This window comes from Acidobacteriota bacterium (assembly GCA_020845575.1).
Taxonomy (GTDB): Bacteria; Acidobacteriota; Vicinamibacteria; order Vicinamibacterales; family Vicinamibacteraceae; genus Luteitalea.
Genome location: JADLFL010000038.1, coordinates 1 through 49472 on the forward strand (window position 1 = coordinate 1; position 49472 = coordinate 49472).

Below are 49472 nucleotides of genomic sequence, written 5' to 3' on the forward strand. Positions count from 1 at the left end.
CCCCCCCCCCCCCCCCGGCCCCGGCCCGCGACATTCCTGGCGTGACGAACGGGTTGAAACCCGTTCGCTCCATCCAAAGGGGCCCATTCGCTCATCCGAAGGGGCCCGTGCGCTCCGTCTCGAAAGACGTCGCCATTTCAGATGGAGGCCAGGGGCTTCAGCCCCCTGGCGCAGGCGTGACGTCGCGCGGTTTCTGCAACGTTGACGGGCTCGCGGTTGGCAGTGTCTGCCTCCATCGGCGGCGACTGCGCGTGTGTGACGCGCGATTGTGCGCGGTGGCGATCGGCATCGGCCTTGCTCTGGCGACCGGCATGTCGCCGCTGGTACGTGGCGTCGTTGCGCTGATTGCCGGTTGTGTGGCCGGCAGCTTCGTCGCGCTCACACCGGAGATGGCGGTTCGCGCCGCCGGTCTGGCCCTGGCCTGCCTCATCGTCTGTGCGCGCCTGGGATGGGGTGGCCACGCGCGTGTGGCGATAGTGGGTGCGATGGCTGGCGCACTCGGACTCGGCGCCGCACTCACGGTCCTCGCCGAAGACCGCGCGTGGGCACCCCGCAACATCGACATCGACGCGCTCGCTGACGCGACATCGCGAGGCGACATCGTCGTGCTGTCTGGCGTGGCTCGCCGCGACGCGTGGCTGTCGGACACCGGTGCGCCATCGCTCGACCTGCGCGTCGACGGCATCAAGTGGGACGGACGCTGGCACGCCACGGACGTGGGCGTGCGTCTCACGATCTCCGGCGATGCGGCGGTGGACCTTCGCGACACGTGGACGCGCGGGCGACGGGTCGAGGCGCCTGTGTCGTCGCTGCGCCGTCCGCTGCCGTATCGCAACTTCGGGATGCCTGACGCGGAACGAGTGCTCGCGCGTCGCGGCATCCGCGTGTTCGCGACGGTCAAGAGCGCGTCGCTCGTGGATACGCAGCCAGCGCCGTGGTGGGAGGAGCGCGCCGCAGACGCCCGCCACGCGATTCGGTCCGCCGTGGCCCGTCACGTCGACGATCCGATCGCCGCCGCGACGGTGACGGCGATTCTCATCGGCGACAGGAGCCGACTGCCGGACACACTGGTGCGCGATCTGCAACACGCGGGCGTGTATCACGTGGTGGCGATCTCGGGCGGCAATGTCGCCATCTGGCTCGCGTTGCTCCTGTGGCTGCCGCACGCGGCAGGTGCGGGCACGCGTGTCGGCATGGCGTGGCTCGCGGCCGGCCTGCTCGTCTTCGCCGTCATCGTCGATGGCGGTGCGTCTGTCGCGCGGGCCGTGAGCGTTGCCGCGCTCGTCGTGGCCGCGCGCTGGTGGGACATCCGAATCGCCGGCGCACAGGCGCTCGCCGTTGCGGGGGCGATGCAGATCGCCATCGACCCGCTCGCCATCCACGACCCGGGCTGCGTGCTGTCGTTCGGTGCCGCGGGTACGCTCATCTTCATCGCGTCGTGGCCGGCGTCGGAGTCGCACGCCGCGTTCGGAACGCGGCCGTCATGGGCACGCCGCCTCGGCACCGCGACAGCCATGATGGTGCTCGCGACGTGCCTCATCGAACTCGTGTTGCTGCCCATCAGTGCGCGCTGGTTCAGCATCGCCACGGCGGCGGGCCTGCTCGCGAACCTCCTGGCCGTCCCGGCGATGGCCGTGGTGCAGGTGACCGGACTCGGCCTGCTGGCGGCGGCGGTCGCGTGGCCGTGGGCCGCTGTGGTGCTCGGCGCGATCTCCGCAACGGGCGTCCACGCACTCCTGCGCAGCGCCGACATCCTGGTGGTGGCGCCATGGCTGGTGCGCGAAGTGCCCGCACCGTCGATCGCCGTACTCGGTGCGTACTACGCGGCGCTGGGCGTGGCGCTCACGACGGCCCGCGCGATTGTCGGCGCACGACGGCACGCCGGACTGCGCACCAGACTGCGGAGTGGCGTGCCGACTCTCGCATGGGCGTGTGCCGCGGGAACCGTGACGTCGCTCGCGTGCCTCACGTGGATCGTGACGGCTGGCGTCGAACGCAGCGCGCCGTCTCCATGGACGTGGCCTGTTGCATCGCACTGGCAGCACGCGAGCTGGCCCCACGAGCACTGGCTGCTCATCACGATGCTCGACGTGGGGCAGGGCGACGCGACGGTCGTCAGGTTTCCGTCCGGAAGGACGTGGCTCGTTGACGCCGGCGGCAGCATGGGCGAGTCGTTCGACATCGGCGCGCGAGTCACGACGCCGGCGTTGTGGGCGCTCGGCCACCGCCGGATCGACAGGGTTGTCGTGACGCATCCGCATCCCGACCACGCAGGCGGGATGTCGACGGTGATACGGCGTCTCGCCCCACGCGAACTGCTCATGGGCGTCCCCGTCGAGGGCGATCCCCACCAGACCGCTCTCGTGCGGGCCGCCGCTTCCCGGGGCACGCGCATCAGATGGGTCGCGACGGGGGAGTCGCTCGCCGAAGGTCCCGTGTCGGTGCAGGTGCGGCATCCCGAGCGGCCCGACTGGGACCGCCCGCGCGTGCGCAACGACGACTCGGTGGTCCTCTGGATCCGTCTCGGAGACGTGGGGATCCTGCTACCGGGCGACATCGGCGCGCAGGTGGAATCGCACGTCGCGGCACGCGTCACGCCGGCACCGATCTCGGTCCTGCGGCTCGCCCACCATGGCAGCGCCTCGTCGACGACGCGCGAGTCGCTCGAGACGCTCGACCCGGCGCTCGCGATCGTGTCGGCCGGGCGCGGCAATCGCTTCGGCCATCCTGCGCCATCGGTCCTCCGCCGCCTCCACGAGGCGGGCACCGGCGTGCTCCGGACCGATCGCGACGGGGCCATCCAACTGGCCACCAACGGCCGAGTCGTGCTCGTCAGGACGGCGACCGGTGGCGCGATGAGCCTCCCGTCGCGGCGGTGATGCCTTCCGCGGTATAGTCCGCCGCGTGATCCACGGTACAGGTCACCAATGGGCGCGGCGCGACGTGCTGCGAACGCTCGGCGTCGGCACCGCGAGCCTGCCGTGGCTGCGCGTGTCGGCCGCGCCGACGCAGCCGCGTGAGGCCATGGCGTTCACGACCACGCCGGTGCTGCCGATGGCCGTGTGGTACGGAGGCGGGAAGGCGCGCGCGCCGATGGTCGAGCGAGGGGCGCGGCCGAAGAAGGACGCCTGGCGCGACGACGTCCGCCAGATCCGCGACCTCGGCTTCAACACGCTGCGCGCCTGGATCGACTGGGCCAGTGGCGAACCGGAAGAAGGCCGCTACGAACTCGAGACGCTCGAGGTGCTGCTCGAACTCGCCGAGGAGCACGGCCTGCGCCTGCTGCTGCAGGTGTACATGGACTCGGCGCCGGCCTGGGTCGGCGTCAAGCATCCCGACGCCCTGTTCGTGTCGTCGAACGGACAGGCGATCGTGCCGGAGAGTTCGCCCGGCTACTGTCGCGATCATCGCGGCGTGCGCGACGCCGACGTGGCGTTCTACGCGGCGCTCGCCGCCAGGGCCCGTCAGAGTCCAGCCTTCCTCGGTTGGGATCTGTGGAGCGAGCCGCACGTCATCAACTGGGCCAATCCGACGTGGATTCCCAATCCGGAGTTCTGCTACTGCCCGCACACGCTGGCGCGATTCCGACAATGGCTGCAGCGCCGGTACACGACGCTCGACGCGCTCAACGAGGCCTGGTATCGCCGGTTCCGCAGCTGGGATCAGGTGGAGCCGAGCCGATTGAGCACGATCCTCTCGTACACCGACTACATCGACTGGAAGACCTTCATCGTCGCCAAGCTCGGCGAAGACCTCCGCGATCGGTACGAAGCGGTCAAGCGCGTGGCGCCCGATACCGTCGTCACGAGCCACGCCGCCGGCGTCGGACTGTTCGCGTCGCCTCACCACTGGGAAGGCCAGGCCGACGACTGGACGATGGCGCGGCAGGTGGACTACTACGGCGCGTCGTTCTATCCGAAGCACTCGGCCCTGGTCGATCGCGACGTGCCGTGGCGGGCGGCGCTGCTCGACTTCACCCGCTCGTTCGGCTACGACCAGGGCCGACGCGGCTTCTGGATCGGCGAACTGCAGGGAGGCTTCGGCACCATCGCCGTCAACGTCAGTCCGCCCGTCACGGCGCGCGACCTGACGATATGGACGTGGTCCGCGCTGGCGCGCGGCGCCAAGGGCATCAACTACTACGCCTGGTACCCGATGAACTCGGGCTACGAGGCGGGCGGCTTCGGCCTCAATCACCTCGACGGCACCATCACCGAGCGGGCCCGCGCGGCTGGGGCCATCGCCCGCGTCGTCGATCGGCACCAGTCGTTGCTGCTCGAGGCGCGACCACCACGAGCCGAGGTCGCGATCCTCTACAACCCGCTGGCGCACTTTGTCGGCGGCAGGCAGCGCGCGGCCTCCTACGGCGGGCCGCAGGGCGAGGTGATCGGCATCGAGCGCGACTCGCTGCTCGGCGTCCATCGCGCGTTGTTCCCGCACAACGTGCCGCTCGACTACGTCCACGTCGATCATCTCGACCCGACACGCCTCGAGCAGTATCGCGTCGTCTTCTTTCCGTATCCGCTGATGTTCCGCGAGGCCGTCGGCCCTGTGCTGCGCGCGTACGTGGAGGGCGGCGGCACGCTGGTGACCGAGGCTCGACTCGGCTGGAGCAACGAGCGCGGGTACGCATCCGACCGCATCCCGGGTATGGGGCTGTGGGAGGTCGTCGGCGCGCGTGAAGCGGCGGTCGAGACGGTCCAGGGCAAGGCCGCGCAGATGCGCTGGGTCGGCGACGACATCCCTGGCTTCGCGCCGGAGACGATGCTGGCGGGACGCTGGTATCGGGAGACGCTCGAGCCCATGGACGCGTCGGCGCGCGTCGTCGCGCGCTGGGAGGACGGCACGGCCGCCGCGATCGTGGCGTCGCGCGGACGTGGCCGGACGCTGATGCTCGGGTCGTACGTCAGCGCGGCGTACCAGACCGGGCCGACGCCGGAAGCTGCGCGATTCTTCCGCGCGCTGGTCGATTGGGCAGGCGTACGCTCGCCGATCGAGGTGACGGGCGGCCCGCTGGAGGTGCGTCACCTCGAACGCGGCGCCGACGTCGTCCTGTTCGTGTTCAATCACGCATCGACGAGCGCGCCATCGCTGATTCGCCTGCGCCGCACGAGCCAGGCCACGGTCACCGACCTGGTCAGCGGTGGGGCCGTGAGTGCCACGCACGACGGCGACGTCCTGGCGATTCCGCTGACGCTTCCGGCGGGCGAGGTGCGCGTCCTGAAGGCGTCGCCGGCATGACCCACGTCCTCGCGATCGACGCCGGGGGCACCAAGACCGCCGTCGCCGTCGTCGACCAGACGGGACGCGTGCGCGAGCGCCGGCAGGTCGCCGCCGCGCGTACGTTCGACGCCACCGTCGAGCAGATCGCCGCGGCGGCCGCGACCGCGACCGGGGTCGCCGCAATCGGCGTCATCGTGCCGGGGATCTACGACGCGCGCGACGGCACGGCGTGGTGCCCGAACCTCTGGGGCGACGCCCACGTCCCACTGCGCGACGCCGTGCGGGCTCGGGTCGCGCTGCCGCTGGCCATCGACTGCGATCGGTCCGGCTACGTGTCGGGCGAAGCGTGGTGCGGCATCGCGCGTGGCGCGTCGGACGTCGTGTTCGTGGCGATCGGCACCGGGATCGGCGTCGGCATCCTCGCCGGCGGCCATGTCGTCGCCGGTGCGCACGGCATCGCGGGGGCGGCCGGCTGGTCGTCCCTGCTCGACACGTGGAAGGACGACTACCGCACGTGTGGCTGCTGGGAGGGAGAGGCGGCCGGCCCGGCCCTCGCGCGTGCGTTCGGGGTGCCGTCGGCCGCGGACGTCGTCTCGGCCGCGCACGCCGGCGATGCCAGGGCTCGCGACGTCCTGCTCACCGCGGCGCGCCATACCGGCCGCGGCATCGCCAACATCGTCAGCCTGCTCAATCCCGAAGTGGTGGTGCTCGGCGGCGGTGTGATGCAGGGCGCCGCGCCCCTCGTCCTCGACGCCATCCGCGACGAGGCCGCGCGCTGGGCTCAGCCGATCGCCTTTCGGCGCTGCCGCATCGAACTCACGACTCTGGGCGAGAACGCCGGCCTGCTCGGCGCCGCTCGCCTTGCCCTGGACGAGGCCATCCACTCATGACTGCCATCGCGTACTTCGACCGAATCGACGACATTCTCCGCTCCATCCGGACCACGCAAGCCGACGCGCTCGTCCAGGCCGGCACGCTGCTCGCAGGAACGATTGCCGGCGGTGGCCGCGCGTACCTGTTCGGCAGCGGCCACTCGGTGATCCCCGTGATGGATGTGTTTCCGCGCTACGGCAGCTTCGTCGGCTTCTTCCCGCTCTACGACCCCCGGCTGATGTGGTCCAACGTCGTCGGACCTCATGGGGCCCGCGAACTGCTCTGGATCGAGCGGCGCGAAGGCTACGTGCAGCAGTTCCTCCAGAGCTACCCCATGGACGGCCGCGACGCGTTGGTCGTTTTCTCGCATGGCGGCCTCAACGCCGCGCCCATCGAAGCGGCCCGATACGCGCGCGAGCGCGGTACCCGTGTCGTCACGGTGTCGTCCCATGCCAACGCCGCGGTGGCGGCGCGCACGCATTCGACCGGCACGGCGCTGTCCGACCTTGCCGATATCGCCATCGACAACGGCGTCGCGCCCGAGGATGCCCAGGTCGACGTCGGGCGCCTCGAGAAGGTCGCGGCGGGCTCGACGATCGCCGTTGTCGCCATCGCGATGGCGCTCGTTGCCGAGACGGGCGCGCAACTGGCCGCCCGGGGGCACGCCCTGACGACCTTCGTGTCGCCGAACGTGCCGGGTGTGCAGGCCGACCACAATCTCCGCGTCTTCGATGCCTACGCGCGCGCGTGGTTCGAACGCGGTCCCGATCCCGTCGTCCGATGACGACGGCCGGGCATGTTGGCCGACTGACCGCCGTGGCGCACGGTGCCATGATGGTCTTCGGCATCGTCATGGCGCTCATCGGCGCAGTCACGCCGGCCCTGGCCGGTCGTGTCGATCTGGAGATCGCCGACATCGGCCGCCTGTTCCTCGCGATGAACGCCGCGATGCTCGCTGCCAGTCTCGTGCTGGGCGTCGTCGTCGATCGCGGCGGACTTCGCATGCCGATGGTCGCCGGGGCCCTGCTCGTGGCCGGTGGCCTGTTCACCGTCGCGCACGCGGCGGGCACGCAGGCGCTGGTCGTCGGCGTCGTCGCGCTCGGTGCCGGTGGCGGTGCGCTCAACGGCGCGTCGAACATCCTCATCGCCGACCTGCACGAGGACGAGCACCGCAAGAGCGTGGCGCTCAACAGGCTCGGCGTGTTCTTCGGCATCGGCGCCGTCGTGATGCCGTTCGCGGTGAGCTTTCTCGTGGCACACGTCGGTCTGGGCGGTGTGCTTTCGGCCGCGGCGGTGCTGTGCGTCGCGCTCGGTCTCAGTGCGATCCTGTTCGCGTTTCCGCTGCCCAAGCTGCCCCAGGGACGACCGCTCGCCGCGCTGCCCCGGTATCTCCGCCAGCCGGTCGTGCTCGCCCTCGGCGTGCTGCTGTTCTTCCAGTCGGGCAACGAGTTCCTGCTGGGTGGCTACATCGCGAACGTGCTCACGCGCGATCTCGGCGCCTCTGTCACGACGGCCTCGTTGTGGCTGGCCGCGTTCTGGAGCGCCATCATGGTCACGCGGCTGGCGATGGGGCAGATCCTGGCACGCGTCAGTGGCCCGCGCGTCGTGGTCGTCGCGGCGCTTGGCGCGGCCGTGGCCTCTGTCGGCGTGGTCGTGGCGCCAACGCCGCTGATCGCCGGGCTGGCCGCGACGTCGGCAGGTCTCCTGCTGTCGCCGATCTTCCCGACGGTGCTGGGTGTGGCGGGAGCGCGCTATCGCGAGCAGTCCGGCGCGGTGTTCGGCGTGCTGTTCGCGGTGGCCCTCACCGGGGGCATGACGATGCCGTGGCTCGCGGGGCACCTGGCGGCCCGGACGGGATTGCGATGGGTGTTCCTGCTCGCGGCGGCCAATTTCGTGATGGTGGCGATGGCGATGCGTCTGGTGGACCGCACGCTGCACCGTTGGCGCTGATCGCGGGACCGCTCACGCCTCGTCGCGCTTGGTGGCTTGCCACGCGTCTTCCATCTGATCGAGCGTCGCCTCCCCGAGCGGCAGACCCGCGCCGGCGAGTCGCGCTTCGACGGAGCCGAACCGGCGGATGAACTTCAGGTTGGCGCGGCGCAGGGCCGTCTCCGCGTCGACGTCGAGCTTGCGCGCGAGATTGGCGATCACGAAGAGGATGTCGCCGATCTCGTCTTCGATCGCGTCACGATTGCCTGACGCGATCGCCTCCTCGACTTCGCGCGTCTCCTCGGCGAGCTTGTCGAGCACCGCCTCGGGTGTGGGCCAGTCGAAGCCGACCTTCGCCACACGGCCGCAGATCGTCCGCGCACGCACGAGTGCCGGTTCCGCCAGCGGAATGCCGTCGAGCAGGCTCTCCGGACGATCGCCGCGCGCCGCCTTCTCGCTCGCCTTGATCGCGTCCCATTGCCCCTTCACCTCGTCAGGCGTGAGCGCGACCTCGCGAGCGAACACGTGAGGGTGTCGTCGCACCAGCTTCTCGCACACGGTCTCGAGTGCCGCGGTTACGTCGAAGCCGCCCTCGTCCTGGCTGACCTGCGCGAGGAACACGCCCTCGAACAACAGGTCACCGACTTCCTCCTGCAGACCATCGGCGTCCTCGCGCTCGATCGCGTCGACCACCTCGGCCGCCTCTTCGAGCACGTATCGCGCGAGGCTCTTCAGCGTCTGCTCGCGGTCCCAGGCGCACCCGTCGGGGCCCCGCAGGCGCGCCATGATGTCGACAAGTTTCGAGAAGGCGGCGCCGGCGTCGGAGGAGGGCATGGCGACTGAGGGCCGTATGCTAGCATCCGATGATGACCCAGCCGGCCGACGCTTCCCTGACGTTCGTGAGCTACATCTCGGGCCTCGTGCTGGCGGCGTCTGTCTACATCGGCGACGAGCCCGACCCCATGACCGGGCTGAAAGCGGTGAACCTCACCTCCGCGGGTCATGCGATCGACGTGCTGTCGATGCTCCACGAGAAGACGCGCGGCAACCTGACCGATGACGAGCGACGGCTCCTCGAGGGCGCGCTGTACGAACTGCGGATGAAGTACGTCGAGGCCGCCGGCAAGGGTCCATCGCGCATCGTCACTCCGTAGCGTGCGCATCACGTTTCTCGGCACGGGCACGTCGCAGGGCATCCCGGTCATCGGTTGCGACTGCGCGGTGTGCCGCTCATCGGCTCCGGAAGACACGCGATTCCGCGCGTCGGTCGTCGTCTCACAGGACGATGGGACGTACGTGCTGGTGGATACGACACCGGACCTGCGGAGCCAGGCGCTCGTGCAGGGGCTCACGCAGGTCGATGCGGTCGTCTACACGCACAGCCACGCGGACCATATCTTCGGGCTCGACGAACTGCGTCGCTTCATCGCGCTTCGAGGGGGCGGTACGCTCACCGTCCATGGCGATACGGAGACGATGAACGATCTGCGGCGCACGTTCACGTACGCGTTCGAGTCGCCGGCGGAACTCGGCGGCGGCGTGCCGCGACTCGTGGCATCGGTGGAAGACGGCCCGTTCGTCATCGGCGACACGGAGTGGATACCGGTACCGATCTTCCACGGGCGCCGCCTGATCAACGGCTATCGCATCGGCGGATTCGCGTACCTCACCGACTGCAGCGGTATCCCCGAGACGTCGTGGCCGCTGCTCGACGGGCTCGACGTCCTCGTCGTCGGCGCGCTGCGCGAGACGCCGCACCCGACGCACTTCTCGCTCGACGAGGCGATTGCCGCCGCGCGCCGCACCGGTGCGAGGCGCACGCTCTTCACGCACATGTGCCACGACCTCGGGCATGCGGAGACCAACGCGCACCTGCCCGAGGGAATGTCGCTGGCGTATGATGGCCTGTCGGTCACCCTGCCCGGCACGTCACCATGACAGACGTACGACCCGGCACACGCCTGCGAGTGGAGGTGGCTCGCTATCCAGAGGATCCGCCGCGCCCCGCGCGCTGGCCGTATCCCGTCGTGGCGCTGGGCAACTTCGACGGACTCCATCGGGGACACCAGAAGATCCTCGAACGGGTCTGCCGGCAGGCGCGCGAGAAGCACGGCACGCCGCTCGTCATGACGTTCGACCCGCATCCACCGCGCGTGCTGCGGCCGGACAAGGCGCCGCCGCTCCTGATGACCAGCGCACAGCGGATCGAGGCCCTGGCGCGCGCCGGGATGGAGGGCGTGGCGCTGGTGCGCTTCGACATGGACCTCGCGCGCCTCGATCCCGACACGTTCGTGCGCCGCGTGCTGGTGGAGTGGCTGGGCGTGGCCGAGGTGTGGGTCGGTGGCAACTTCCTGTTCGGTCGCGATCGCACGGGGAACTTCTCGCTGCTGCGTGAGCTCGGCCAGTTGTATGGGTTCCGCGTGGAGAAGATCGATCCGGTCCGCTACAAGGATTTCGTGGTCAGCAGCACGCGCGTGCGACGGCTCATCGCGGAAGGCCGTGTGGACGAGGCGGGCGCTCTGCTCGGCCACCACTATTGCATCGACGGGACAGTGGTCCCCGGCGCCGCGCGCGGCCGGCAGATCGGATTCCCCACGGCCAACATCACGACGGAGAACGAACTGCTCCCGCCGCACGGCGTGTACGCGACGACGCTGACCGTCGACGAGCGGATCCATGCGGCGGTGACCAACATCGGCGTGCGGCCCACCTTCGAGTCTGGCGGTGAGGTGAGCGTCGAAACGCACCTGCTCGACGTCAATCCCGACCTCTACGGTGCGCGTGTCAGGCTCGCGTTCGTGCAGCGTCTGCGTGGCGAGCAGGCGTTTGCGGGCGTCGACGCGCTCGTGGGCCAGATCACGCAGGATGTGGCGGCGGCACGGTCGGTTTTCGAGCGCTTTTCGCTATAGAATCCCCTCGGTATGACACGGTCTTCCGAGGCAGCGTCCGCGCTGCCCTTGTCGCTGACGTACGCGCCTGACGGGCGCATGGCCGATGCCGTGCGCGCGCTGGCGACGCGCGTGGGCGCGCTGGCGGGAGCCTCGGACCGGGCGCAGGCGTTCGCGGCCACCGTGCAGGCGGCGGTGGACTGGGTCACCACCGAGCGGGCGTCTATCGCCGGCGACGTCGCCATGGTGTTCGACAGCGACGGCGAGACGCTTCATGGCGATCTTCGCTGGAGCACGACGCGTGGCGCGCCGGCGCCACCTTTCCACACCTGGGCCGCCGCGACGGGCGTCGACGTGGCCTGTGACGTTTCAGACGCCGAGGTCCGCTGCCGCGTGACCTGCCGCTGCGCCTGAGCGCCCGAGTCCATGCGCCTCTACAACACCCTCACGCGCCAGGAAGAAGATTTCGCCCCGCAACGTGACGGCATCGTCCGCATGTATGCGTGCGGGCTGACCGTCTACGCGCGCGGCCACATCGGCAACTTCCGCACGTTCATGGCGGTGGACCTGCTGCGTCGCACGCTGCGTCACGTGGCGGGTTACCACGTCCATCACGTCACGAACTTCACCGACGTCGACGACAAGACGATTGCCGAATCGCAGAAGGCGGGCGTCCCGCTGCGCGAGTACACCACGCGCTTCATCGAGTACTTCCGCGAGGACGCCGCCACGCTGGGGCTCGAGTCTCCCGAAGACACGCCGCGCGCCACCGACGAGCCGAACCTCGTGGCCATGGCCGGCATGATCGCCGCGCTCGAGGAGCGCGGCCATACGTATCGCAGCGACGGCTCGATCTATTTCAAGATCGCGACACTGCCGCAGTACGGCCAGCTCGCGCGGCTCGACCACGCCGGCATGAAGAGCGGCGCGCGCGTCGACAGCGACAAGTACGAGAAGGAAGACGCGCGCGACTTCGTGCTGTGGAAGGCCACCACGCCCGACGAGCCGACGTGGGATTGCGGCGTGGGTCCCGGACGTCCGGGCTGGCACATCGAGTGCTCCGCGATGGCACTACGCCTGCTCGGGCCCGGTCCGATCGACATCCACTGCGGCGGCGTCGACCTGATCTTCCCGCACCACGAGAACGAGATCGCGCAGGCCGAAGGCGCCACCGGTCGGCAGTTCTCGCGCGTCTGGTACCACGTCGAGCACCTGCTCATGGACGACGGCGAGAAGATGTCGAAGTCGCTGGGCAACGTGTTCACGATCGGCGACATCCTCGCGCAGGGCTTCAGGGCGTCGGCGCTGCGGTACCTGCTGATCTCGGTGCACTACCGCAAGCAGTTGCGCTTCTCCTGGGCCACGTTGCAGCAGGCCGAGGAAGCGGTGCGGCGCCTGTTCGATTGCGTCGGACGCCTCGAACGCGTGACGAGCGGCACGGGCATCGACGGCTGGTCCGCGCGCCTCGACGCCGCGCGCGCCGACTTCCGCGAGAAACTGCTGGCCGACGTCAACGTGCCCGGCGGGCTCGGTGCGGTGTTCGAACTGCTGCGCGAAGCCAACGCCGCAATCGACGCCGGGACGATGTCGCGTGCCGACGCCGATGCGACGCTCGTGTTCTTCGACGAGTGCGACACGGTGCTCGGCGTGCTCGCGCTGCGACGGGCCGAGGAGGCCACGCCTCCTGTGCCGCTCGACGAGATCGAGACCTTGATCGCGGCGCGCGTAGAGGCTCGCCGCATGCGTGACTTCGCGCAAGCCGATCGGATCAGGGCGGAACTCGACGCTCGTGGCGTCGTGCTCGAAGACGGCCCGACAGGCACGACATGGAAGCGAAAATGAGCCCGCTGCCCCAATCACCGCTGCTGCGAACGCCGCTGCCTGGCCCGAACGCCATGGCCATCGTGGAACGCGATCGCGCGGTGGTGTCGCCGTCGTATACGCGGGGCTACCCGTTCGTGATGGCGCGCGGCGAAGGGGCCATGGTCGAAGACGTGGACGGCAACGTGTTCCTCGACTGCGCCGCGGGTATCGCCGTGAACTCCACCGGGCACGCCCATCCCGACGTCCTGGCGTCGATCGTGGAGCAGGCCGGCCGCTACCTCCACATGTCGGGGACGGACTTCTACTACGAGCCGCAGGTGCGCCTCGCGGAGGTGCTGTCCGCGATCGTGCCGATGCCGGGGCCGTGTCAGTCGTTCTTCGGCAACTCGGGTACCGAGGCCAACGAGGCGGCCATCAAGCTCGCGCGCTACCACACGCGCCGCCCGTTCCTCGTGGCGTTCATGGGGTCGTTCCACGGCCGCACCCTCGGGTCGCTCTCGCTCACGGCGAGCCGTGCGGTACAGCGCAAGGGGTTCGGTGCCGTCACGTCGCCCGGCGTGTTCCATGTGCCGTACCCGGACGTGTATCGGGACGGCCCCGGCGCGGTGGCCGCGTCGCTCGCGTTCCTCGAAGAGCGTATCTTCCTGCAGCTTGCCGCACCCGACGAGGTTGCGGCGATCGTCGTCGAGCCGATCCAGGGCGAAGGTGGGTACCTGGTGCCGCCGCCGGAGTTCCTGCAGGGACTGCGTGCGATTGCGGACCAGCACGGCATCCTCCTGATGGTGGACGAGGTGCAGTCGGGCATGGGTCGCACGGGCCGGATGTACGCCGTCGAGCACGCGGGCGTGCAGCCCGACGTGATCACGATGGCCAAGGGCATCGCGTCGGGCCTGCCGCTCGGCGTGGCGACGGCGCGTGCGGGCGTGATGGACTGGACGCCAGGCGCGCACGCCAGCACGTTCGGCGGCAACCCCGTGTCGTGCGCGGCAGCGCTCACCACGATCCGCCTGCTGCAGGACGGCCTCGTGGCCAACGCCGCCGACGTCGGTGGATTCCTGCTCGACGGCCTGCGCGACCTGCAGCAGAAGCACGCGATCATCGGCGACGTACGCGGGAAGGGACTGATGGTTGGCGTCGAACTCGTGAAGGACCGCACGACGAAGGTGCGCGCGTCCGCAGAGCGCGACAAGGTCGTGGACGAGGCGTTCTCTCGCGGCCTGCTCATCCTCGGCGCGGGCCGCAACACCATCCGCTTCTGTCCGCCGCTCGTCCTCTCGCGCGCGCAGGCGCGTACCGCCATCGACATCCTCGATGCGTCGCTCACGGCCGTGTGCGGCTGAGATGTTCGCAAGGAGACCGCCCATGAACCGTCGTTCGATGCTGAAGCGTGCTGCCGCCGCCACGGCGGCTGTCGCCGCACACGGAACGCTGTCGTCGCTGGCAGCACAGGAGGGGACCGTGCTTGGACAGGGGGCGTTCCGCTATCGACAGGTGACCGATTGGGGACGTCTGGACCCCGGTCAGGTGCCCGTGAAGGACTGTCACGCCATCACGGAGAACCGCGCTGGCGAGATCGTGCTGCTCACCAACGAGACCCGTAACAACATCGTGACGTATACGAAGGACGGGCGGCTCGTGGGCACGCGCGAGAACCGCTTTCCCGCGGCGCACGCGCTGGAGTTCGACGAGCGCGGCAGCGAGCGCTTGTGGATCACGGACCATCAGCTATCGGTGATCTCGCTGCTCACGCCGGACGGCAGGGAAGAGCGGCGGCTGGAACCGTCGGCCTTGAGCGCCAGGTATCCGGACCCGAGCAAGTACCACGCGACAAACGTCGCCGTGATGCCCGACGGCGACTTCTACATCAGCGACGGCTACGGTTCGCACTTCATCCACCACTTCGATCCGGAGTGGCGATACGTCGCCACGTTCGGCGGCGCGGGCACCGAGCCCGCGAACCTGAAGCAGCCGCACGCGATCTGGCTCGACACGCGTCGCGGCAGGCAGGAACTGCTGGTGTGCGACCGCGGCAACGCGCTGTTGAAGTGGTTCTCGCCAAACGGCGCACTCCTGCGCGTGGTGCCGGTGCCCGGATCGCAGCCGAGCAACATCGCACCCATGGCCGACGGCCACATCGCGATCGCCAGCCTCAACGCGATGATCCTGATCCTCGACCGCGACGACCGCGTCGTCTCCGTCGTCGGCGGCCAGCCGCCCGTCTACGAGAACGGCACGCTCGCCCCGCTCGCCCCGGATCCACAGACCCCGTTCATCCACCCGCACGACGTGTACGCCGACAGCACCGGCGCCCTCTACGTCGCGCAGTGGAACTCGAAGCAGACCTACCCCCTCAAATTCGCACGCGTCTGAGACCGTCGGAGTACTAGAGTCTGATGAAGATCCTGCGCTGGTAGAGCCAGGCGCAGATGGCGATCCACAGCAGCGCGTAGGCGATGGAGTGGGCGAGGGAGGCGAGCGGGGGCGACGGGACGAGGGGCGCGAAGATGTGCGCCTGGGCCCAGTCCCATGACGAGATGCGCGTGCCGTCGGGGCCGGCGATGGTCCAGAGGCGCGACAGGACGCGCGAGAAGAGGCCCGACGCGAGATACGCGAAGATCGAGTTGGTGCCGAGCACGATGAACGGCATCGTCCATCGCGGCGGCGTTGCGTCCGTCCTGTTGCGGTCCACGAGCCAGAGGCACGCGGCGAGCGACAGGAAGCCGAGTCCCGCCGTGTAGAGCACGAAGCTGCTCGACCACAGCATCTTGTTGATGGGGACGACCCAGGCGCCCGTCACCGCGGGTTCGCCGATGATGCCGAAGCCGATCAGCGGCTGGAACCCGCCCCAGACCCAACCCACTGCGACGCCAATCGCGCCAACGGCAGCGAGGCGCCCGATCGTCTTTGTCGTGAGACCCGCGCCGAGCATCCACGACGCCAGCATGCCCGCCTGCAGCGTCACGATGGCGGGGATGGACGACAGGAGGCCGTTGGCGTCCCACGTGTGGCCGCCGTATCCGAGGTGCCGGCCCATCGTGAGCCGGTCGAGCCACGCCGTCCAGTTCTGCGACGCGAACGCCTCGGTCATCGGCACCACGCCCACACCCGGCACCGGCACGAATGCAAGCAGCACCCAGTAGCCCACGAGGATGACGCCCGCGACGATGGCCTGGACGCGCCGGGAGGCGTAGAGGAGGAGAGCCGTGCCGGCGAGGTAACAGAACGCGATGCGCTGCAGCACGCCGGGGATGCGGAACGTCTCGAGTGTCGAGTTGAGGAACGGGAAGTTCTTCTCGAAAACACCCAGCGCGAAGAGGATGAGCGCGCGCGTGAGGGCGTGCCGCATGATGTCGGCATTGGTGGCGCCCTGCCGCCGCCGACTCGCGATCGAGAACGGCATCGCGATCCCGACCATGAACAGGAAGAACGGGAAGATCCAGTCGGTGGGCGTGGCGCCATCCCACGGCACGTGCTGGAGCGCCGCGTACCCGTCGTGGTTGCCCTGCTTGTTGACGAGCATCATCGCCGCGATGGTCGCGCCGCGGAGCACGTCGAGAGACTGAAGCCGTGTTGCCTGCGCCACGCGAAGCCTTTCTCGTCGCACCGGTTGCCGGTTGCCCACTGCCGGTTGCCGGCGAAGCCGCAGTGTACTGTACGATTCGCCGCATGACTCATGCTCGCGATTCCCGTGACACGTCACGACGTGCGTTCCTGGCGTCGGGGCTCGCTCTTCCCGCCGCCGCGGCCCTGACCGGTGTCTCCGCGACGCCCGCCGCCGCCCAGGCCCAGGCCTGGCGTCACGTGCTGAAGATCGGCGCGGTGACCTACAACATCGCGAAGGACTGGGACGTTCCGACGATCATCAAGAACTTCACGACGGTCGGGCTCGACGCCGTGGAACTGCGCACGACGCACGCGCACGGCGTGGAGCTGTCGCTCTCGCCCGCGCAACGCGCCGACGTGCGCGCCCGCTTCGCGGCGTCGGCGGTGAAGATCGGCGGCCTCGGCAGCACGTGCGAGTACCACGCGCCGGATCAGGCGGTGCTGCGTCGGAACATCGAGGAGACCAAACAGTGGTGCCAGCTCGCGCGCGACGTCGGCTCGCCGAGCGTGAAGGTCAGGCCGAACGGCCTGCCGAAAGAGGTGCCGGAGGAGAAGACGCTGGAACAGATCGGTCGCGCGTTGCGCGAGTGCGGCCAGGCGGCCGTTGAGGCAGGCGTACGCATCCAGGTCGAGGTTCACGGTCGCGAGAGCGAGCGGATCCCGCGCATGGTGAAGATGCTCGACTACGCCGATCGCCATCCGGGGGTCTGGATCTGCTGGAACTCGAACTTCACCGATCTGATGGACGGCGGCTTCGACAAGAACTTCGCGCTGCTGAAGTCGCGCATCGGGCAGGTCCACATGCGCGATCTGTACGTGGAGGAGTACCCGTTCCAGCGCCTCATCGCGAGCCTGCAGGAGATGCGGTTCGACGGCTACTGCTTCGCCGAACTCGGCGAGGAGTCGTGCGACGGCGTCCGCGTGCTCAGGTATTTCCGCGGCATGTTTCGCCAGATGGAGGGCCTCGTCACGCCGCCGCTGGAGGCGTAGCGCGGCCGCAGATCCTGTTACGCTATCGCGCCATGCTTCTTCGCCTCATCGCTCTCTCGACCGGTTTCGCGGTGCTCGTTGCGGCGCCGTTGCTCGTAGCGCAGTCACCCACGCCTCGGCGCGATGTCGCCAAGGTGTGGACGGACGTCTGTGCCAGTTGTCACGGCGCCGGCATGCAGGGAGCGCAGGCACCCAGCATGCTGGACGATGTGTGGACGACGGGGAGCGGGGATGACGCGTCGCTGGCGGAGGTGATCAAGAACGGGAGAATCGCCAACGGCATGCCGGCGTTCGGCACGCTGCTCACCGACGAGGAGATCCGCGCGATGGTGGTCTACATCCGCGAGACCGCCGGCAGGGCGAAGACAGCGGCTACCACGTTCGCCGCGCCTGCCGCCAACGTCACGGTGCAGAGCGAGAAGCACGCCTTCAAGCTCGAAACCGTCGTCGAGGGGGTGGACACGCCGTGGGGCCTGGATTTCCTGCCCGACGGACGCATGCTCATCACCGAGAAGGGTGGCGCGCTGCGTGTCGCGAGTGCGACGGGTGTGCTTGCGCCGACGCCGGTGCAGGGCGTGCCGGCCGTGTGGTCGAAGGGACAGGGCGGCCTGCTCGACGTGGCCGTGCATCCCGAGTACGCGAAGAACGGCTGGATCTACCTGTCGTACAGCGACCCGGGTGAGAACGATTCCGCGATGACGGCCGTCATCCGCGCGAAGCTGAAGGGCAACGCGCTCGTGGACGTCCAGCAGTTGTTCAAGGCGCCGGCGTCCACGTATCGCAATGGCACCGTCCACTTCGGTTCGCGCTTCGTGTTCGACGGCAAGGGCCACGTCTTCTTCTCGATCGGCGAACGGGGGCAGGGCGCCGACGCGCAGGATCTGACGCGTCCGAACGGCAAGGTGCATCGCATCAACGAGGACGGCTCGATCCCCGCCGACAATCCCTTCGTCGACCGCGCCGATGCCATCAAGAGCATCTGGTCGTACGGCCATCGCAACCCGCAGGGGCTTGCGCAGCAGCCGGGCACCGGCGCGCTCTACGACGTCGAGCACGGACCGCGCGGCGGCGACGAACTGAACCTCGTCGAAAAGGCGAAGAACTACGGCTGGCCGGTGATCACCTACGGCATGAATTACAACGGCACGCCGATGACCGACAAGACGGCCGCGCCGGGCATGGAGCAGCCTGTCACGTACTGGGTGCCGTCGATCGCCGTCTCCTCGACGATGTTCTACACGGGGACGAAGTTCCCCGCGTGGCAGGGCAACCTGCTGGTGGGCTCACTGGCCGCACAGGAACTGCGTCGACTCGAGCTCACGCCGGCTGGCGTCACGCAGGAAGTCCTCTTCAAGAACATCGGCCGCCTTCGCGACGTCGTCGTCGGCCCTGACGGCGCGATCTACATCGCGTTCAACCAGCCGGACAGGATTGCGCGGATCGTTCCCTGATTCGGGCACCGGGCACCGGGCATCGGGCACCGGATCGATGGACTCCGGTTGGATGGAGCGAATGGGTTTCAACCCGTTCGTCAGGCACCGGACGTCGATTCACTCCGACCGGCCGTAGGCGACCAACAGCTCTCCGCTGACGATCATCGCGACGGCGACGAGCGTGGAGGTGGCGGGGCGGCCTTCCGTGAGGCGGGAGGCGGCAAGGGCGACGAGCGCCTGCACGGGGGCCTGCGCGGAGAGCACCCACAACGGCAGGCGCGTGAGGGCGGCGAAGCGGAAGAGGAACAGGCAGATCAGCACCACGGCGCCGAGCGTGGCCAGCGCAAGGAACGACGGATCGCGCGGCAGGGCGAGCGGGCGTGCGAGGAGCACGGCGAGTGTGACGAAGCCCGCGGTGTTCACCCAGTGGCGGCCGATGGTGAGTGTGACGGCCCCGTCGACGCCCATGTCGCGCGCCACGAGCTTGGCAACGATGTAGCCGTCCAGCGAGGCGATCACGTAACAGGATGCTGACGCGAGTCCGCTGCTGCCGATCGCGCCCGTCCACACGATCAGCAGCCCACCCGCCAGCGCGAGTGCCGCCCCGGCCAGCCCGCTGCGCGTCCACGTCTCGCGCAGGACGAGGATGGCGACGGGCACCTGCACCACCCAGTCGAGCCGCGTGAGGAACACGTACTCGGCTACGCGCGGACTGCGCGACAGACCCACGTAGTACGCGACGCCCGCCACGAGAAACCCCGCGAGACTGACGACCGCGTGCGTGCGCAGCGGCACGCTGCGCAATTCCCGCCACGCGGCCGCCACGCGACCGCGTGCTCGCGGGACTGCAAGCAATCCCACCAGCAGCAGGCTGCCGACCCCGTAGACGACCGCCGTCCCCACCAGCAACGACGACCGCGCCATCACTGCCGCCACGATGAACGGCGACAGCCCCGCCAGGACGTGGGACAGCAGGCCGAGGGCAGACACGGGAAAAAGGGAAAAAGGGGAAATGGGTAAAGGATAAGGACAGCGACAAAGGGGCAAGGCGAAGGGACAAAGGAAGCCGAAGCGCAAAGAAGGGGAAGCAAGGCGCCGATGGTGGCGGCTCGGGGCGCCTTCTCTTTCAGCTTTCGCGTTTGGGCTTTCTCCTTATTCGCCTTTCACCTTTGTGACTGTCCTTATCCTTTGGACTTTGGACTTTTCACTTTGACTGAATCGTTCCGCAGACGATTCTGTCGCCGGCGTTTCCGGCCGGGTCCGTCTTGAGGTCGTCGGCCTTGGCGTGGATCACGAGGGCCGTGCCGCCGTTGGTGAAGAGGGAATTGGGGCCGGGGCCGAGCGTGACGGCGGTGTTGGTGATGGTGGCTTCGAGCGTGCCGTCGGCCTTCACAGTGACGTTGGGCATGTCGCCGGCGTGGTGTCCGGCAGGGTTGTCGATGCCGTGCTGCTTGCTGGCCGGGTTGAAGTGCGGACCGGCCGACGTGAAGCCCGGGCCTTCGCACTTGGCGACGGCGTGCAGGTGGATCGCGTGCTCGCCCGGCGGCAGGTTCCTGGCCGACACCGCGATCGACACGCCGTCACCCGCGGGCGAGATCATCGCGTGGCCGACCGATTGGCCCTGGCCGTTCTGCAGGTTCACGTGAATCATCCGAGGGGTCTGCGCGGCACCGACCATCCCGAAGACGAAGAGGGCTGCGGTTCCGGCAATGAGGCCAAGCTGGGATTGCATCTGTCTCTCCTTGCGTCACCCCCGGACCGTCCGGGAGCACTTCCATCCTCCCCATCGTACCGGTTCCGGGCCTGCGTCGCTGGCGCAGGTGGGTGTCAGACCCCGTCTGCCCGCCTCGTTCTCGGCGCATGTCCGCCGCGCATGTTGCTCTCGACCGTTCATGGTGGTAGGCTGCGCGAGAGGCGAAACAAAAACGAATGTCTCTTCCGCGCTTCCGTGCCGATCTCGATGCGTTGCTGCAGCCGTACAGGTTCGACAGGCCACCCGCCGACCCTGTCCCTGCCAACAGCCTGCTGTCTACAGGCGTCGCCGGCCTCGACGTCACGATTGGCGGCGGGTGGCGACGCGGGCAGGTGTCGGAAGTCGTTGGGGCGTCTCCGTTCGCGCGGATGCGCGTGCTCACCGCCACGCTCGCGGCGGCCACGGCACGAGGCGAGCTCACGGCGTGGATCGACACCGTCGATCGCGGCGAACCCGCGAGCATGGCCGCGGCCGGCGTACCCCTCTCGCACGTCGTGTGGGTACACGGCAGGCCGCTCTCGGCGGGCGTGCTGGCGTTGCGTCCCCGGCGTGGCGATCCGGACCTCACCCAGACGGCCGTGCAGCGCGCGCTTCACGCGACGGAACTGATGGCGCAGGCCGGCAGGTTCGGCGTCGTGGTGCTCGACCTCGGCGACATCCCCGCGTTCGCGCTGCGCGCGGTACCGACGTCCGCATGGGTACGCCTGCATCGCGCGGTGGAGGGGCGGCGCACGGCGCTGGTGGTGCTCGGCGCACAGCCCATCACCCACAGCGCGAGTGGCGTGTCCGTACGCGTGCAGAGCCGCACGCGCGGCGAAGCGACGCCGCCGGCAGTGGTGCCGCTCACCCATCAGCCGCCGCGCCGGCGCGGCGTTGATGCAGCTGTCCGGATCGCCATGGCCGGCTGATGCTCATCCGACCCGGTTGCCGGTTGCCCGTTGCCGGTTGCCGGCCAAGACCCTGAGCGAATGAAGTGAGTCGAAGGGCCGGTGTCAGGTGCCCGGTGCCCGGTGCCCGGTGCGTTCGGAGACAATGAACGCCATGACGTCGGCCGCGCCTCCATCGCCGCTCGAGGACATCCTCACGCGGTATTGGGGCTTCACCGGATTCCGCCCGCATCAGCGTGAGGTGATGGAGGCGATCCTGGCTGGACGCGACTCGTTGCTCGTCATGCCGACGGGCGGTGGCAAGTCGCTGTGCTTCCAGGCGCCGGCCCTGCTGCGGCCTGGCCTGGCGCTCGTCGTGTCGCCCCTGATCTCGTTGATGAAGGACCAGGTGGACAGCCTGGAGGCCAACGGCGTGTCGGCCGCCTGCTACAACAGTGCGCTCGACGAGGGACAGAAGCGCGAGGTAGTGCAGGGCGTTCGCGACGGACGCACGCGATTGCTCTACGTGGCGCCGGAACGGCTGGTGGGCGAGGGCGGCGATCGGTTCGTGCGCTGGCTCGCGCAGGTCGGCGTCAGCTTCATCGCGGTGGACGAGGCGCACTGCATCAGCCAGTGGGGCCACGACTTCCGTCCGGAATATCGCAGGCTCGGGCAGCTCCGCACGCTGCTGCCGGGTGCCAGCATCCACGCGTTCACGGCAACGGCCACCGCTCGCGTGCGCCGCGACATCGTGTCGCAACTCGGGCTGCGTGACGCGCTCGAGGAAGTGGGGTCGTTCGATCGGCCGAACCTCGTCTATCGCGTGCTGATGCGCGATCAGCTGAAGAAGCAAGTCCTCGACGTCCTCGATCGCCATCGCGGCGACGCCGGCATCGTCTACTGCCAGTCTCGTAAGGAAGTGGATACGCTTTCGGCGTGGCTCACCAACGAAGGCTGGCGCGCGCGGCCGTATCATGCCGGACTCACGGCCGAGGAGCGCGAGCGGAACCAGGACGCCTTCCTCACCGAGCAGGCAGACATCGTGGTGGCGACCGTCGCGTTCGGGATGGGCATCCACCGGTCGAACGTGCGGTTCGTGATCCACGCCGGATCGCCGCAGTCGCTCGAGCACTACCAGCAGGAGTCGGGCCGCGCGGGCCGCGACGGCCTCGAAGCCGAGTGCGTGCTCCTGACGTCGGGCATCGACTTCCTCAAGTGGCGCACGCTGCTCGAGAAGAACGGTGAGCTGACAGATTCGGCACAGGGGCTCCTGCGCGACATCGAGCGCTACTCGGCGAGCACGCTGTGCCGGCACCGCCATCTCGTGCAGTACTTCGGCGAGCCCTACGATCGCGACGACTGCGGCGCGTGCGACGTCTGTCTCGGCGAACTGGAACTGGTGGATGAGCCTGTGACGACCGCGCGGAAGGTGCTGTCGTGCGTCGCGCGCGTCGAACAGCGCTTCGGCGCGGCCCACGTGGCCAACGTGCTCGTGGGCAAGGCCACCGAGGCGGTCAACGCACGCGGGCACGCGCAGCTGAGCACGTTCGGCTTGTTTGCCGGCGTGCCGGTGCCGGAAGTGCGCGGGTACATCGAGCAGCTCACGGCGCTCGGCTTCCTGCGCCAGACGCCGGGCGACTATCCCGTGCTCGTGCTGTCGCCGGAGGGCCGCACGCTGATGCGCGACGGGACGACGGACGCGCCGTTGACGCTGTACCGGCAGAAGCGCCGCACCAGGGAATCGATGCCGCGCCGGTCGCGCGTGGAGACAGAGTCGTGGGAAGGCGTGGACCGCGCGCTGTTCGACCGTCTCCGCGAGGTGCGCCTGACGCTGGCCCGAGCGCGCGGCGTGCCGCCGTACGTGATTTTCCACGACACCACGCTGCGCGAGATGGCCCGCCATCGCCCCACGACGGACGCCGCGCTGCGCGACATCTACGGCGTCGGCCAACGCAAGGCCGACGATGTGGGCCCCCTCTTCCTCGAGGCGATCCAGGCGGCCCTGCGTGGCGGGTAGGGCCGGCCCTCCGGGCCCGGCCGCACACGTGTCGCCCGCCGCGTCTCTGGCGGCCATCCCGCGACTTCAGGTAGCCTTTGTTGGTTGTGGACTCGCGTTGAGAGCGCGGGTCCTGTCGCCGGACAGCCCACCCGTCCTCCTCGCCAAGAGCGCTGGTACGGGAGGGGCTTGTCGGCACGGGCGGAGCGGCCCCCGTCAGGCGCCACCCGTGCCCGTGGCGGTTGAGCGTGTCCCGCGTTCGTCATTCGGCATTCGTTCCGCATTCGTCATCGAGGTTTCCCTGTGGCATTCGTGAAGGAAGAGGCGTACAAGCGGCTGGACGATCTGCAGCAGCGGGCAGTGGAACTCGGGAGGTATCTTTGACGCCGCTCGACCCGAGCTGGAGCTCGCACGCATAGAGGCGCAGGCCAGTGCGCCGGATTTCTGGAACAACCAGGCCGAGGCGCAGAAGGTGCTGCAGCGCCGGCGCAGGCTTGACGAGGACGTCACGCTCCTGAGGTCGCTCCGTCAGCAGACCGAGGATCTCGCCGTCCTGCGCGAGTGGCTCGACGCGGGCGAGGACGTTGGCGCCGATCTCACGCGCGGGCTCGACCAACTGGAGACGGCGGTCGAGGCCGGCGAGGTCAAGAAGATGCTCGGCGGCGAGCACGACCTCAAGAACGCCATCATCACCGTCCATCCGGGCGCGGGCGGCACCGAGTCGCAAGACTGGGCCGAGATGATCCTGCGCATGTACCTGCGCTGGGCGGAGCGTCGCGGCTTCAAGCGCGAGCTGCTCGAAGCACAGCCGGGCGACGAGGCGGGCATCAAGAGCGCCACGCTGACGATCACCGGCGAGTTCGCCTACGGCCTGCTCGCGGCGGAAGCCGGCGTTCACCGGCTGGTGCGCATCTCGCCGTTCGATCAGGCGGCGCGGCGGCACACCTCGTTCGCGTCGCTCCACGTCTGGCCCGAGTTGCCTGACGATGTGGACATCGTGGTCGACGACAAGGACTTGCGCATCGATACGTATCGATCGAGCGGCGCCGGCGGGCAGCACGTCAACGTCACCGACTCCGCCGTCCGCATCACCCATCTCCCGACCGGCATCGTCGTGTCGTGCCAGAACGAGCGGTCGCAGCACAAGAACAAGGACGTCGCGATGAAGGTGCTGCGCTCGCGGCTCTACGACATGAAGCTGAAGGAGCAGCAGGCCGAGCTCGATCGTATTGGCGGCGAGAAGAAGGACATTGCGTTCGGCAGCCAGATCCGCAGCTACGTGCTGCACCCGTACCAGATGGTCAAGGACCATCGCACGAAGTACCAGGAGGGCGACGTCACCAACGTCCTCGACGGCGACATCGACAGTTTCATCAAGACCTACCTGATGGCCAAGGCGTCAGGCACGCTGGGCGTTCCCACAGCCGACGACGACGCGTAGGGGCGCGATACGGACGGCGTGCGCTAGCGGATTTCGGCGCCGGGCTCGGTGCCGGCGATGAACGCCTCGCGCTGGCCGGCCTCGTTCGTCGTGAAGACAATGTTGCCGGGGGCGGGGAACTCGGGGACGTCCTTGCCGGCCTTGCGCTGGCGCTCGATCCAGTGCGACATCACGTCCATCCAGATCGGCAGGGCGGCCACCGAGCCGCTCTGGCCCTGACCGATGGTGCGGCGCGTGTCGAATCCCACCCAGACACCGATCGTGATGTCGGGATCGAAGCCGATGAACCACGCATCGGTGAAGTCGTCGGTCGTGCCGGTCTTGCCGCCGAGCGGCCAGCCAAGCGCGTTGGCGCGCGCCGCAGTGCCGTGCTGGACTACACCGCGCAGGAGCGACGTCATCACATACGCCGTATCCGCGCGAATGGCCTCGGTGGGCACGGGCCGGTTCTCTTCGAGTGCGTTGCCTTCGCGATCGGTCACGCGCACGATCTCGTACGGCGTCATGCGCACGCCCTGGTTGGGGAACAGCGAGAACGCGTTGGTGATCTCCATCAACGTCGCCTCACCGGCGCCGAGCGCGCTCGACAGGTACGGCGGAATCGGCGACGTGAACCCCAGCTTGCCGGCGTACTGGATCACCTGCTTCGGCCCCAGCGCGTTCATGAGGCGCACCGTCGGCACGTTGCGTGACTGCTCCAGCGCGCGACGGACGGAAATCGGTCCCTGGAACGTCTTGTCGTAGTTCATCGGCGAGTAGGGCGGCGTACCCGGGAACGTCACCGGCGCGTCGAGGAGCGTGCTCGCGGGCGTGTAGCCGCGATCGATCGCCGCGGTGTACACCACCAGCTTGAACGTGGATCCGAGCTGACGCGACGCCTGTACCGCGCGATTGAACTTGCTGCGCTCGAAGTCGAACCCACCCACCATCGCCAGCACGCGGCCGGTGCGGTTGTCGAGCGCGACGATGCCGCCCTGAAGTTCGGGCTCCTGATCGAGCCGTGCAACGGCGGCGTGCTCGGTGGTGTTGACCTCTTCGAGCAGGACCTGCACGAGATCGCCGCGCGAGACGAGCGCCGACGCGGTGGCCTTGCCCGTCCACGAGAAGCCGCTTCGCGGGATGCGGATGTCGAGCCGCCCTGCACGCGCCTGGATCTCCGTGGCGCTCGTCCCCGTCACCACGGCGGGGACGACATCGCCGACGGCCATCGGACCCTGCCAGCGGGGATGACGATAGGCATCGAGGTCGGCGCCCTGCGTGAGCAGGTTGGTGGGCTTGCGGAACCCGCGTCGCTGATCGAGACGTCGGAGGCCTGCCTGCAGCGCGCGCGTGGCGGCCTGCTGCAGCGGCAGGTCGAGGCTGGTCTGCACCGACAGGCCGTTCTCGTACAGCTGCTTGGCGCCGAATCGCGCTTCGATCTGTTGACGCACGTCTTCGACGAAGTACGGCGCGGGCGACCAGGGTTGCGTCGGCAGGCCCGCCGTCTTGATCGGACTGGCCTTGGCGGTCTCGGCCTCGGTAGCGGTGATGAAGCCCTCGTCTGCCATGCGCTGCAGCGCATAGTTGCGTCGCCGGCGCGCGGCGTCGGGATTCACGTAAGGACTCTGCCGCACGTTGCCCTGGATGATCCCGGCGATCATGGCGGCCTCTTCGACCGCGAGCGATTTGGCCGGTTTGCCGAAGTAGAGGCGTGACGCGGCTTCGACACCGTAGGCGCCGTGCCCGAAGTATGTCGTGTTGCAGTAGAGGGTGAGGATCTCGCGCTTGGTGAAGCGCTTCTCCAACTGCACCGAGATAATGGCTTCCTTGATCTTGCGTTCCCAGCCCGCCACGCCGGTGCGTGCGTAGACGCCCGCCTGCATGTACTCGTTCTGCAGGAACAGCATGCGCGCGAGCTGCTGCGTGATGGTGCTGGCGCCGGCGCGCTGGTTGTGGACCACGTCCTTGAACGCGGTCATCACGATGCGCGGGAGGCTGAGGCCGACGTGCTCCTCGAACTCCTGGTCTTCGGCAGCGATGATGGCCTGACGCAGCAACGGCGAGATGCCTTCGTAGGGCACCACGACCCGGCGCTCCTTGGCGAACTCGCCGATCACGCTGCCGTCGCTGGCGTGGATCCGCGTGATCGTGCTCGGCGCGTAGTCGTCGAGCGCCGAGATCTGCGGCAGGTCGCCCGCGAACGCAAACAGCACGCCGCTGATCGCGCCGAGGGCGATCGTCAGCAGGAACAGCAGGAACACCGTCGCCTGGCGCGCGACGCGGACGACGTAGGTGGCCATCAACGTAACAGCGTAGCAGGGGAGCGCGCGCGGGTGTGCCAGGGGTTGACACCCCTGGCCTCCATCCCGAACCGGACGTCAGGACGCATCCCAACCGGACGACTGGAGGCCAGGGGCTTCAGCCCCTGGCGCAGACGAACGGATTGAACGCGGTCACGAACTACAGCGGCGGCTTCGGAGCCGGCTTCTCGGTGGACTCGTCCGGCGGCGGTGGCGGCGGAGCCTGCTGGCGGCCGCGGGGAGCGACCGCACGCTGGGCGCGCTCGTACGGATCTTCCGGTGGCGGCGTCGGACCGTAGCCGCCCGCTGGCGGGCCGATTCGCGTGGGACCGATGCCGCGGCGCAGTTCCTCGGTGGTGCTGCTTCCCGTTCGCCGGTTCACGCCACCGTAGTATCCGCCCGGACCGTACACGGTGGTGCCGCCGGGACCGCCGTAGGGCGACACGTATCCGGGGCCGTAGCCATAGCCGCCGCGCGGCACGCCGTACCGGGCGGGTGGCCCCACGCGCTGCGTGACGAAGGCCGACGTGTTGGCCAGCGTGCGCGGATCGACCGCGTAGGTGCCGACCCGTCCGCGCCTGCCGAACTGATCCGACGGAATCACGGTCCAGGCACGCACGGGATCGAAGCCGGCGGCGGCATAGGCACTCCTCGGCTGCGAGACGCGATCCCAGTTCCACGTGCTGCGCGTCTGCGAGCCGAGCGGACTCCAGCCGATGTAGCCCGGCCCAACACTCCACGTGACACGCGATGGCGCCCACTGCCGTCCCGGCTGCCAGAACCATCGCCCTGTCGCGTTCACGTCCCACTGACCGAAATGGTGCGTCGGCCAGCCCCATCGCTCCTGGCCCACCCACAGCCACTGATTCGCGGGGCCATAAGGCTGCCAGTAGCCGTCGCCGTACGGCCGCCAGTCGGGGCCGACAGCCGGATACCACACGGCCCCCAGGCGGGGGTCGGTCTCCCACGTGCCGCTGCTGTTGAAGACGTCGGTGTAGGCCTCGAAGCGCGGATCCTGGAACGTTTCGAGCGGAGCGCCCGTGGCCGGTGAGGCGGGCGAGCGGTTCGCCCACTCGACGAAGCTGTCGCGGCCTGCGGCGTTGAAGGCGGTGGCGGTCCCCGGCGTGACACCCTCGCGCAGGGCGATTTGCTGTCCGGCCTCGACCACCCGCTCCTGCGCACCCGCGTCGACGGTTGCCCGCCCACGCACGACCACCATCGTCGTGGTGGGGCCGTCGATGGAGACGCGATATTCGCCGTCGGCGCCGAGCTGGACCGGTGCGGCCGGCGTGTCGAGGCGCAGGGATGCCGTCGCTCCGGCCGGTCTCACGATCACCGCACGACCCGCGGCCACGCCCAGCGCGTCTGCCGCAAGGACGTCGAGCCTGGCGTCCTTGTCCAGCGCCACGCGCGTGCCGTCGCCCCAGAGCATCTGCACGAACGCCTGCCCGGTGTCGACGCGGTCGCCGAACAGCACCGGATCCCCGACGTCGAGGGGATCCACGACTGCCTCGCGGGAGCGCGTGGCCTCGGACCCGTCGAGACGCAGGACGTGCGGTGGCGCCTCGGCCGCGACGTCCTCTTCAGCGCCGGCGGGCGCCTCCGCGGGAGCCGCCGGCTGCGCTGCGGAAACAGCGGGAACACCAGCCAGAAGGGCGAGGACCAGGGGATACGCGACAGGAACCTTCATGACCATCCTTTCGGCGGGCGGCCGTGGCATCTCCATGGGCCGGCCCACTTTCATCAACGGCGCGGACGCCGGAACTGCACAGGACTTCCGGAATTATTGTTGACACTATCACGCTCAACATATATGATTCTCTGGTTATTAGGGGCTGCCGAGGGATCACCCACGGGAACGGGCCCCGGTTTGCAGAGGCAGAGGGGCAGACGTCATGAGCAAAGTCATTGGTATCGACCTCGGAACGACCAACTCGGTCGTAGCGGTCATGGAGGGTGGGGAACCCACCGTCATCACGAATCCGGAAGGCAGCCGGCTGACGCCGTCGGTCGTGGCCTTCACCAAGTCCGGCGAGCGGCTGGTGGGCCAGGTCGCGAAGCGACAGGCCGCGACCAACGCCGAGAACACCATCTATTCGATCAAGCGCTTCATGGGGCGTCGCTTCGACGAGGTCAGCGACGAGATGAAGCTCGTGCCTTACCACGTCGTCAGGGATGGCAACGACGTGCGCATCGAGGCGGGTGGCCAGAAGTGGGCGCCGCCGCAGATCAGCGCGATGATCCTCCAGAAGTTGAAGCAGGCCGCCGAGGAGTACCTCGGGCAGCCCGTGTCGCAGGCCGTCATCACGGTGCCCGCGTACTTCAACGACGCGCAGCGCCAGGCCACCATCGAAGCGGGCCGTATCGCCGGTCTCGACGTCAAGCGCCTGGTCAACGAGCCGACGGCCGCCGCGCTCGCGTACGGTCTGGACAAGAAGCGCGATCAGACGATCGCCGTCTTCGACTTCGGCGGCGGCACCTTCGACATCTCGATCCTCGAGGTAGGCGAAGGCGTGGTCGAAGTGAAGTCGACCAACGGCGACACGCACCTCGGCGGTGACAACCTCGATCAGCGCGTGATCGAGTGGATCATCGCGGAATTCAAGAAGCAGGACGGGATCGATCTGAGCAAGGACCGCATGGCGCTCCAGCGGCTGCGTGAGGCGGCCGAGAAGGCCAAGATCGAGCTTTCGACGACGATGCAGACAGACATCAGTCTGCCGTTCATCACGGCCGACGCGTCGGGCGCCAAGCACCTCTCGCTGCAGCTCACGCGGGCGAGGTTCGAGTCGCTCGTCGAGGATCTGCTCCAGCGCGCCCTCGGACCGACGCGGCAGGCTCTGGCCGACGCGGGCCTGCAGGCGTCCGGCATCGACGAGGTCGTGCTGGTGGGCGGCTCCACGCGCGTGCCGCGCGTACAGCAACTCGTGAAGGAGTTGTTCGGCAAGGAGCCGAACAAGAGCGTGAACCCCGACGAAGTCGTGGCGATCGGCGCCGCGGTGCAGGCCGGCGTGCTCACGGGCGAGGTCAAGGACCTGCTCCTGCTCGACGTGACGCCGCTCTCGCTCGGCATCGAGACGCTCGGCGGCATCATGACGCGCCTCATCGAGCGCAACACCACGATCCCGACGCGCAAGAGCGAGGTCTTCTCGACGGCGAGCGACAACCAGCCGAGCGTGGAAGTCAACGTCGTGCAGGGCGAGCGCCAGATGGCGCGCGACAACAAGAGCCTTGGCAAGTTCCATCTCGATGGCATTCCGCCCGCACCGCGCGGTGTGCCGCAGGTGGAAGTCACGTTCGACATCGATGCCAACGGCGTGGTCAACGTGTCGGCGAAGGACCGTGCCACGGGCAAGGAGCAGAAGATCACCATCACCGGCTCCAGCGGCCTCAGCAAGGACGAGGTCGACAAGATGATGAAGGACGCCGAACTGCACGCCGAGGAGGACCGCAAGCGGCGTGAGCAGATCGAGACGCGCAACAAGGCGGAGCAGGCGGCCTATGCGGCCGAGCGCATGCTCGCCGACGCCGGAGACAAGCTCACCGACGCGGACAAGCAGCCGGTCACCGACGCGATCGCGGCGGTGCGCACGGCGCTGCAGGGGGAAGACAACGCGGCCATCGAGAGCGCCGTGGAGCGGCTCGTGCAGGCGCAGGGCAAGGCCGCCGAGGCGCTGTACCGGCAGACCCAGGACGCGGGTCAGCCGGGCGGATCCACCGAAGGCGCGGCAGGCAGCACCCCGGCCGATGGGGAAGTGATCGACGCCGAGGTCGTGGACGAGAAGTAGGCGATGACGCCGTACGAACTGCTGGGACTCGATCGGGACGCCTCGGAGGCGCAGGTGCGGCGGGCCTACCGCCGCCTCGCGCGCCGCTGGCATCCCGATCTGAATCCCGGCAACGCGGAGGCCGCGCGGCGATACGCCGCCATCACCGAGGCATTCGAGATCCTGGTGGACCCCGTCCGCCGGCGATCGTTCGATGCCTCGGGTGCGGTGCCGGCGGCGCCTGCCGCCGCGCCGGCCGCCTTCGCGGGGTTCGACTTCTCACTGACGATGCAGGGCGCGCAGGCGTCGACGTTCGGCGATCTGTTCGTCGACGTGTTCCGCGAGGCGGCCGGTGGCACGGGCGCCGCGCGCGGATCGGACATCCACGCGGCCGTCACGCTCACGTTGCGTGACGTGGTGTCGGGTACCACGTGCCGCGTGCCCGTGCACCGGCGCGTGACGTGCACGCTCTGTCGCGGGCGTGGCATCGTCGACGCGCCGCCCGTGCCGTGTCGGCACTGCGGCGCGACCGGGCAGCAGCGGCTCGGTCGCGGGCACATGGTGTTCGTCAAGCCGTGCGAGGCCTGTGGCGGTGTCGGCGCACTGAATCAGCGCACCTGTCACGGGTGCCATGGGCATGGACAGCACGACAGCGCGACGACCGTCGACGTGATGGTGCCTTCGGGCGTGACGGACGGCGAGGCGATCGTCGCGAGCGGGCAGGGACACGCGGGTGTCCGCGGTGGCGCGCCGGGCGATCTCCACGTGCACGTCCACGTGGCGCCGGACGAGCGCCTCACACGCGTCGGTAACGACTTACACATGACGCTGCCTGTGGCCGTGCACGAAGCGGTGCTCGGCGCGCGCGTGCCGGTGCCGACGCTCGACGGTCCGCTGTCGGTGCGGGTACCCCCGGGTCTCCAGCCCGGCCAGCGTCTCCGCCTGCGCGAGCGCGGCGTGCCGTCGCGGCGCACGGGCCAGCGCGGGGATCTCGTGCTTGACGTGCAGCTCGTGCTGCCGCCGGTAATCGACGCCAGGGGCCGCGAGTTGATGCAGGAGTTCGCGCGCCTGCATCCCGAGGACGTGCGCGCGGCGTGGTTCGGCGAACGCGTCACTGTCGGTGAGGCGCAGGAGTCCGCCGATGCGCGGCAGGCTCCCGCGACGGCATCGATCATCGAAGTCACCGGGAAGGGTGAGTGATGACGACACGACGGCCCGGCAAGGCCTTGTACATGATCAGCGCCGTGGCGCAGCGCTACAACATCCACCCGCAGACGCTGCGCCTCTACGAGCGTGAAGGATTGCTGCGTCCGTCGCGCACCGACGGCAACACGCGGCTCTACTCCGACGAGGACCTCGAGCGGCTGGAGACGATCCTGACGCTCACGCGCGAGCTCGGCGTGAACCTCGCGGGCGTGGAGATCATCCTCAACCTGCGCGAGCGCATGGCGCAGATGCAGCACGAAGTCAACGAGTTCATGGGCTACGTGAAGCAGGAGATGGTGCGCGGCCTCGGCGATTGGGAGCAGCGTCTCTCGACGGCGATGATCAAGAGCGCGGGCACGCACGATCTCAGGAGCGCGGGATCGCAGGAACTCGGGAGTACGAACGCGCAGGACGCGCCGCCGTCGAAGCCCTGAGTTATCATTCCGATCCCTTGGACGCTGTCTGCGCACTCTGTCACGGCACGGGTTGGAAGTCCGTCGAGCACGACGGCGAACGTCGCGTGACGCGCTGCGATTGCTGGCGCGACGCGTCGGCGTCGCGGCGTCGTGTCGACTCGCGCATTCCGCGCCGGTATCAGCACTGCGCCTTCTCGCCGTTCGACACGTACGGCAATCCGTCGCTCGACCGCGCGCTCGCGTCGGCGCGCGCGCTCGTGCAGCGCTATCCGGTCACCGATCGCGGCCTGTTCCTCCTCGGCCCTCCGGGCGTGGGCAAGACGCACCTGGCCGTTGCGGTGCTGCGAGCGCTGGTTCAGGAGAAGGGCGCGCGCGGCGTCTTCTACGACACGCGCGACCTGTTGCGCGTGATCCGCGCGACGTACGATCCGGTCGTGCGCGAGACGGAACGCGATGTGCTCCGTCCCGTCATGACGGCAGACGTGCTCGTTCTCGACGATCTGGGTGCCGAGAAGGCGTCCGAATGGGTGGACGAGACGCTGAACCTGATCGTCAACACGCGTTACAGCGAGAAGCGTCTCACGCTGTTCACGTCCAACTACGTGGACGATCCCGATCCGACGATTCCCGAGTCGCTGCTGTACCGCATCGGGCTCCGCATGCGATCGCGCCTGCACGAGATGTGCGAGTTCCTCGATCTCGACGGCGCGGACTATCGCGAACTGCCGCCCAACGGCGGCACAGACGACCTCGTGGCGCTGTGGCGCATGCGGCACAAGCCCGGTGGAAGCGGGCGCCTCCCGGTGAAGGCCAGCGCGCCCATGCGCGCGAAACTGCGCGACGGCGCGCGCGCGCCGGCAACAGCCGCGCCCGAGCTCAAATGGCCGGGCGGCCGCGCCGGTACGCGCCGCTGACGTCGTGACACCGCCGCTCGGCCTCTACGTCCACATCCCGTTCTGCAGCGCGATCTGCCACTACTGCAACTTCAACCGCGGCCTGATGGACGCTGCGCTGAAGGACGCGTACGTCGAGGCGCTCGTCACGCACGTCGCGCGTCTTGCCGAACCCATCCTCGTCGACACGATCTACATGGGCGGCGGCACACCGTCGCTGCTCGATCCCCACGACGTGCGTCGCATCGTCGAGGCGTGTCGCGCGGCGTTCGACGTCGTGCCCGGGACCGAGATCACGATGGAGGCCAACCCGGAGACGGTCGACGCACGTCGCCTCGCGGGATTCAGGGCCGCTGGCGTGACACGCCTGTCGTTCGGCGTGCAGTCGTTCCGCGACGAGGAATTGCGGCGGCTCGGGCGCCTGCACAGCGCGGATCGCGCGCGTGCCGCGATGCGCGAGGCGCGAGCCGAAGGCTTCGACGATGTCAGTCTCGACCTGATGATGTGGCTGCCCGGCCAGAGCGTGTCGCAGTGGATGATGTCTGTCGACGCGCTCATCGACATGGCCCCCGATCACGCGTCGCTCTATCTGCTCGAGCTGTATCCCAACGCGCCGCTCCAGGAGTTGATGGCGCGCGAGCAGTGGTCGCAGACGGCAGAAGACGATGCCGCGGACATGTACGAACTGGCGATGGGTCGCCTCGCGGCGGCGGGACTCGCGCAGTACGAGATCTCCAACGTGGCGAGGCAGGGGCACGAGAGTCGCCACAACCTGAAGTACTGGCACGACACAGGGTGGCTGGCCGTTGGCTGCGGCGCGCATGGGTCGCGCGAGGGACGGCGATGGAGTCACGTGGCCGACACGGGGGCGTACGTCGACCGCGTCATGGCTGGAGCGGACCCGACAGGGCAGTCGCGGCACCTGGATCGCACGCAGCAACTGGCCGAGGCGCTCTTCATGGGACTGCGGCTGGTCGAGGGCATCGACCTCGCCGCGTTTCGGGCACGATTTGACGTAGATGTCTGGGATCGCTACGGTGATGCACTGGCACCGGCGTCGGAGGCTGGTCTGCTCGAGCGCGTTTCGGGCAGGATTCGGCTCACGCGCCGTGGCATGCTCCTCGCAAACGAGGTCATGCAGGTGTTTGTCTGATGGGTTTGCGGCGGTCGAGCTTTACGGTACAGTAGCCGCGGACCCACTACCGTTGTTCTCGGTGTTCTCGGAGTTGGAGGAAGTTGCTATGCGTTTGTCGATGGAGGCGCGGGCCGTACGTGGTGCGGGTGCGCGAGTGGCCCTCGGGGCCGCCGTTGTGGTGTTCAGCAGTCTGATGGTGAGCGCGTCTGCCTACGCACAGGCCCCCGCCGAGCAACCGGCACAGCCGGCGGCTCCGGCCGAACCGGCCAAGCCGCAGCTCACGTTCGACAACGGCGACACGGTCGTGTGGTTCTATGCCGTCAAGGGCGACAGCACCGCCAAGTTCGAGAGTGTCTTCGGGCGCGTGAAGGAAGCGATGGGCAAGAGCGAGAATCCGGCGCGCAAGGACCAGGCTGCCGGCATGAAGCTGCTCAAGTCCACTTCGCCGGCCGGCGACGGCACGATCAACTACGTGCTGCTCATCAGCCCGATCGCGAGGGGACAGGAGTACAGCCCGGGCATGCTGCTGTTCGAAGTGTTCCCGACCGAAGCCAAGACGCTGATGGAGGAGTTGCAGACGTGCATCAACACGCAAGGGTTGAATGCCGCGGTGCCGCTCTTGACGGTGATGACGCTCGGCGGCATGTGATCCCGACCTGACGCAGGTTCTGTATCCGACCCCGGCGATGCGCACGCGTCGACCGGGGTCTTCGTCCGAAGATGCGTACCATCCTGCTCCCGATCCTCCTCACCGGCGTGACCGCGTCGGCGTTTGCACAGCAGCCGACGGCAGACGCACCGGCTGCGCCCGCCGTCCAGACGCCTGCCGTGCAGTCGGTGACCACCGTGCCGCCGGTACCCGCGGCACTGCCGTTGGCCGGGCCGACGGGGATGGTGTTCCACGCCATCAAGGCGGACCGGACCGCGGAATTCGAGGCCGTGATGTCGCGCTTGCACGACCTGCTCGCCGCGAGCGGCAACGACGTCCGCCGGCAGCAGGGACGCGGGTGGCGCGTCTATCGTCAGGCGACGCCGCTGCCCGATGGCGCGGTGCTCTACGTCTCGTTCCTCGATCCCGTCGTGGCCAATGCCGAGTACGACGTGCCGCGCCTGCTGGCTGAGGCCGCACCGGACGAGGCGCTGGCGCTGTACGAACAGTTCCGTGACGCTCACGTCCAGCCTGCCGTGCAGGCGTCGAACCTGACCCTCACGATTCCGGCGCCCGTGGCCACGCCAGCGTCAGTTCAGCCATGACCCTTCTGCTCGCGGCGACGCTTTTCCTCGCGACCCAGGCGACGCTTCCTGCGGCACCCGCTCCTGCGTCGTCGTCACAGGTGCCCGTCACCGCACCGGTACCTCCGTCGACCGAGGGTGATCTGTGGCTCGTGATCTACAGCGTGCTGCCGGGGCAGGACACGGAGTTCGAAGCCGTGGCCAGGCTGGTGCGCGACGCGATGAGGGCGAGTCAGGACGAGGTGCGTCAGGCCCAGGCACGCAACCTGCGCATCCACAAGTCGGCGATGCCGAACGCGGATGGCAAGGTCCTGTACTTCCTCCAGATTCCGGCCCTCACCGGCGACGCCGATCGTTCGGGTTTCGATATCCTGATCGAGTCGCTGCTGCCGGCGCAGGCCACGGCGCTCAAGAACCGGTTGACGGCCACGCTCGATCCGTCCAACCCGTCGGGGAACACGTACCTGATCAACGTGCGCTGATCCAGGACGTCTGTTGTACGGCCAGGACTGTCGCCATGGATCTGCATCTCACCGACGACCAGCGGCTGCTGCGCGAGAGCGTCAGGGAGTTCGCCGTGCGCGAACTGGCGCCACACGTGATGGCGTGGGACGAGGCGCAGCACTTCCCGATGGACCTGCTGCCGAAGCTCGCCGAGCTCGGGCTGATGGGGATTCGCGTACCCGAGGCGCTGGGCGGGTCTGGCATGTCGGCCGTGGACTACTGCCTGTGCATCGAAGAACTGGCGCGCGTGGACCCGGCGATCGCGCTGAGCGTCGCGGCGCACAACGGACTGGCCGCCGCCCACCTGCACATGTTCGGCACGCCCGAGCAGCAGACGCGCTTCCTCGTCCCTCTTGCAACAGGCCGGGTGCTCGGCGCCTGGGCACTCACCGAAGCGTCGTCAGGAAGCGATGCCGCGGCGATGCGTACTGTTGCGAGGCGCGACGGTACGGACTGGGTGCTCGACGGCACGAAGACGTTCATCACGCACGGCAACATCGCCGGCGTGATCGTGGCGATGGCCGTCACCGATCGCGCGCGCGGCAATCGCGGGATCTCGGCCTTCGTGTTGCCGGCAGACACGCCAGGCGTCAGGGCCGGCCGCAAGGAGAACAAGCTCGGGATGCGCGCCAGCGAGACGAGCGAGGTCGTGTTCGAGGCATGTCGCCTGCCGGCCGACGCGCTGCTCGGCGTCGAAGGGCAGGGCTTCGTCAACACGCTGCAGGTGCTCGACGCCGGCCGCATCGGAATCGCCGCGTTGTCGGTGGGGCTCGCGCAGGGCGCGTGGGACGCCGCGCGCGCCTATGCCCGCCCGCGCGAGCAGTTCGGCAGGCCAATCGCGTCGTTCCAGGGCATCCGCTGGAAACTTGCCGATCTCGCCAAGCGGATCGAGGCGTCGCGGCTGCTCACCTACAGCGCCGCGGCGGCGGCCGACGAGGGCGTCCGCACCACGCGCGAGTCGTCGATGGCCAAGCTGCACGCGAGCGAGACGGCCGTGCGCGCCGCCGACGAATGCGTGCAGATCCACGGCGGATACGGGTTCGTGAAGGACTATCCGGCCGAGAAATACTTCCGCGACGTGAAGCTGCTCACCATCGGCGAGGGCACCAGCGAGGTGCAGCGCCTGGTCATCGCCAGGCAGCTCCTCGCCTGACCCGCGCTGGACAGGATCGCCGCGGGCCACGCATCATGTGTGGTTGCCGCGCCCACGTGGGTGCGGCCACGACACGACCATGTCCATCACGATTGGGCTCATCGGCGGCCGCGGCCTGTACGACATGGCCGAACTCACCGATCGGCAGGAACGCACCATCGAGACGCCATTCGGCGCACCGTCTGGGCCCTACGTCACGGGTACCATCGGCGGCACGCGCGTGGCGTTCCTCGCGCGGCACGGCGCGGGCCACCGCCTCGCGCCGTCGGAGCTGAACTTCCGCGCCAACATCTTCGGCTTCAAGACGCTCGGGGTGGAGCGCCTGCTGTCGGCCAGCGCCGTCGGGTCGCTGCGTGACGACATCGCCCCCCTCGATCTCGTGATCCCGGACCAGTTCATCGATCGCACGTGCGGCCGCATCGGCACGTTCTTTGGCGACGGCCTCGTCGGCCACATCGCCTTCGCGGATCCGGTGTGCGGCCAGGTCGCGCAGGCGGCCTACGACGCGGCCACCGGCGCCGGCGCACGCGTTCACAAGGGCGGCACGTACGTGTGCATGGAGGGCCCCGCGTTCTCCACGCGCGCCGAGTCGCACCTCTATCGCTCGTGGGGCGCGCAGATCATCGGGATGACCAACCTGCAGGAGGCCAAACTCGCGCGCGAGGCGGAGATCTGCTACGCGACGATCGCTCTGGTCACCGACTACGACTGTTGGCATCCCGATCACGACCACGTGACGGTGGAGATGGTCATCGCCAACCTCACGCAGAACGCCCGCACCGCGCAGCGCGTGATCGCGAGCGCCGTCGCCGCACTGGCGTCGACGCCGCGCACCTGCGCCTGCGGTCAGGCCCTCGCCACCGCGCTCATCACCCGTCCCGACGCCGTGCCCGACGAGACACGACGCATGCTCGCACGCATCGTCGGGAAGTATCTGCCGCAGTGATGCCGCGATGCCGGGAATGCCGCGAATGTCGCGCGCGTCCGGAGCCGCAAGCCACAAGCCACAATCGGTAACCCCCAAGCCGCTCAGATCCCCGAGTTCCCATGCCCCGTCACATCGTCACCGGTTCGATCGCATACGACTACTTGATGACCTTTCCTGGCGCGTTCACGGAACTGCTCCTGCCCGAGCACCTGCAGCGCCTGAGCCTCAGCTTCCTCGTCGACGAGATGGAGAAGCGGCGCGGAGGGTGCGCGCCCAACATCGCGTACACGCTGGCGCTGCTCGGTGAACGGCCCGCGCTGATGGCGACGGCGGGACAGGACTTCAGTGACTATCGTTCGTGGCTCGAAGCCGCCAACGTGGACACGTCGCTCGTCCATGACGTGGGCGACAAGTTCACGGCGTCGTTCTTCTGCAGCACCGACACGCAGAACAACCAGATCGCGTCGTTCTACGCCGGTGCGATGGCCGATGCCGATCAGTTGTCGTTCCGGACGGCCGGTGGCGCGGATCTGGTCATCATCTCACCCAACGATCCGAAGGCGATGGTGCAGTACGCCGACGAGTGCCGTGCCCTCGGCCTCCGCTACATCTTCGATCCCGGCCAGCAGTGCGCGCGTCTCGATGGCCCCGAGCTGGCCGCGGGGCTCGTCGGCGCGAACATCGTCATCTGCAACGACTACGAGTACGAACTGATTCGGGAGAAGACGGCGCTCGACGTCGACGCGCTGCTCGAGAAGTCCGAAGCGGTCATCGTCACCAGGGGCGAACACGGGTCGTCGATTCACGTGCCCGGGCGTCGCATCGACGTGCCCGCAGCGCCGGAACGCCGCGTTGCCGATCCGACGGGCGTGGGCGATGCGTATCGTGGCGGACTCATGAAGGGGCTCGCGCTCGGCGCCGACTGGGAGACGTGCGGACGCCTCGGCAGCGTGGCGGCCACGTATGCGCTCGAGCACGTGGGCGGCCAGAGCCATGCGTACAGCCTCGACGAGTTCCGCGAGCGCTACACAGACGCATTCCGGAGCGATTGCCCGTTCTGAGATGCCCCGCACCGGGTGGCGGGCGCAGCCGCACCTCACCCGTTGGAGACCACGGGTGTCCACCTCCGGCTCGTTCGAGATGACGCAGGCGTGGTGGCTGCGCACCGGTCTCACGACGGCGGCCGTCCTCTGGGCCGTGGCCATCGTGGTGACGCCAGCGATGCTGCATGCGTCAGCGGGACGTGACGCATCGCGCGGCGGCCTGCTGCTGGCCGCCGTTGTTCAGGGGGTCGGCGCCCGGATCTGCCATCAGCGTCCCGATCGAACGTTTCGTGTGCAGGGCTCGCTCATGCCCGTCTGTGGCCGCTGCACCGGCCTGTATGTCGCCGGGGCGCTCGGCTTGCTGGCAGGCAGCGTGTGGCGCCGTCCGCGTCGCGCCGCCACGCACTCGTCCCGGACGTTGCTCGTCGCGGCAGCGGTGCCCACGCTCGCCACATGGACGATGGAAGTGGCGGGTGTGTGGAATCCGGGGACACCGCTGCGCGCGGTGGCGGCCCTCCCGCTCGGCGCCGCGGCAGGCTGGGTGTGCGCGCGCGCCTTGCTACACTACCCCCCGATGTCCGCGCGTCAGGCCTCCTCGTCCACCACACTCCCGCCGCTGCCGTTGTGCGCGATCGGGTGGCTCGTGCCGGGAGCGGCGCACATGCTGCTCGGCCGTCGCGAGAAGGGCGTCATCTTCCTCGTGGTGCTCGTCGCGCTCTTTGCCGCCGGTCTCGCGCTCGAGGGGCGCATCTTCCCGATCGAGCCGCGTGAGCCGCTCGTGGCGCTGGCGGCGCTCGCAGACCTGGGGATTGGCGCGCCGTACTTCGTGGCCTGGGCGCTCGGTCTTGGTTCCGGAACCGTCGTGGCCGCGAGCTACGAGTACGCGAACACGTACCTGATCGTCGCGGGCCTGCTGAACGCGCTGGTGGTGCTCGACGCGTACGACATCGCGATCGGACGCAAGGCCTGATGACCAGCCACTTCCTCCTGCTCGTGTTCTTCGCCGTGTGCGTGGCCACGGTGATGGCCGTCCTCCAGAAGGACGACCGTGCTGGCCAGGTGCGCCTCGCGCTCTACATCGCCGGCGGGTTCGTGGGGACGGCCCTGGTGCTCGGCTGGCTGATGTTCCCCTTTCCGCTGTGAGCCCCCGCACACGTGCGTGGCTGTCCTGGGCACCGGCAATCCTCTGGGCGGTCGTGATCTTCGCGCTCTCGGCGCAACCGTCGCTGCCGAGCGCGGGCGTCAGCGACAAGCACGCCCACATGGTGACGTACGGTCTGCTCGCCGGCCTGTGCCTGATGGGCCTCACAGGCTGGCGCCAGCGTCGCATCGCCGGCGGACCCGCGCTTGTGGCCTTCGTCATGGCCGTCCTCTACGGCGTCTCCGATGAATGGCACCAGTCGTTCGTGCCGGGCCGCACGCCAGACGTGGCCGACGTGGTGGCCGATGCGCTGGGCGCGGCGCTGGCCGCTGGCGGCGCGTGGGCGTGGGCTATACTGCTGGCCGGGCGATCGACGCCCCGGCAGTCCTGAACGCGTACCCGTGCGGACGTTCCGCGAGACGGGAGGCGCGTCACCCCCAAGAGTTCCCGCCGCATGAGCGACCAGCATCTGGAGTTGTCGGGTACCGGCGCCGTGCGCGTGCTGACGATCAGCCGTCCCGAGAAGCTCAATGCGCTGAACCGCGCGATGGTGGTGGCGCTGCAGGCACGTCTCGATGCGCTCGCGGCCGATGCATCCCTGCGCGTGCTGATCGTCACGGGTGCGGGACCGAAGGCGTTCGTCGCCGGTGCAGACATCGCGGAGTTCGAGGGACTGACCTCCGAGCAGGCGACCAGACTGGCACAGCAGGGGCAGCGCGTGCTCGACACGCTCGAGGCGCTGCCCGTGCCGACCATCGCGGCGATCAACGGTTTCGCGCTCGGCGGCGGATGTGAACTGGCGTTGGCGTGTACGTTCCGCATCGTGGCGGACACGGCTCGACTCGGTCTTCCGGAGACCTCGCTGGGACTCATCCCCGGATTCGGCGGGACGCAGCGGCTCGCGCGGGCCGTCGGCACGCAGCGCGCGCTCGACCTGATACTCACGGGGCGGCAGGTGTCTGCCGAGGAAGCCGTCCACATCGGCCTGGCTCTCCGTGCGGTGCCGGCGGCGCAGTTGATGGACGAGGTGCGGGCGCTGGCGGCACATCTGGCCACGCGCGCGCCGCTGGCCTTGCGGTATGCCCGCGAGGCCGTCTCGGAAGGCGCAGACCGGCCGCTCGCCGACGCGCTGGGACTCGAAGCGCGGCTCTTCGGCCTTGCGGCATCCAGCGACGACATGCGCGAGGGCGTGCGCGCGTTCCTGGACAAGCGTCAGGCATCATTTACAGGTCGTTGACGAGGAGCCCGCAGCCCGTGTCCCGTCCCGCCGTGTCCCAGCCCGTCCCACAGGTTCCAGGCCTGCGCGTTGCCCTCGTCGTGTCGACGTACCACGATGGAATCACCGCGCGGCTGGCTGAAGGTGCGTACGAAGGCCTCGCGGCCGCCGGTGTTGCGCAGCGCGACATCTCGCGCCTCGACGTGCCAGGTGCGTACGAGATTCCGTTCGGTGCGCGCATCGCCGCGGTGTCGGGGCGCGTTGACGCGGTGGTGTGCCTCGGCTGTCTCATCAAGGGCGAGACGCCGCACTTCGACTACATCGCGTCGGCCGTCTCGCATGGTCTGATGCAGGCGTCGCTTCTCCAGGGCGTGCCGATGGCGTTCGGCGTGCTCACCGTGAACACGATGGACGAGGCCGTCGCGCGCGTGCCCGAAGGGGCAGGCAACAAGGGCTACGAAGCCGCGGTCGCCGTGGCGACGATGGCGGCGCTGGCGCGGGAATGGCAGCCGCGTACGGCGAAAGCGGGGATGCGGGGGTGAAGCGTGATCCTCATCACCTGCGTCAGGCGCGCGAGTCGGCGCTCCAGATGCTGTACGGCTGGGAGATGGGCGGGGACGCGCTTCCCGAAGCCATCGCCGGCGTGCGGGAACTGCAGCTACGTCCACCCGTGGCGGGCCGCGACGCGCTGGCCGAGGAGCTCGCGTACGGGACGGCTCGCGCGCTCGAGCGCATCGATCCGTTGATCGCCGAGGCCGCGACCAACTGGCGTCTCGAACGCCTCGCCATCGTCGACCGCCTGGTTCTGCGTCTCGCCGTCCACGAGCTCCTCGATCGTCCGGACACTCCTCCGGCCGTTGTCATCAACGAAGCGCTGGAACTGGCCCGCACCTTCAGCGCCCCCGATGCCGTCCGCTTCGTGAACGGCGTACTCGACGCCATCAGGAAGAGGCTCACGGACCGGCAACCGGCAACCGGCGACGGGCAACCGGAGTCCGGGCACCGGGCACCGGGCACCGGGCGCCGGATTTCAGACACGGAGCAGTGACTGTTCGCTTCCGTAAGCCGTAGACCTCCTGTATCCCCATGTCCGATTCAGAACTCGTCGCTCAGCGCCGTGCCAAGTACGAGGCGATCCTCGCGCTCGGCGTGCGGCCGTACCCGAGTACCTTCGACGCCACGCACCGCATCGCCGACATCGTGGCGACGTATGACACGTACACGGGCGAGGCGCTCGACGCCGATCACGTGCCGGTGCGCGCGGCGGGACGCATCCTCGGGATGCGCACCTTCGGCAAGGCGAACTTCCTCGTGCTGTCTGACGGCGTGGCACAGTTGCAGGTCTACGTGCGGAAGGACTCGGTGAGTGAAGAGGCCTTCGCGCTGTTCGGGCATCTCGATTTCGGCGATCAGATCGGCGTCCACGGCCGCCTGTTCAGGACGCGTACCGGCGAGTTGACGATCTGGGCGTCGGCGCTGACGTTCCTCGCCAAGAGCTTCCTGCCGCTGCCGGAGAAGTGGCACGGACTGCAGGACATCGAGACGCGCTATCGCCAGCGGTATCTCGATCTGATCGTGAACCCGGACGCGCGCCGCGTGTTCGACGTGCGGGCGCGGACGCTGCAGACCATTCGAGGCTTCCTCGACGCGCGCGGGTTCCTCGAAGTCGAGACCCCGATGATGCAGCCGCTGGCGGGCGGCGCACTGGCGCGTCCGTTCGTGACGCATCACAACGCGCTCGACATGAAGTTGTACATGCGCATCGCGCCCGAGCTGTACCTCAAGCGGCTCGTCGTCGGCGGCATGGATCGCGTGTACGAGATCAACAGGAACTTCCGCAACGAGGGCATCTCCACGCAGCACAATCCCGAGTTCACGATGCTGGAGTTCTATCAGGCGTACGTGGACTACCAGTACCTGATGCGCCTCACCGAGGAGATGTTGGCCGAGGTGGCGATGGCCACCACGGGCTCGACCGACCTCACCTTCGGCGAGCACGCGATCTCGTTCGCGGCGCCGTTCCGCCGCCTGTCGCTGCGGCACGCGGCCGCCGAGCGCGCGTCGGAGCGGTTGCAGCGATCGGTGGACGTCGACATGCTGCGCGACGCGGCCACGGCACGCAGCATCGCCGTCGCGCTCGGCCTCGACGTGCCGGACGGACAGGGCGCGGGCAAGACCGCCACGGCGATCTTCGAAGCGTTGTGCGAGGAGGACCTGATCCAGCCGACGTTCATCCACGATTTCCCGACGGAGGTGTCGCCGCTTTCCAAGCAGAAGCCCGACGACCCCGACACGGTCGAGCGTTTCGAGCTGTATGCGGGTGGTTTCGAACTCGCCAACGCGTTCAGCGAGCTGAACGATCCCGCCGAACAGCGGCGCCGGTTCGAGGACCAGTTGAGCGAACGCGCGCGCGGCGACGCCGAGGCGCACCAGATGGACGAGGACTACATCCGCGCGCTGGAGTACGGCCTGCCGCCTACCGGCGGCGAAGGGGTGGGCATCGACAGGCTCGTGATGCTCCTGACCAACAGCCCCAGCATCAGGGAGGTGATTCTGTTCCCCCTCATGCGCCAGCGCTGACCGGGCGAGCTACTGATACCGCAGGGCCTGCGCGGGGTCGAGGCGCGAGGCCTGTCGCGACGGGTAGATCGTCGCGACAAAGCAGATCACCAGCGCCGCGAGGACGACGATCACGAAATCGTGCGGCTGCACCTTGAACGGCACGTGCGCCACCTGGTAGACGTCCATCGGCACCTTGATCAGCTGATACGTGTCGAGCACCCACGCCACGGCGAGGCCCGCCGCTGCGCCCACCGTCGTGCCGATCGTCCCGATGATCAGCCCCTGCAGCATGAACACGATGGTGATGCTGCGGGCGGCGGCGCCCATGGTCTTCAGGATGGCGATGTCGCGGCTCTTCTCCATCACGAGCAGCACCAGCGACGCCACGATGTTGAGCGCCGCCACCATGACGATGAGGCCGATGGTGATGGAGATGGCGATCTTCTCCAGCCAGAGCGCGGAGAACAGCGACTGGTTCATCTGCGCCCAGTCCTGCGTCACGTAGGTGTTGCCGAGCGCGGCGACGATGGCCGACGCGACGACCGGTGCGGCGTACATGTCGTCCACGCGCACCTCGATGAAGTCGGGGCGATCGCGGGCCAGCAGCCGCTGCGCCGTCGGGAGCGACACGAATCCGTAAGCGGCATCGAACTCGTACAGCCCCAGCGCGTAGATTCCCACCACCTGCAGCCGCCGGCTCCCCATCGTCGGGCCGAAGGGAGAGAGGGGCCCTTCCGGCGTCATGACGGTGACCGTGTCGCCGATGGACACGCGGAGCTGTTCGGCCAGCGTCTGCCCGATCGCGATGCCGGCCAGGCCCTCGTCGGGCACCACGCCCACGGCCTGCAGCGTGCCCTGCCGCATGCGCTCGCGCACGTCGGTGACCTCGCCTTCGGTCTCCGGATCGATGCCCTTGACGGTGATGAACGCCTGCTCCTCGCCGGCCGTGATGAGCGCCTTGCCGAGCACGATGGGTGACGCGCCCGTCACGCGCGGCACCTCTTTCACGCGGCGCATGTCGGCCTGTGCGTCGCTGATGCCTTCACCCGCCTGCCACACGTAGATGTGCGGCGACGCCCCGACGATCCGGTCGCGCAGTTCGCCCTGAAGCCCCGTCATCAGCGCCAGCGCGATGATGAGCGCCATCACGCCGACGGCGACGCCGATCGTCGAAATCACCGAAATCAGCGAGAGGAACGCCTGCTTGCGCCGGGCGACGAGGTACCGGAGCGCCAGGAAGAGTTCATAGGGCATGCGCGGTACAGGCTACTGTATCCCGATGCCATTCCTGTCGGTTGCCGCCCTCCGCAAGTCGTATCCCACGCCGAACGGGCCTGTGGAAGTGCTGAGGGACGTCAACCTGGAGATCGAGGCGGGGCAGATGGTGGCGGTGATCGGGGCGTCGGGCGTGGGGAAGAGCACGCTGCTGCACGTGCTCGGCGGCCTCGACAGTCTCGACGGTGGCCAGGTGGAGGTGGATGGCGTCGGCCTCCATGCGCTCGACGATGCGGCGCGCGTGGCCTTCCGCAACCAGCGCGTGGGGTTCGTGTTCCAGTTCCATCACCTGCTGCCGGAGTTCTCGGCGCTGGAGAACGTCGAGATGCCGCTGCGCATCGGCCGCGTGCCACTGGCCGACGGGCGGCCGCGCGCGCAGGCACTCCTCGAGCGGGTTGGCCTCGGACATCGGCTCACGCACAGGCCAGGCACGCTGTCGGGCGGCGAGCAGCAGCGCGTGGCCATCGCCCGCGCGCTGGTGATGCACCCGGCGCTCCTGCTGGCCGACGAACCGACGGGCAACCTGGACCAACACACGGCCGAGACCTTGCATGCCCTGTTGCGGGCGATGCACGCCGAGCAGCGGCTCACGTCGGTCATCGCCACGCACAATCCGCGGTTGGCGGCGGCGTGCGACAGGGTGTTCCGCCTCGAAGACGGTCGATTGTTGTCAGCGTGACAGGAGCGCGCCAAGAGCCCGACCGTGTCGCCCGACGTCCAAGTGATCAGCGCCACTCGTCGGCCGTCCGATGACACAGCGACGATGCGCCGACAGCCGGGGCATCCGAAGCGTTCCCGTATAATGCCGGAATACGGCACCCCACGCCTTCGCTGGCGTGTGTCCATGCAAGGGACCACATGTTCGAGGGGTACACAGAACGAGCGCGACGCGTCCTCTTCTTCGCCAGGTACGAGGCGAGCCAGCTGGGGAGCGTCTCAATCGAGACCGAGCATCTGCTGCTGGGGTTGATCCGTGAGGGCAAGGGGCTCACGAGCCGCATCTTCGCGCGCTCGCACCTGTCCCTGGAAGCCATCCGCAAGGAAGTCGAGGGCCGCACGGTCTTCCGCGAGAAGGTGTCCACGTCGGTGGAGATTCCTTTCAGCGCCGAGACCAAGCGCGTGCTGCAGGCCGCCGCGCAGGAGGCCGATCAGCTCTCGCACAACTACGTGGGCACCGAGCACCTGCTGCTCGGCATCCTCTGCGAAGAGCAGTCGGTGGCCGCGACCATTCTCATGGAGAAGGGGATGCGGCTGGCCACCGTCCGCGAGGACATCGTCGCGCTGCTCAACGAGAAGACGACGATGACGCGGGTGAAGGAGACGCCGCTGCTCGCGGAATTCAGCCGCGACCTGAGTGAGGCGGCGCTCAAGGGCTCGCTCGACCCCCTGGTGGGACGCGAGACGGAGATCGAGCGCGTGCAGCAGGTGCTGTGCCGCCGGACCAAGAACAACGCCGTGCTGATCGGCGAGCCTGGCGTGGGCAAGACCGCGATCGTCGAGGGACTCGCGCAGAAGATCGCCGTCGGCGACGTGCCGCACTTCCTCGCCGACAAGCGCATCCTCGCGCTCGACATCTCGCTCATCGTGGCGGGGACGAAGTATCGCGGGCAGTTCGAAGAGCGTCTCAAGGCCATCATGAAGGAGCTGGTCGAGAACCCGAACGTCATCGTGTTCATCGACGAGCTCCACACGCTCGTGGGGGCCGGATCGGCGGAAGGGTCACTGGACGCGGCCAACATCCTCAAGCCCGCGCTCTCGCGTGGCGAGATCCGCTGCATCGGCGCGACCACGCCCGCCGAGTACCGCACGTACATCGAGAAGGATCGATCGCTCGAACGGCGCTTCCAGGCGGTGAAGGTCGATCCGCCGAGCGAGAGCGAAGCGATCCAGGTCCTCTCGGGGATCAAGGAGCGATACGAGACGTTCCATCACGTGGCGTACACGCGCGAGGCGCTCGAAGCCGCCGTGTACCAGTCGAGCCGCTACATCACCGACCGATTCCTTCCAGACAAGGCGATCGACCTGCTCGACGAGGCGGGCGCGCGCGCGAAGCTGCGCGAGGCCGGCTACAGCGAGGAGTTCGGACAGATCAACAGGAACATCCGTGTCGCCGTCGAGCAGATGGAGAGCGCCGTCTCTCAGAAGGACTTCGAGCGGGCGCAGTTCTTCCGCGAGCAGGAAGTGATGGCGCGCGAGAACCTCCAGTTCGTGCGCGAGAAGTTCGACGTGGCGTCGAGCGTGCGTCGCGTGACCGTCGGCCGTCCCGAGATTGACGAGGTCGTCTCGAAATGGACCGGCGTGCCGCTCACCTCGATCAACGAGGACGAAGGCGACAAGCTGCTCCGGATGGAAGAGGAACTCCACGCGCGCGTCATCAGCCAGGACCGGGCGATCTCCGCCGTGGCGCGGGCCATCCGGCGGTCACGAGCCGGCCTGAAGGCGCCCACGCGCCCCGTCGGCAGCTTCCTGTTCCTGGGGCCCACCGGCGTCGGCAAGACGGAGCTCGCTCGCGCACTCGCGAATCTGCTGTTCGGCAGCGATCACGCGCTCATCCGATTCGACATGTCCGAGTACATGGAGAAGCACTCGGTGAGCAAATTGATCGGCTCGCCTCCGGGGTACGTGGGCCACGAGGAGGGTGGGCAACTCACCGAGAAGGTGAAGCGGAACCCGTACTCGGTGGTGCTGCTCGACGAGATCGAGAAGGCGCATCCGGACCTGTTCAACATCCTGCTGCAGGTGTTCGAGGACGGCCACCTGACCGACGGCCTCGGCAATCGCGTCAACTTCAAGAACGCGATCATCATCATGACGTCGAACATCGGCGCGCGCTTCATCCAGAAGAAGGCGTCGCTGGGGTTCCAGCCGGGCGAATCCAGCGAAACCAAGACCATCAACGAGCAGGTGCTCGGCGAGGTCAAGCGCACGTTCAACCCCGAGTTCATCAATCGTCTCGACGAAATCATCGTGTTCGAGGCGCTCTCGGACGAGGACCTGCGGGCGATCACGCGGCTGCTGGTGGCGCAGTTGAACAGGAACCTGGTGGACCGCCAGCTCCGGCTCGATGTCGGCGCCGACGTGATCGACTGGATCATCAGCGTCACGTGCAACGACCGCTCCTACGGTGCGCGCCCGCTGCGCCGTGCGCTCCAGCGGTACATCGAAGACCCGCTGAGCGAGGAGCTGATCCGCGGTCGCCTCACCGCTGGCGGCGCGTTCGAGGTCTACATGGACGAGGGCCACCCTCATTACCGGCCCGCCGGCACCGAGGCGCCAGGCCTGCAACTGGTCACGGTCTGACCCGCGCGGGCCGTCACCCTCTTCCCTGCTACGCAGCTACGGAGGGCAGGCAAGGGCCGCCGCTGCTCCCTCGGGCCCCGCAGGGGGCGCCCCCTGCGCCGCCTCTTGTGCCGCGCAGGCCGGCCGGGCGCTGGCGCGCGACGTCTCATGTCCGGTACACTGACGGCTTGGCTTCCACGGGCGGGGACTGCCCGTAGGCCCTGAGTCGTCACCGACAAGGCTCTGGGCCGCCGGTGCGACGCCCTTCGGAACCGCGAACACGCATGAGACTCGCTGCCCCTGCCGGGGTGCTGTGCCTGGTCCTGTGGGCCACGCCGAACGCCATCGCCGGCGCCCAGCCGCCGTCCGCACCGCCGACGCCCGCGGCGCCCGATTCACCGACACCGGCCCCACCTGCCGCCGACACGCCGTCTCCGCCGCCCGTCTCCGCGATGCCGGCCATCCAGCCGCCCGTGGCGGGGACGGCCGACGCGGGCGGAACCGTCAGGAGCGTGATCGACGTCGACGGCACGTGCGCGGCCATCCCGCCCGCGTCGGCTACCGCCCAGCCGCCCGCGGGCAGTGGTCCTGTCCTGCGCGCCGTGGAACTGTGCTTTCCGACG

The 49472-nt window shown here is 68.7% G+C and carries 45 protein-coding genes; 38 read left to right on the plus strand and 7 right to left on the minus strand.

Translation table 11 applies throughout. From position 1 onward, the window contains the following. Positions 1–251 precede the first annotated feature (251 nt). From IT182_10725 to IT182_10745, 5 genes are read left to right on the plus strand one after another with little or no spacing between them, the layout of a single operon-like run. Positions 252–2879, plus strand: coding sequence for a ComEC/Rec2 family competence protein (locus IT182_10725; GenBank protein MCC6163806.1), 2628 nt, complete (start codon positions 252–254; stop codon positions 2877–2879). Between the two features lie 25 nt (positions 2880–2904). Next, positions 2905–5241, plus strand: coding sequence for a beta-galactosidase (locus IT182_10730; GenBank protein MCC6163807.1), 2337 nt, complete (start codon positions 2905–2907; stop codon positions 5239–5241). Next, entirely contained in the window at positions 5238–6113 is an 876-nt protein-coding gene (locus IT182_10735) for an ROK family protein (protein MCC6163808.1), read from the plus strand. The genes IT182_10730 and IT182_10735 overlap by 4 nt, the downstream gene beginning before the upstream one ends. Next, entirely contained in the window at positions 6110–6880 is a 771-nt protein-coding gene (locus IT182_10740; protein ID MCC6163809.1) for a sugar isomerase domain-containing protein, read from the plus strand. Before IT182_10735 ends, IT182_10740 begins: the two co-directional genes overlap by 4 nt. 32 nt (positions 6881–6912) lie before the next feature. Then, the gene (locus IT182_10745) at positions 6913–8046 is read left to right on the plus strand and encodes an MFS transporter (protein MCC6163810.1); all 1134 of its coding nucleotides are present in this window, start codon (positions 6913–6915) and stop codon (positions 8044–8046) included. Between the two features lie 12 nt (positions 8047–8058). Here the strand turns inward: IT182_10745 and mazG are convergent, their stop codons facing one another. Then, positions 8059–8859 carry a nucleoside triphosphate pyrophosphohydrolase gene (gene mazG / locus IT182_10750; protein ID MCC6163811.1) on the minus strand — a complete coding sequence of 267 codons (801 nt, stop codon included), beginning with the start codon at positions 8857–8859 and terminating at the stop codon, positions 8059–8061. 29 nt (positions 8860–8888) lie between these two features. Here mazG and IT182_10755 point away from each other — a divergent pair, with 29 nt between their 5' ends. Genes IT182_10755 through IT182_10785 form a run of 7 tightly spaced genes read left to right on the plus strand, consistent with a single transcriptional unit; the run spans position 8889 to position 15107 of the window. Further along, on the plus strand, positions 8889–9179 hold the full coding sequence (locus IT182_10755) for a DUF1844 domain-containing protein (protein MCC6163812.1): 291 nt from the start codon (positions 8889–8891) through the stop codon (positions 9177–9179). 1 nt (position 9180) lies between these two features. Next, a complete protein-coding gene (locus IT182_10760; GenBank protein ID MCC6163813.1) occupies positions 9181–9963 on the plus strand; it encodes an MBL fold metallo-hydrolase in 783 nt (260 codons plus the stop codon). A gap of 35 nt (positions 9964–9998) precedes the next feature. Further along, positions 9999–10934 (plus strand): bifunctional riboflavin kinase/FAD synthetase, encoded by a 936-nt coding sequence (locus IT182_10765; GenBank protein MCC6163814.1) that lies wholly within the window; start codon positions 9999–10001, stop codon positions 10932–10934. 12 nt (positions 10935–10946) lie between these two features. Further along, positions 10947–11327: a hypothetical protein gene (locus IT182_10770; protein ID MCC6163815.1), complete on the plus strand. Its 381-nt coding sequence runs from the start codon at positions 10947–10949 to the stop codon at positions 11325–11327. Positions 11328–11339: 12 nt separating this feature from the next. Further along, positions 11340–12755: a cysteine--tRNA ligase gene (locus IT182_10775; protein MCC6163816.1), complete on the plus strand. Its 1416-nt coding sequence runs from the start codon at positions 11340–11342 to the stop codon at positions 12753–12755. Next, positions 12740–14077 (plus strand): acetyl ornithine aminotransferase family protein, encoded by a 1338-nt coding sequence (locus IT182_10780; protein ID MCC6163817.1) that lies wholly within the window; start codon positions 12740–12742, stop codon positions 14075–14077. The genes IT182_10775 and IT182_10780 overlap by 16 nt, the downstream gene beginning before the upstream one ends. A gap of 22 nt (positions 14078–14099) precedes the next feature. Further along, positions 14100–15107 carry a hypothetical protein gene (locus IT182_10785; GenBank protein ID MCC6163818.1) on the plus strand — a complete coding sequence of 336 codons (1008 nt, stop codon included), beginning with the start codon at positions 14100–14102 and terminating at the stop codon, positions 15105–15107. Between the two features lie 13 nt (positions 15108–15120). On the opposite strand, the gene IT182_10790 is transcribed toward IT182_10785, so the two are convergent. Then, entirely contained in the window at positions 15121–16320 is a 1200-nt protein-coding gene (locus IT182_10790; protein ID MCC6163819.1) for a DUF5009 domain-containing protein, read from the minus strand. A 221-nt stretch (positions 16321–16541) separates the two neighbouring features. On the opposite strand from IT182_10790, the gene IT182_10795 reads away from it, so the two are divergent. Beyond that, positions 16542–17330 carry a sugar phosphate isomerase/epimerase gene (locus tag IT182_10795; GenBank protein ID MCC6163820.1) on the plus strand — a complete coding sequence of 263 codons (789 nt, stop codon included), beginning with the start codon at positions 16542–16544 and terminating at the stop codon, positions 17328–17330. A 32-nt stretch (positions 17331–17362) separates the two neighbouring features. Continuing rightward, complete coding sequence (locus tag IT182_10800) at positions 17363–18781, plus strand: PQQ-dependent sugar dehydrogenase (GenBank protein ID MCC6163821.1); 1419 nt, start codon at positions 17363–17365, stop codon at positions 18779–18781. A gap of 99 nt (positions 18782–18880) precedes the next feature. On the opposite strand, the gene IT182_10805 is transcribed toward IT182_10800, so the two are convergent. Both IT182_10805 and IT182_10810 read right to left on the minus strand, forming a co-directional pair. Continuing rightward, a complete protein-coding gene (locus tag IT182_10805; protein MCC6163822.1) occupies positions 18881–19753 on the minus strand; it encodes a hypothetical protein in 873 nt (290 codons plus the stop codon). Between the two features lie 214 nt (positions 19754–19967). Then, positions 19968–20495: a superoxide dismutase family protein gene (locus tag IT182_10810; protein ID MCC6163823.1), complete on the minus strand. Its 528-nt coding sequence runs from the start codon at positions 20493–20495 to the stop codon at positions 19968–19970. A 197-nt stretch (positions 20496–20692) separates the two neighbouring features. Here IT182_10810 and IT182_10815 point away from each other — a divergent pair, with 197 nt between their 5' ends. The 3 genes from IT182_10815 to prfB all read left to right on the plus strand — a co-directional run bounded on the left by IT182_10815 (position 20693) and on the right by prfB (position 24819). Further along, entirely contained in the window at positions 20693–21424 is a 732-nt protein-coding gene (locus IT182_10815) for a hypothetical protein (protein ID MCC6163824.1), read from the plus strand. Positions 21425–21548: 124 nt separating this feature from the next. Then, a complete protein-coding gene (gene recQ / locus IT182_10820) occupies positions 21549–23399 on the plus strand; it encodes a DNA helicase RecQ (GenBank protein ID MCC6163825.1) in 1851 nt (616 codons plus the stop codon). Positions 23400–23690: 291 nt separating this feature from the next. Then, positions 23691–24819 (plus strand): peptide chain release factor 2 gene (gene prfB / locus IT182_10825; protein ID MCC6163826.1). Its coding sequence is split into 2 segments (ribosomal slippage): positions 23691–23759 and positions 23761–24819, totalling 1128 coding nucleotides; the frame shifts between segments, so codons are not numbered across the junction. A gap of 23 nt (positions 24820–24842) precedes the next feature. Here prfB and IT182_10830 read toward each other — a convergent pair. Beyond that, the gene (locus IT182_10830) at positions 24843–27098 is read right to left on the minus strand and encodes a PBP1A family penicillin-binding protein (GenBank protein ID MCC6163827.1); all 2256 of its coding nucleotides are present in this window, start codon (positions 27096–27098) and stop codon (positions 24843–24845) included. Positions 27099–27258: 160 nt separating this feature from the next. Then, positions 27259–28788 (minus strand): hypothetical protein, encoded by a 1530-nt coding sequence (locus IT182_10835; GenBank protein MCC6163828.1) that lies wholly within the window; start codon positions 28786–28788, stop codon positions 27259–27261. Between the two features lie 205 nt (positions 28789–28993). Here IT182_10835 and dnaK point away from each other — a divergent pair, with 205 nt between their 5' ends. The 18 genes from dnaK (at position 28994) to lysS (ending at position 44313) form a co-directional block, all read left to right on the plus strand. Further along, positions 28994–30886, plus strand: a complete 1893-nt coding sequence (gene dnaK / locus IT182_10840) for a molecular chaperone DnaK (protein ID MCC6163829.1) — start codon at positions 28994–28996, stop codon at positions 30884–30886. A 3-nt stretch (positions 30887–30889) separates the two neighbouring features. Beyond that, positions 30890–32065 carry a J domain-containing protein gene (locus IT182_10845; GenBank protein ID MCC6163830.1) on the plus strand — a complete coding sequence of 392 codons (1176 nt, stop codon included), beginning with the start codon at positions 30890–30892 and terminating at the stop codon, positions 32063–32065. Further along, positions 32065–32505, plus strand: coding sequence for a helix-turn-helix transcriptional regulator (locus IT182_10850; GenBank protein MCC6163831.1), 441 nt, complete (start codon positions 32065–32067; stop codon positions 32503–32505). The genes IT182_10845 and IT182_10850 overlap by 1 nt, the downstream gene beginning before the upstream one ends. 17 nt (positions 32506–32522) lie before the next feature. Continuing rightward, positions 32523–33401: an ATP-binding protein gene (locus tag IT182_10855; GenBank protein ID MCC6163832.1), complete on the plus strand. Its 879-nt coding sequence runs from the start codon at positions 32523–32525 to the stop codon at positions 33399–33401. A gap of 4 nt (positions 33402–33405) precedes the next feature. Continuing rightward, entirely contained in the window at positions 33406–34533 is a 1128-nt protein-coding gene (gene hemW, locus IT182_10860) for a radical SAM family heme chaperone HemW (GenBank protein MCC6163833.1), read from the plus strand. An 88-nt stretch (positions 34534–34621) separates the two neighbouring features. After that, positions 34622–35164: a hypothetical protein gene (locus IT182_10865; protein MCC6163834.1), complete on the plus strand. Its 543-nt coding sequence runs from the start codon at positions 34622–34624 to the stop codon at positions 35162–35164. Between the two features lie 71 nt (positions 35165–35235). Further along, a complete protein-coding gene (locus tag IT182_10870; GenBank protein MCC6163835.1) occupies positions 35236–35769 on the plus strand; it encodes a hypothetical protein in 534 nt (177 codons plus the stop codon). Continuing rightward, on the plus strand, positions 35766–36230 hold the full coding sequence (locus IT182_10875; protein ID MCC6163836.1) for a hypothetical protein: 465 nt from the start codon (positions 35766–35768) through the stop codon (positions 36228–36230). The genes IT182_10870 and IT182_10875 overlap by 4 nt, the downstream gene beginning before the upstream one ends. 35 nt (positions 36231–36265) lie before the next feature. Beyond that, on the plus strand, positions 36266–37405 hold the full coding sequence (locus IT182_10880; GenBank protein ID MCC6163837.1) for an acyl-CoA dehydrogenase family protein: 1140 nt from the start codon (positions 36266–36268) through the stop codon (positions 37403–37405). Between the two features lie 79 nt (positions 37406–37484). After that, positions 37485–38351 (plus strand): S-methyl-5'-thioadenosine phosphorylase, encoded by an 867-nt coding sequence (mtnP, locus tag IT182_10885; protein MCC6163838.1) that lies wholly within the window; start codon positions 37485–37487, stop codon positions 38349–38351. Between the two features lie 101 nt (positions 38352–38452). After that, positions 38453–39394 carry a carbohydrate kinase family protein gene (locus tag IT182_10890; GenBank protein MCC6163839.1) on the plus strand — a complete coding sequence of 314 codons (942 nt, stop codon included), beginning with the start codon at positions 38453–38455 and terminating at the stop codon, positions 39392–39394. Between the two features lie 55 nt (positions 39395–39449). After that, positions 39450–40346 (plus strand): DUF2085 domain-containing protein, encoded by an 897-nt coding sequence (locus IT182_10895; GenBank protein MCC6163840.1) that lies wholly within the window; start codon positions 39450–39452, stop codon positions 40344–40346. Continuing rightward, the gene (locus IT182_10900) at positions 40346–40519 is read left to right on the plus strand and encodes a hypothetical protein (protein MCC6163841.1); all 174 of its coding nucleotides are present in this window, start codon (positions 40346–40348) and stop codon (positions 40517–40519) included. Before IT182_10895 ends, IT182_10900 begins: the two co-directional genes overlap by 1 nt. Before the next feature lie 119 nt (positions 40520–40638). Next, positions 40639–40908, plus strand: coding sequence for a VanZ family protein (vanZ, locus tag IT182_10905; GenBank protein ID MCC6163842.1), 270 nt, complete (start codon positions 40639–40641; stop codon positions 40906–40908). Between the two features lie 63 nt (positions 40909–40971). Beyond that, positions 40972–41754 carry an enoyl-CoA hydratase/isomerase family protein gene (locus tag IT182_10910; protein ID MCC6163843.1) on the plus strand — a complete coding sequence of 261 codons (783 nt, stop codon included), beginning with the start codon at positions 40972–40974 and terminating at the stop codon, positions 41752–41754. 32 nt (positions 41755–41786) lie between these two features. After that, the gene (locus IT182_10915; GenBank protein MCC6163844.1) at positions 41787–42275 is read left to right on the plus strand and encodes a 6,7-dimethyl-8-ribityllumazine synthase; all 489 of its coding nucleotides are present in this window, start codon (positions 41787–41789) and stop codon (positions 42273–42275) included. Then, the gene (gene nusB, locus IT182_10920) at positions 42236–42781 is read left to right on the plus strand and encodes a transcription antitermination factor NusB (GenBank protein ID MCC6163845.1); all 546 of its coding nucleotides are present in this window, start codon (positions 42236–42238) and stop codon (positions 42779–42781) included. The genes IT182_10915 and nusB overlap by 40 nt, the downstream gene beginning before the upstream one ends. Positions 42782–42819: 38 nt before the next feature. Beyond that, the gene (lysS, locus tag IT182_10925) at positions 42820–44313 is read left to right on the plus strand and encodes a lysine--tRNA ligase (GenBank protein MCC6163846.1); all 1494 of its coding nucleotides are present in this window, start codon (positions 42820–42822) and stop codon (positions 44311–44313) included. Between the two features lie 9 nt (positions 44314–44322). Here the strand turns inward: lysS and IT182_10930 are convergent, their stop codons facing one another. Next, entirely contained in the window at positions 44323–45549 is a 1227-nt protein-coding gene (locus IT182_10930) for a lipoprotein-releasing ABC transporter permease subunit (protein MCC6163847.1), read from the minus strand. Between the two features lie 25 nt (positions 45550–45574). On the opposite strand from IT182_10930, the gene IT182_10935 reads away from it, so the two are divergent. The 3 genes from IT182_10935 to IT182_10945 form a co-directional block, all read left to right on the plus strand. Continuing rightward, entirely contained in the window at positions 45575–46249 is a 675-nt protein-coding gene (locus tag IT182_10935; GenBank protein MCC6163848.1) for an ABC transporter ATP-binding protein, read from the plus strand. A gap of 179 nt (positions 46250–46428) precedes the next feature. Then, a complete protein-coding gene (locus IT182_10940) occupies positions 46429–48870 on the plus strand; it encodes an ATP-dependent Clp protease ATP-binding subunit (GenBank protein MCC6163849.1) in 2442 nt (813 codons plus the stop codon). 263 nt (positions 48871–49133) lie between these two features. After that, a partial coding sequence (locus tag IT182_10945; protein ID MCC6163850.1) for a hypothetical protein occupies positions 49134–49472 on the plus strand: 339 nt, incomplete at its 3' end.

Bases quoted from the DNA above. Each gene is read 5' to 3' on its own strand.
- IT182_10735 (MCC6163808.1), top strand. From the start codon at position 5,238: ATGACCCACGTCCTCGCGATCGACGCCGGGGGCACCAAGACCGCCGTC.
- IT182_10740 (MCC6163809.1), top strand. From the start codon at position 6,110: ATGACTGCCATCGCGTACTTCGACCGAATCGACGACATTCTCCGCTCC.
- mazG (MCC6163811.1), bottom strand. From the start codon at position 8,859: ATGCCCTCCTCCGACGCCGGCGCCGCCTTCTCGAAACTTGTCGACATC.
- IT182_10755 (MCC6163812.1), top strand. From the start codon at position 8,889: ATGATGACCCAGCCGGCCGACGCTTCCCTGACGTTCGTGAGCTACATC.
- IT182_10770 (MCC6163815.1), top strand. From the start codon at position 10,947: ATGACACGGTCTTCCGAGGCAGCGTCCGCGCTGCCCTTGTCGCTGACG.
- IT182_10775 (MCC6163816.1), top strand. From the start codon at position 11,340: ATGCGCCTCTACAACACCCTCACGCGCCAGGAAGAAGATTTCGCCCCG.
- IT182_10780 (MCC6163817.1), top strand. From the start codon at position 12,740: ATGGAAGCGAAAATGAGCCCGCTGCCCCAATCACCGCTGCTGCGAACG.
- IT182_10785 (MCC6163818.1), top strand. From the start codon at position 14,100: ATGAACCGTCGTTCGATGCTGAAGCGTGCTGCCGCCGCCACGGCGGCT.
- IT182_10800 (MCC6163821.1), top strand. From the start codon at position 17,363: ATGCTTCTTCGCCTCATCGCTCTCTCGACCGGTTTCGCGGTGCTCGTT.
- IT182_10810 (MCC6163823.1), bottom strand. From the start codon at position 20,495: ATGCAATCCCAGCTTGGCCTCATTGCCGGAACCGCAGCCCTCTTCGTC.
- IT182_10815 (MCC6163824.1), top strand. From the start codon at position 20,693: ATGTCTCTTCCGCGCTTCCGTGCCGATCTCGATGCGTTGCTGCAGCCG.
- recQ (MCC6163825.1), top strand. From the start codon at position 21,549: ATGAACGCCATGACGTCGGCCGCGCCTCCATCGCCGCTCGAGGACATC.
- IT182_10830 (MCC6163827.1), bottom strand. From the start codon at position 27,098: ATGGCCACCTACGTCGTCCGCGTCGCGCGCCAGGCGACGGTGTTCCTG.
- IT182_10835 (MCC6163828.1), bottom strand. From the start codon at position 28,788: ATGAAGGTTCCTGTCGCGTATCCCCTGGTCCTCGCCCTTCTGGCTGGT.
- dnaK (MCC6163829.1), top strand. From the start codon at position 28,994: ATGAGCAAAGTCATTGGTATCGACCTCGGAACGACCAACTCGGTCGTA.
- IT182_10845 (MCC6163830.1), top strand. From the start codon at position 30,890: ATGACGCCGTACGAACTGCTGGGACTCGATCGGGACGCCTCGGAGGCG.
- IT182_10850 (MCC6163831.1), top strand. From the start codon at position 32,065: ATGACGACACGACGGCCCGGCAAGGCCTTGTACATGATCAGCGCCGTG.
- IT182_10865 (MCC6163834.1), top strand. From the start codon at position 34,622: ATGCGTTTGTCGATGGAGGCGCGGGCCGTACGTGGTGCGGGTGCGCGA.
- IT182_10870 (MCC6163835.1), top strand. From the start codon at position 35,236: ATGCGTACCATCCTGCTCCCGATCCTCCTCACCGGCGTGACCGCGTCG.
- IT182_10875 (MCC6163836.1), top strand. From the start codon at position 35,766: ATGACCCTTCTGCTCGCGGCGACGCTTTTCCTCGCGACCCAGGCGACG.
- IT182_10880 (MCC6163837.1), top strand. From the start codon at position 36,266: ATGGATCTGCATCTCACCGACGACCAGCGGCTGCTGCGCGAGAGCGTC.
- mtnP (MCC6163838.1), top strand. From the start codon at position 37,485: ATGTCCATCACGATTGGGCTCATCGGCGGCCGCGGCCTGTACGACATG.
- IT182_10890 (MCC6163839.1), top strand. From the start codon at position 38,453: ATGCCCCGTCACATCGTCACCGGTTCGATCGCATACGACTACTTGATG.
- IT182_10900 (MCC6163841.1), top strand. From the start codon at position 40,346: ATGACCAGCCACTTCCTCCTGCTCGTGTTCTTCGCCGTGTGCGTGGCC.
- vanZ (MCC6163842.1), top strand. From the start codon at position 40,639: ATGGTGACGTACGGTCTGCTCGCCGGCCTGTGCCTGATGGGCCTCACA.
- IT182_10910 (MCC6163843.1), top strand. From the start codon at position 40,972: ATGAGCGACCAGCATCTGGAGTTGTCGGGTACCGGCGCCGTGCGCGTG.
- nusB (MCC6163845.1), top strand. From the start codon at position 42,236: ATGGCAGCCGCGTACGGCGAAAGCGGGGATGCGGGGGTGAAGCGTGAT.
- lysS (MCC6163846.1), top strand. From the start codon at position 42,820: ATGTCCGATTCAGAACTCGTCGCTCAGCGCCGTGCCAAGTACGAGGCG.
- IT182_10930 (MCC6163847.1), bottom strand. From the start codon at position 45,549: ATGCCCTATGAACTCTTCCTGGCGCTCCGGTACCTCGTCGCCCGGCGC.
- IT182_10935 (MCC6163848.1), top strand. From the start codon at position 45,575: ATGCCATTCCTGTCGGTTGCCGCCCTCCGCAAGTCGTATCCCACGCCG.
- IT182_10940 (MCC6163849.1), top strand. From the start codon at position 46,429: ATGTTCGAGGGGTACACAGAACGAGCGCGACGCGTCCTCTTCTTCGCC.